Raw genomic sequence first — 57,671 nt, forward strand, 5'->3', positions numbered from 1 at the left:
GATTAAAACTTTGGCATTGACTATCAAGCACACTGTTGAGTTCTCAAACAACCGACGCACACCGTCAGAGCCGCAATCTTTCCCGATCGCTTCCCTGTCCGGGGCAGTTCCTCTAGCCTACCAGATTCTTTCGGCCGATCAAATTCGCTTCCGTTCTCAGAACTGGAAGGAATTGCACCCGCCTGCCGAATTCGGCACCACATCCCATTCCGGGGAACACGAAGCTTCCCGGTCCTGCGATGTGGGTTTCAACCCCGGCGCGGCCACCTCGCCGTTTCCGGCCGGTGTCCGTCTGCCCGTCGGGCTGACCTGGAGAACATTACACACGTTCCCCCGAGGACGCCACTTCGCTCGAAGTGGCCTGCGGCACACCATGTTTCCGCAGGTCAGGGTCGCTTATTAACGACCCATGAGACGCCACCGGGCAGTACGTGTGACCGGGGACACGCCGACCAGTCCGGCGAACGCCTCCCCTGCGCTCTGCGGACCGTCCGTTGGCTCCGTCCGCACCGTCATTTTCCCGTTCCGTCTCCCCAGCACGGGTACTACGTTCGAACCGTGACCCCCGAGCCGACGGCCCCTGCCTCCTTCCCGACGCACCCAGCACCCGGCGCCCGCTCCGACGGCGCCCGCTCCGGCGCCGTCCGCCGGGCCACCCCTGCCGACGCGGCCGAGATCGCCTGGCTCGCCGCCCTGACCTTCCCGCTCGCGTGCCCGCCCGAGGCCTCGTCGGCCGAGATGGCCACGCACATCGCGCAGAAGCTGACGCCCGCGCACTTTCGCACCTGGGCGAGCAGCGACCAGCACGCGCTGCTCGTGTACGACGACGGCGCGGCACCCCTCGGCTACGCGCTCCTCGCACTCGGTGCGCCGGACGGCAGCGCCGAGGCCGATGCCGTGCGGCGGGCAACAGGGCTGGAGGCCCCGTACGTCGAGCTCTCCAAGATCTACGTCCAGCCCGACCTGCAGGGCAGGGGTGTCGCCGGCGAACTCATGCTGGCCGCCTCCGCGACGGCGGCAGAGCTCGGCCCCGGCCTGCCGTACTGGCTGGGGACGAACGCCCAGAACCTGCGCGCCCAGTCCTTCTACCGCAGGCACGGCTTCGAGGTGGTCGGGCGGCGCACCTACGTGGTGGGCGGGCTGGACCACGACGACGTGGTGCTCCTGCACACCCGTACTCGACCCTGAGCGCGCCCGGAGGACGAAGGGGGTGTGCCCGACGACGTCGGGCACACCCCCTCACTACCTACCTACCCGCTCAGGCGCGCCGGAGCGACCGGATCTCCACGTAGGAACGCGCCGCGTTCCCGAACGAGTCGACCGGGAAGCCGGGTGCCGGCTTCGATGCCGCGTTGTCCTGCTCCCAGATCCCGTGGCGCCTGCCGGCGCCGCCGAGTGCCGACAGGAACTCGGTGTACGGCAGGTCGCCGGCCCCGAACTCCACGATGTCGTAGCCGCCGGAGCTCTCCGGGTTCACCTCTCCGTCCTTGAGGTGCAGGAGCGGGTACCGGTGCGGGTTGCGCTTGACGTAGTCCACCGGCTCGAAGCCCGGGTACCGGTGCTGGCCCACGAACGCCCAGTAGACGTCCATCTCGAGGTACACCTTCGCGGGGTCGGTGTTGTCGTAGAAGACGTCGTACAGACGCACGTCGGGGTTGTCCGTCGCGAAGCTGAACTCCCCGTCGTGGTTGTGCTGGTAGAACTTCAGGCCGCGCGCGGTGGCCGCCTCCCCGAACCCGTTGAACTGCTCGGCGGCGGCGAGATAACCGGCGACCGTGCGGTTTCCGGTCGGAGCCTGCGCCGTGCCGACGTGCGGCATGCCGAGGATCTCGGCGGTGTCGAGCTCCCGCTCCATGTTGTTCGCGAAGTCGCTGATGCCCCGGTGCGCCCCGACGGCCCGCAGGCCGTTGTCGTCGAGGAGCTGCCGGATCTCCTGCGGCGTGATCGGCCCGACCTGGTTCTGCGTGTACCCGGCGAACTCGATCTCCGCGTACCCCATGGCCGAGAGCCGCTCGAACACGGCACGGAAGCCGAGCGAGGAGACCTTGTCCCGGATCGAGTAGAGCTGGATACCGATCTGGCCCGGCGGGACGAGCACCCGGCCGTTGCCGGCGGTGGTGGCGGCCGCCCCCGCCGCGGGGGCGGGGGTGGAGGCGGCGGCGCTGCCCGCGAGGGCCGCGCCGGCGAGCGACGCCGCACCGACGGCAACGGTGCCGCCGGCCAGCCTCAGAAAGTTCCTGCGGTCGACGTCAGTGCGTGATTCCATCACTGCTCTCCTTCGGTACGAGCGGCCCCGGTCGGGCCGGCCACGTTCTGTGCTGCCGCCGGGGGCGTGCCCACGCCCTCGCCGACCATCGTCAGCGCGTCGACGTCGAGCGAGCCGGCCGCGGTGAGGTACAGCGTCCCCGTGCCCTGCGGCGCGTCGAACGCGATGTCCAGGTCCTGCCAGGTGTTCGTGCCACCGCGCACGGTGGCCGTGGCGAACGGCTTGGCGGTGGGCGAGTCCCAGCGGAGCTCGAGCTTGCCCTTGCCGCGGACCGTCGCGGTCGCGCTGTCGATCCCGGTGAGGTTCACCGGGGTGAAGCCGACCGAGCTGCCCTTCTTCAGACCGGTCACGTAGGCGCCGGCCGACGCCGCGTCGTCGGCGACGACCTCGACGCCCTTGCGGACCGCGTGCTCGGCCTGCTGCAGCTTCGGGTTCAGCTGCACCGTCGCCTCGCTGGTGGCCGGCGGCAGGCCGTTCGCCCCGCCGTCGGTGTAGGTCACCACGACCGCCCCGTACAGGTGGGCGCCCGCGCCGTGCTCAGGGGAGTTGGGGTCGGTCGGGAACACCCCGGTGCACCCGGTCCCGGAGACCTCCGGGTGGGCGTGCTCGTCGTGGCCGAGGCCGTACGACCACGTCACCCGGTCGCACACGGTCTCGGCGCCGTCCTCGGCGTCCTGCGTGGTCACCTCGAAGGGCACGTCGTTGCCCCAGTCGAAGAATCCGCCGTCGGCCGGGAACTCCACGGTGACCTCTGGTGCCTGGTTACCCACGCTGATCTCGCGCGAGGTGAGCGTGAACTTGCCGCTCTGGTCGGTGACCCGCAGACGTGCCGTGTACACGTCGAGCTCCGTGTAGGTGTGCGTCGTCTCGGCACCGGTGGCGTCGAACGTGCCGTCGCCGTCGAGGTCCCACTCGTAGGTGAGGGTGTCGCCGTCGGGGTCGGTGGACCCGGTGGCGTCGAACGCCACCTCGAGCGGAGCCTGCGACGAGGAGCCCGGCGTGGCCGTGAAGCGGGCCTGGGGCGCCTTGTTCCCTTCGGCGTAGTCGATGCGGTAGAGCCCGGAGTCCGGGTTCTGCCGGAAGAAGCCGTCGCCGTACTCGAGCACATAGAGGGATCCGTCCGGACCGAACTCGAGGTCGATCGGGTTGTCGTGCGTCTTCATGCCCGCGGCCTCGACGGCGCTGTTGGGGAAGAAGTCCTCGATCGTGCCGACCTCGAACGTGGACCAGTCCACGCTGAACGCCGCGTAGTAGTCCTGGGAGAACTCACCGAAGAACGCCTTCTTGTCCCAGTACTCGGGGAACTTGCCCGGCGCGGTGTTGTCGGCGTCGTAGTGGTAGACGGGTCCACCCATCGGGCCCTGACCGTTGCCCGTACCGAAGTTCACCAGCTCGTCACGCGGCTGGTCGCCCGGCCGGTCGCCGTAGTACAGGGTCGCCGCGCGAGACGCGGGCAGGTCGGTGAGGCCCGTGTTCCAGCGGGAGTTGTTCTGCGGCGCGGCGCAGTCGAAGAACTCGCCCGGGGTGGCGGTCCCGAAGTCCCACTCGTTGTACGCGGCGTTCGGGCCGTGGCAGTACGGCCAGCCGGAGTTGTGCGGGTCGTCGAGGCCCACGGCGTTCCACTCCACGTAGCCCATCGGGCCACGGTCCGGGTTCGCCGCGCCGGCGTCGGGCCCGTAGTCACCCCAGGTCAGGGAGTTCGTCCCCGGGTCCACCTCGATGCGGAACGGGTTGCGCACGCCCATCACGAAGATCTCGGGACGGGTGCCCTCCGTGCCGGGCGCGAACAGGTTGCCCGCCGGGATGTCGTAGGTGCTGCCCTCCCCCGGCGCCGTGCCGGCCGGGATGTCGTCCTTCACGTCGATCCGCAGGATCTTGCCGCGCAGGTCGTTCGTGTTGCCGGCGCCCCTGCGTGCGTCGAAGCCCGGGTTCATCCCCGGCGCGTCGTTGTTCGGGGCGTACCCGTTGGCGCCCGGCGTACCGGCCGGCGTGTTGTCACCGGTGGACAGGTAGAGGTTGCCCTCGGCGTCGAAGTCGATGTCCGCGCCGACGTGGCAGCACTGACCGCGCTGCACCTCGATGTCGAGGACCGGCTGCTCCGAAGCGATGTCGAGCCCGTCCCCCGTCCAGGTGAACTTCGACAGGCGGTTCACGCCCACCCACTGGTCCCAGTAGCTCTCGTCCTCGCCCGCGGGGAGCGAGTTGGGCGCGTTGCCCGACGGCGTGTCCGCCACCCCGTCACCGTCGGCGTCCCGCGGGGAGTACACGAGGTAGACCTGCTTGCTCGTGGCGAAGTCCGGTGCCAGGGCGATGCCCTGCAGGCCGTCCTCCGAGTTGGCGTAGACGTCGATGGTGTTGACCACCTCGGTCACGCCGGTGGCCGGGTCGGTCACCCGCACGTCGCCGTTGCGGGCCGTGTGCAGCACCCGCTTGTCCGGCAGCACCGCCATGTCGATCGGCTCACCGACGTCCTTGGTGAGCAGGATCTTCTCGTAGTTGCCCCAGTCGGTGTCGGCCGCCGCGGCGGCCTCGGCGTCGGGCGTCTCGTGGGCCGACGCCGACGGCGTGGCCAGGAGTGCCGTCCCGACCAGCGCGGTCGCGGCGAGCGCCGCGAACGTCTTCTTTCGCTGCGCCTGAGCGCGAGCCTGAATAGTCTTCATACGTGTGATGCAGCTCCTCGTCGAGTTCGTCACGCGGCCGGGTCTCGTGCGCGTCCCAATTCGTTCGGGACCCGGTCTTCACGTCCTCATCAAGCGCCGCCGTCCGTACCGCGACGGCGGGTCGTTCCTGTGGTGCGGGGCATAACCTCCTTGGTCAGCAGGCGGCGCAGCTCAGCCGGCCGAGAGAATCAGCGGGTCGAGAACGCGGCGTCGAAGGCCGAGTCCGGGGCGTCGTACGCGTGGGAGCGCACGAACTGGAGCGCCTCGGGCGCACCGACGAGGCGGTCCATGCCGGCGTCCTCCCACTCCACGGAGATCGGGCCGTCGTAACCGATCGTGTTGAGCATCCGGAAGGCGTCCTCCCACGGCACGTCGCCGTGCCCGGTGGAGACGAAGTCCCAGCCACGGCGCGGGTCGGCCCACGGCAGGTGCGAGCCCATGCGGCCGTTGCGGCCGTTGGTCATGCGCTTCTTCGTGTCCTTGCAGTCCACGTGGTAGATCCGGTCCTTGAAGTCCCAGAGGAAGCTGACCGGGTCCAGGTCCTGCCACACCATGTGGCTGGGGTCCCAGTTCAGGCCGAACGCCTCACGGTGGCCGATCGCCTCGAGCGTCCGGACGGTGGTCCAGTAGTCGTAGGCGATCTCGCTCGGGTGCACCTCGTGCGCGAACTTGACGCCGACCTCGTCGAACACGTCGAGGATCGGGTTCCACCGGTCGGCGAAGTCCTGGTAGCCCGCCTCGATCGCGGCGTCGGACACGGGCGGGAACATCGCCACGTACTTCCAGATCGCGGAGCCCGTGAACCCGATGACCGTCTTGACCCCGAGCTTGGCGGCCAGGCGCGCGGTGTTCTTCATCTCCTCGGCGGCACGCTGCCGCACGCCCTCCGGCTCACCGTCGCCCCAGACGCGGTCCGAGACGATGTCGCGGTGCCGCTGGTCGATCGGGTCGTCGCAGACGGCCTGGCCCTTGAGGTGGTTGGAGATCGCCCATACCTTCAGGCCGTGCCGCTCGAGCAGCTCGAGGCGCCCGGCGACGTACTCGTCGTCGTCCCAGCGCCACGGGTCCAGGTGGTCGCCCCAGCAGGCGAGCTCGAGTCCGTCGTAGCCCCACTTCGAGGCGAGGCTCGCGACCTCCTCGAGCGGAAGGTCGGCCCACTGGCCGGTGAACAGGGTGATCGGTCGTGCCATTTTTCCTCCGTCGTCGTACTCAGGTCCTGCGGTGCGGTGCGGGGCGGGCCGTGGAGCCCGCCCCGCACCACGGGTATCAGGCGCAGTCCGCCGGGTCCAGGGTGACCAGCAGCGTCGCCTGGCGTCCCGGTCCGTCGGTCCAGTCCTCACCGACGACCAGGTCGGTGCCCGCCTCCGGCCGTGCGGTCACCTGGTAGGTGCCTGCCGCGAGGTCGGCGCTGTCGGCGACCTGGTCGCCCGCTCGGGTGCCGGTCCACTCCTTGATCTGGTAGGACCGCACTCCCGTGACCGTACGGGGCTGGATCGCCCCGCCCGCGTCACAGGTGGGCTGCACCACGTCGACGGCGGGCGTCGGCGGCAGGTAGGCCACCCCGTCGCCCTCGAAGTCGAGCCAGTTCACGTTGGACTGGCCCGCCGTCTGCACGAAGTACAGCGTCCCTGTGCCCTCGGGGACGTCGTGCAGCTCGGCCGTCACGTCGGTGTAGACCTGCCAGCCGCCGGTGGCCGGCACGGTCACGCTGCCGATCTCCGGCCCGTCCGGTGCGCCCCAGCGCACCGAGATGGGACCGCCACCGCTCGGAGAGGCCGCGCGGAGCGTGACGGCCGAGATGTTGGTCAGCGACACGGGCTCGAACGCCCACCAGTCGTCGGGCTCGATGAAGCCGATGTTCTGGCCGCCGCCCGCGCTGTCGCCGGTGCCCTCGCGCTGCACGCCCGGGTCACCGCCGCTGGTCGAGCCGGGGAGCCGGCCGGTGTCGGTGAAGAACTCGGCCTGGAGCCGCTTCGGCTGCAGCACCTGCAGGTCGCTGCCGGTGAGCGGGACGCCCACCTCGCCGCCGTCGTCCGCGAACGTGGCCTCGAGGGTCCAGAAGATGTTCGCGTCGGCGCCGTGCCCGTCGTCGGCCGCCGTCTGCAGCACGCCGTCGCAGCCCGTCAGCTCCTCGATGGGGTGGGAGTGCGAGTCGTGCCCGAGCGACGTGTAGAGGGTGACGGCGGAGCAGTCGACCGTGCCGTCCGGGTCGTCGACGGCCACCTCGTAGCGCACCTGGTCACCCCAGGAGAAGAAGCCGCCGTCGTCCGGGAACGTGATGGACACGGTCGGGGCGGTGTTGCCGACCACCACGGTCACGTTGGCCACCCCGACGGCGCCGGTGGCGTCCGTCGCGGTGAGCTGGGCCGTGTACGACCCGTTCTCCGTGTAGGTGTGGGCGGGGTCCGCCTCGTCCGACGTGGTCCCGTCACCGAAGTCCCAGTGCAGGGTGATGGGCTCACCGCTCGGGTGCCGGCTGCCGTCGGACGAGAACTGCACGGCGAGGGGGGCGTGTCCGTCGGTGACGTCGGCGGACGCCTGGGCGATCGGTGACGGGTCGCCCTGGGTGTAGGCCACCTTGTAGATCCCGCTGGTGTCGTTGTCCCCGCCGAAGCCGCTGCCCCAGTCGATGGCGTAGAGCGCGCCGTCCGGGCCGAACTCCATGTCCATCGCCCGGTCGAAGCCCGCGCTCGGGTCGAGGAGGCCCGGCAGGACCCGGTTGATGTCGACCAGGTCGTCCCGCTGCTCGCCCGTGAGCTGGAGCGAGTACACCTTGCCCTGGTTCCACTCCCCCAGGAACGCCTTGCCGTCCCAGTACTGGGGCCACTGGACGTCGGAGTCGAGCTCCGGGTCGAAGTCGTAGACCGGGCCGCCCATCGGCGCGCCGCCGCCCCCGATCTCGGGGAAGTCCGGGTTGCCGCCGTAGCCGTACCAGATCTCGGCCTCCTGGGCAGGGGGCAGCTGCGTCAGGCCGGTGTTGTTCGGCGAGTCGTTGACGACGCCGCCCGCGCAGTCGAACGTCTCGCCGGACCGGCCGGTGGCGAAGTCGTAGTCGACGTACGGGGTGTTGGCGCCCGTGCAGTACGGCCAGCCGTAGAAGCCCGGCTCGCTCACCACGTTCCACTCGACGGTCCCCGCCGGTCCTCGTGCCGGGTCGGCCGCACCGGCGTCCGGTCCGTAGTCACCGAGCAGCACGTTGTCCGTCACCGGGTCGATGCCGATCCGGAACGGGTTGCGGAAGCCCATGGCGTAGATCTCCGGGCGGGTGCCCTCGGTCCCGGGCGCGAACATGTTGCCCTCCGGGATCGTGTAGGAGCCGTCCGCCTCGGGGTGGATGCGCAGGACCTTGCCCCGCAGGTCGTTCGTGTTGGCGGCCGTGCGCTGTGCGTCGAAGCTCTCCCGGCCCGGACGCTCGTCGATCGGCACGTACCCGCTCGACTCGAACGGGTCGGTGTTGTCCCCCGTGACGAGCACCAGGTTGCCCTGGGAGTCGAACTGCATGTCGCCGCCGGCGTGGCAGCACCGGTCACGCTGTGTGGTGACCTTGAGGACCGCCACCTCGCTCGCGGTGTCGATGGTCTGGGTCGCCGGGTCGTAGGTGAACCTCGACACCCGGTTGTGCGGCCCGTCGTCGCCCACGTCCGCCGGGGACCAGTACAGGTAGACCCAGTGGTTGGTGGCGAAGTCCGGGTCGAGCACGATGCCGGTCAGGCCGTCCTCGTTGGCGAGGGTCACGTCGAGGGTCGCGGCGGTGGTGGTCAGGTCGGTCTCGGGCGAGATCACCTGCACCCGTCCGTCACGCTCCACGTAGAAAACGGTTTCGTCCGGCGCGACGGCGAGCATCATCGGGTTGGCCGTCTCCTCGTCCAGCGGCACGACCTCGTAGCTCTCGTCCTGGGTGGCGCCGCAGTCCGAGTCGACGACACCGGCCGCGGTCTGGATGCCGCCGAGCAGGTGCTCGAGGAACGCGGGCTCCGCGTACGACGCGTCGGTGTGCCCGCCACCGGTGTACCAGGACCGGCCGCCGTCGTAGACCTGGCACCAGGCCGTCGGGTGGTCGGCGCCCATCGCACCGCCGCCCGCGTCGTAGCTGTCCTCGTCGAGGCTGGCCAGCACGTGCACGTCGCCGCGCGGGTTGGTGCGGAAGTTGTACCACTCGTCGTGCCGGTCCCAGCGGTCCGGCAGGTGCGCGGTCGACGCGTGCGCGTGGTCCTCGACGTCGATCGTCGCGTCCTGGTTGGCCGGGTGGCTGTGGAAGTACGCCCCCACCAGCTCCCCGTACCAGGGCCAGTCGTACTCGGTGTCGGAGGCCGCGTGGATACCCGCGTACCCGCCACCACCCTGGATGTACCGCTCGAACGCCGCCTGCTGGTCGGCGTCGAGCACGTCGCCGGTGGTGGACAGGAACACCACCACCTCGTAGTCGGCGAGGCCCTCGTCGGAGAAGACGCTCGCATCCTCCGTGGCGGTGACCGTGAAGTCGTTCGCCGCGCCGAGCTGCGTGATCGCCTCGATCCCCGTGGGGATCGAGCCGTGCCGGAACGCCGCCGTCTTCGAGAAGACGAGGGCGTCGAAGGGTTCTGCTGCTGCGGCCGCCGGTGCGGCGGCCGCAGCGGCCCCCGCACCGTACGAGGCGACAGCCGGTGGTTCTGCCGCGGCTACCGAGGCGGCCGGTACGGCGACCGCCGCCGCGGCCGCCGAGGCCACCACCAGTCGCCGGAGACTGCGGGTTCCATGCACGTTTCTCACCAAGGGCTCCTCATCGAGTCGGATCAGTGCTCGTGCTGTACTCGTACGGTGCGGCGCCGCCTCACGGCGGCCTTGCTTCGTCGGCCTTGCTTCGTCGGCCTGGCCTGCGGTTCAGGCCAGCGGGACCCACCCCCCTCCGTCGGCCGAGCTGCGCTCCACGGCGTCCAGCACGCGCTGGACCTCCAGGCCGTCACGGAACGACGGCGTCGGCTGCCGTCCCGCCGCCAGGTCACCCATCAGGTCCACGACCTGGTGGGTGAACGCGTGCTCGTAGCCGAGGCCGTGCCCGGCCGGCCACCACGCGCCGCCATAGGGGTGCTCGGGCTCCGTGACGACGATCCGGCGGAAGCCGGCGGTCGTCGCGTCGTCCGTCGCGTCGAAGAAGTGCAGGAGGTTCATGTCCTCGAAGTCGAACGCGAGCGAACCCTTCGAGCCGTTGATCTCCAGCCGGATCGCGTTCTTGCGGCCCCAGGCGAACCGGGTCGCCTCGAAGGTCGCCAGGCCGCCGCCGGACAGCCGCCCGAAGAAGACCGCGGCGTCGTCCACCGTGACCTTGCCCGTGCGGGCGCCGTCGGCCACCCCCGACAGGCCGGAGGACGACGACGCCTCCGGCCGCTCGTGCACGAAGGTCTCGAGCAGCCCGCTCACCCCGGTGAGCGACTCACCGGTGATGAACTTCGCCAGGTCCACGACGTGGGCGCCGATGTCGCCCAGCGCACCGGAGCCCGCCTTCTGCTTGTCCAGGCGCCAGGACATCGGCGCCTCGGGGTCCGCGATCCAGTCCTGCAGGTACTGCGCCCGCACGTGCCGGATCTCGCCGATCCGCCCCTGCTCCACCAGCTGGCGGGCCAGGGCGATGGCGGGCACGCGACGGTAGGTGAACCCCACCATCGCGCGCACGCCGCGCTCGGCCGCCGCGTCGGCGGCGGCGACCATCTTCTCCGCCTCGGCCACGCTGTTCGCGAGCGGCTTCTCGCACAGGACGTGCTTGCCCGCCTCCAGCGCCGCCACCGCGATCTCGGCGTGCGTGTCGCCCGGCGTACACACGTCGATCAGCCCGATGTCGTCCCGCGTCAGCAGCTCCCGCCAGCCGACGACCGCCTCGTCCCAGCCGAGCCGGTCGGCCGCCGCACGGACCCCGGCCTCGTCCCGGCCCGCCACCGCGCGCATGCGCGGCGCCAGGACCAGGTCGAAGAACCGGGGCGCCGTGCGCCAGGCCTGCGAGTGTGCTGCCCCCATGAACGCGTAGCCGACCATGCCGACCCCGAGCTCGTTCTCACCGCTGCTCATACCGCGCCTCCCCCCACTCTCGATTCACCGCCGTGTTGCACGCCCGAGGGCGTCGTCCGATGCGTCACGCGTCAGGACTCGAAGCCGATGGGGAGGTACTCCTCGACGTTGTCCGCCGTCACGACCGGTGCGAAGAGCTGCACGGTGCGCGGCACGCCGATCGATGCCAGGTCCCCGATCGTCTTGTTCTGCGCGATCAGCCGGGCGAGCTTGACGCCGTCGGCCGCCTGCGTGGACGGGTAGACGACGGTCGCCTGGACCACGCTGTCGCCGGACTGGATCTCCTCCATCATGTTGCTCGACCCGGCGCCACCGACCAGGAAGAACTCGTCGCGGCCCGCGTTCTCGATGGCCGCGAGGACGCCGACACCCTGGTCGTCGTCGTGGTTCCAGATGGCGTCGATCTCGGGCTCGGCCGACAGCAGGTTCGCGGTGGCCTCCTCGCCGCCGGCGACCGTGAAGTCGGCGGCGACGCGAGCGTCGACGTCCAGCCCGCAGTCCTTGAGCGCGTCCTTGAAGCCGTTGCTGCGGTCCGTGGTCAGCGGCAGGGCGTCGATGCCGGCGATCTCTGCGACCACGGCGTCCTTGTTGTCACCGATCTGCTCGCAGATGTAGGTACCGGCGCTCACGCCCATGCCGTAGTTGTCGCCCAGCACCGTGGTGCGGGCGGCGAACGGGCTCGTGAACTCGCGGTCCACGTTGACGACCGGGATACCGGCCTCCATGGCCTCGAGCGCCACCTCGGTGAGCGCGGCGCCGTCGAAGGGCAGCAGCACGATCGCGTCGACGCCCTGGTCGATGAAGCCCTCGATCTGGCTGATCTGCACGCTCACGTCGTTGGTGCCCTCGGCGACCTGGAGCTCGACGTCCTCGTACTTCTCGGCCTCGGCCTCGGCCGCCGAGGTGATGGCGCCCATCCAGCCGTGGTCGGCGGCCGGGGCGGAGAACCCGATGACCACCTCGTCGCCGGGCGCGTCGTTCTCGGTCGTGGTGACGGGGCCGGCGGCCGCCGTCTCCTCGTCACGCGGCTCGTTGCTGACGCAGCCGGTGACGACGAGCGCCGCGCAGGCCGCTGCGATGAAGGCGCCGGAGACCCTGCGCGTACGTACTGTTGAAGAAGTCATCGTGATCTCCCTTGATCCAGGGTCGTGCTTGGGGATTGGCTGAAACATGTACTGCGTGGAACGTGGGCCGCGAGGACGCGGCTCAGGTGCTCGTGGCCTTCTCGCGCGCGGCGAACCACTGCTGCAGCAGCACGGCGCCCACGATGATCGCGCCCTTGGCGATCGCCTGGACCGAGCTGTCGATGTTGTTCAGGATGAACACGTTGGTGAGCGTCGAGAAGATCAGGACGCCCAGCACGGTGCCCGTGATGGTGCCGCGGCCACCGGCCAGCAGCGTGCCACCGACGACGACCGCCGCGATGGCGTCCAGCTCGAGCAGCGTGCCGGTCGTCGAGGAGCCCGCCGTGGTGCGGGCCAGCATCATCACGGCGCCGATACCCGCCGTCAGGCCCGCGAGCCCGTACAGGTAGAGGGTGTGCCGCTTGATCTTGATGCCCGCGAGGCGTGAGGCCTCGGGGTTGCCGCCCACCGCGACGGTACGCCGGCCGAAGGTGGTGCGGTTCAGCAGGAACCACCCGGCGATGGCGACCACGACGAAGATCCACACGATCATCGGCACGCCGAGCACGTCGGCGCGGAACACGTCGAGGAAGGGATCCACCTCGACGAGCTGCGTCTTTCGTCCGGCGATGATCTCGGCGAGGCCCTTGGCCGCGGCCAGCATGGCAAGGGTGGCCATGAAGGCCGGCACCTTGCCGTACGCGATCAGGGCACCGTTGATCAGGCCGGCGACCAGGCCGACGGCCAGCGCGGTGACCACGATGACCCACCAGCCGTAGTCCTCCGCCATGTACTGGGTGGACAGCGTGGACGCCCAGACGGTCGCCAGGCCGAGCACCGAGCCGACCGACAGGTCGATGCCACCGGCGGTGATGACGAACGTCATGCCGATGCTCACCACGCCGGTCGTCGCCGCGAGGGCGAGCAGCGTGGTGATGTTGCCGACCGTGGCGAACCGGCCACCGGTCGTGGCAATCCCCACGACGCAGAGCAGGAGGAGGGCGAGCACGAGGCCACCCATTCGCAGTGCCGGCCCTGACAGGGCCGATCGTCCTCTCACGGGACACTTCCTTCCATGACCATATCGAGCACGGCGTGCTCGTCGATGTCGTCGGCGGGGCTCTCGTGCACCGCCTTGCCGTCGGAGATGACCAGGACCCGGTCTGCCAGGCCCAGCACTTCGGGGATCTCGCTGGAGACGACGACGACGGCGGTACCGTCGTCGGCCAGCCGGCGGATCAGGTTGTAGATCTCGGAGCGCGCGCCCACGTCGACGCCCCGGGTGGGCTCGTCGAGCAGCAGCACGCTGCAGCCGTGCACCAGCCAGCGGGCGAGCAGCGCCTTCTGCTGGTTGCCGCCGGACAGCGTGCGCGCGTCGCGCTCCACGGAAGCCGGCCGCAGCTCGAGCGCCTCGACCTGCTCCTGTGCCGCGGCACGCTCGGCCGCCTCGTCGAGCCAGCCGCCATGAGCGAGGCGCCCGAACGAGGACAGGGTGATGTTCCGGTACACGGGCTCGTCCAGGAGCAGGCCCTGGCTCTTGCGCTCCTCCGGGCACAGGCCCATGCCCGCCGCGACCGCCGCGTCCACACCGGACCGCAGGCGCTTGCCGCCCAGCCGCACGGTGCCCGACGTCGCCCGCCGGGCCCCGTAGATGGTCTCGAGGATCTCGGACCGGCCGGAGCCGACCAGACCCGCCAGGCCGACGATCTCGCCGGCCCGGACCGTGAGGGAGACGTCCTTGAACACGTCGCCCAGCCCCAGGTCGGTGACCTCGAGGACCGGCGCGGCGTCCTCCGGCACGCCGGGGCGCGCGGGGAACGAGTACTCGACGGCGCGCCCGGTCATCAGCTTGATCAGGTCGTCCGTCGGTGTGTCCGCGACGGTCAGGCTCGTCGCGACCGTGCGGCCGTCCTTGATCACGGTGATGCGGTCACCGAGCTGCCGGATCTCCTCCAGCCGGTGCGAGATGTAGACGACGGCGACGCCGTCGGCCGTGAGCTCGCGCACGATGCGGTGGAGGTTCCCGACCTCCTCGGAGTCCAGCACGGCGGACGGCTCGTCCATGATCACCACGCGCGCGTCCCGCGACAGCGCGCGGGCCAGCGAGACGATCTGCTTCCCGGCCGCGGGCAGGGTGCCCACCTCGCGGTGGGGCGAGATGTCGGGGTGACCGAGCCGCTCCAGGATGGCCCGGGTGTTCCGCGCCGCGTCGGACCGGCGTGTGACGCCGCCCCGTGCGAGCTCGTGCCCGAGGTAGATGTTCTCGGCGACGGTCAGCCCGTCGACCACGTCCAGCTCCTGGTAGATCGTCGCGATGCCGAGCTTGAGCGCCGCGACCGGGTCGGGGATCGTCACCGGTTCCTCGTCGAGCAGCACCTCGCCCGCCGTGGGCTGGTGCGCACCCGCCAAGACCTTGATGAGGGTGGACTTGCCCGCCCCGTTCTGACCCAGCAGGCAGTGCACCTCACCAGGGAGGACCTCGAGGTCCACCCCGTCGAGCGCCCGCGCACCGGGGAATTCCTTAACAATGCCCCGCATACGAAGCAGGGGCTGCTTCACCTGTTGCTCTGCCCCATGGGGGTCCACGTCGACCATGTAACGAACGTAGAGGGACTTTTGGCGACGGTCAAGCAAAAGTCGCAACTTCGTTGGCCATGATTGACTAGAGACATGGTGGAAGTGGCACGGGAACTGATGCAGCAGGCGCCCAAGGTCTCTGGAGCCGGGGACATGTTCCAGCTCTTGCGGGACGGAAGACCGCGCACCCGAGCGGACCTCGCGGCGGTGACGGGGCAGGCCCGGTCGACGGTCGCGGCGCGGATCGACCTGCTCATGACCGCGGGACTGATCGCGCCCGCGGGCGAGGCGTCGTCGACCGGCGGCCGCCCGCCCGCGACGTTCGCCTTCGCGCCGTCGGCCCGGGTGGTGCTGGGCGTCGACCTCGGCGCGACGCACGCGCGGCTCGCGCTGACCGACCTCGCCTCCACCATCCTCGCGCAGCGGGACCTGCCGCTGCTGATCACCGACGGGCCGGAGCTGGTGCTCGACCAGGTCGCCGCGACCGGCACCGAGCTGCTGGCCGAGGCCGGGCGGACCGCCGACGAGCTCGCGGGAGTCGGCGTGGGCCTGCCGGGGCCGGTCGAGCACGCGACCGGGAAGCCCAACAACCCGCCGATCATGCCGGGCTGGGACGACGCCGACGTGCCGGCCATCCTCGGGGCGCGGTTCAACGCGCCCGTGCTGGTCGACAACGACGTCAACATCATGGCCCTCGGCGAGCACCGCGCCGCCTGGCCCGACGTGGCGGACCTCCTGTTCGTCAAGGTCGCCACGGGCATCGGCGCGGGCATCATCGCCGACGGCGCGCTCCGGCGCGGCGCGCAGGGCTCCGCCGGAGACATCGGGCACGTCGCGGTACCCGGCGTCACGGACGTCGTGTGCCGGTGCGGGAACATCGGCTGCCTCGAGGCGATCGCCAGCGGGCTGGCCGTGGCGAACGCGCTGGAGGGCACCACGACGCCCGCCGACGTCGTCGCCCTGGTGCGAGCGGGCGACGTCGCCGCGAGCCAGGCCGTGCGCCAGGCCGGCCGGGACATCGGTGCCGTGCTCGCCACGAGCGTCAGCCTGCTCAACCCGTCGATGATCGTCATCGGCGGGATCCTCGCCGATGCGGGCGAGCACATCGTGGCCGGCATCCGTGAGGTCGTCTACCAGCGGTCCCTCCCCCTCGCGACGCAGTACCTGCGCATCGTCACCGCCCGGACGGGCACACAGGCCGGTGTCCTGGGCGCGAGCGCCATGGCGGTCGACCAGGCCCTGTCCTCCGAGGCCGTGGACCGCCTGGTCGGCTGACCGTACCGGACGGCCTGCGGCCCTGACTCGGCGTACGTGGTACGCCGGGTCAGGGCCGCAGGCCATTCAGTCGGGCCGCGTCAGCTGAGCTCCTTCACCCGGACGTCGCGGTAGAAGATGGTCTCCCCACCGCCGTGGTTCTGGAGACCCACGTACCCCTGGGCGAGGTCACGTGCGGGGTCGGTGCTCTCGAAGTCGTTCACCAGCACCCCGTTGAGCAGGACCTTGATGTTCTGGCCCTCCACGCGGATCTCGTACGAGTTCCACGAGCCCACCGGGTTCAGCGCCTGCTCCACGGCCGCGGCGTCGGCGCCCTGGAACGTGTAGATCGACCCGGTGGTGCGGTCGGGCTCGTCGCTCGCGTCGACCTGGATCTCGTAGCCCTCGTTCACGGCGACCCACGGGTCGTTGCCCGGGTCGGGGAACCCGACGAAGATGCCGCCGTTGTCGTCCTTGATGAGCTTCCAGTCCAGCTTGAGGCTGTACTCGCCCAGCTCCTGGCCGGTGTGCCAGAGCAGGCCCATGCCGCCCGTGCTGCGGATCGAGCAGTCGCTCTGCCGGCCGAACGAGCCGGCTCCGGCAAGACGCCACTCGTCGAGGGACGCCAGGGTGCCGTCGAACAGGGCCTCGTAGCCCTCCTCGTAGTCCTTCGACCCGCAGATGTCCGGGTTGCCACCGACCTTGAGGACGTCGAGGTTGACGTTGCCGTCGTCGTCCTCGTCGTAGCGCAGGGTGATGGTGTTGACGCCCTTCTCGAGCTCCATCGGCCGCGTCACGGTGGCCCACGTCTTCCAGTCACCGGTGGACTCCAGGGCCCACGGCTCGACCTCCTGGCCGTTCACCAGCACCGAGACCTGCTTGGTGCCCTCGAACGGGTTGGGGCCGTTGGCGTAGCGCAGGCGCACGGGGTGCGTACCGGCCCGGTTGACGTCCACCGTGAACTTCACGGACGCGCCCACCTGGCCGAAGCCGGCGACGAACCCGGAGCCCGAGTAGCCGGAGTGGTCGGTCGCGACGTCCGCGGAGCCGCGCAGCGTCGCCATCTCCGCCTCGTGGTAGCCGCGCTCGGCCGGCGAGGTGTAGCCGGGGATCGCGTTGAGCGTGTACCAGGCCTCGGTGTTCCACAGCTCGCGGCCCTCGGTGTCCGCGAACGGGCGCGGGCTGCGCAGGTGCACCACGCGTCCCGGCTCGAGGCCGTCCACCGTGAGGGTCACGCTCTTGCGGTCGGCGGAGACCTCCGCGCCGGCGACGAACAGCGGACGCTCGTCGACCTTGGGGCCGCCGTAGGTGGGCCGGGGCACGTAGCGCCAGTGGTCCATCCGGAACGCGGCGTTGGGGTCCTCGGCGATCTTGGCGACCGTCTCGTCCGACAGCGGCTGCGTGTACTCGATCTCGAAGCCGGTCTCGGTGGCGCGCATCTCGGTCATGTCGAACGCGTCCTGGCCGTTGGGCGCGAGCTTCTGCAGGCCGTAGCGCAGCTTGCCCGGCTCGCTCCAGTTGCCGCCCTCGCCGATACCGCCCACGTACAGGGCGCCGTCGGGCCCGACGACGGTGCGGTTGACGCCCGCCTCCATGCCGGCCGAGTAGCGGAACACCGCGCCCTGGTACTCGCCGTCGACCTCTTCGAGGAAGCCGCGCTGCAGGCCGCCGTACGTGACGTCACCGAAGACGAGCTGACCCGCGAACGGACCCTCCTCGAGCGACACCGGGGAGCTCGGCGAGTTGCCGATCTCGTTCTGCGGCACCCAGAGCGCCGGAGCCGAGACGGGCTGGTCGTCGAACGGCCCGGCGGGGTTGGTGTAGTGGTTGAAGAACTTGCCCTGCTCGACGTGCACGAGCTTGGACGCCGGCAGCCAGGCGCCCTGGTTGTCCATCGCGAACAGCTCGCCGTCCGGGCCCTTGACCATGCCGTTGGGGGTACGCAGACCGCCGGCCACGTAGTCGACCTCGCCGCTCTCGCGGTTGATCTTGATGGTGCTGCCGCGGTTCTCGGCGGGCTGCGGGTCCGTGGTGGCGCCACCGTTGTTGATGGCGACGGAGAGGTTGACGTAGAAGTTCTCGTCGTCGTACAGGAGGCCGAAGGCGAACTCGTGGAAGTTGCCGCCGAAGGGCCACTCGGCCACCGTGCTGTGCGTGTCGTAGAAGCCGTCGCCATCAGGGTCGGTGAGCTCGGTCAGGCCGTCGCGCTCGGAGACGAAGATCGAGTCGTCGATCACCGCCACACCCATCGGGTTGAACAGGTCCGTCGCGACCTTCTCGACGGTGACCTCCTCCTTCGAGGTCTCACCCGTGACGTTGTCCAGCAGGAAGATCTCGCCGGGCTCGGGGTTCTCGACCCAGCCACCGGGGCTCACGGAGCCGGAGGTGACCACGGCGAGGCGCTCGTCGGCGGTCCAGTCGAGCGCCGCGACCATGGGCTCGAAGCCCTCGGGGCGCAGGTCCGTGAGGGTGAGGCCCGGGTGCACGGCGTCGAGGCGCATGCCGTCGCCCGCCGAGTCGTCCTGGCCCTCGCAGTACTTGGTACCCGGCGCGGTCACGCGCACGACGTCGGCCTCGGTGCTCAGCACCGACGACGGCACGACCTCGAAGTCGGCGGCGCCCGGCGGGCGCCACTCGAGCCGCAGGATGTTGTCGTTCGTGTTGTCGAAGTACTCCACGCGCAGGTCGTGGTAGCCCGCGTCGAGGGCGATGGTGCCCTCCTTCGAGGACTCGCCGTGCAGGCCGTCGTGGTCCACGACGACCGTGTCGTCGATCGACAGGCGCGAGCCGTCGTCGCTCGTGAGCCGGAACTCGTAGTTGCCCGCCGAGGGCACCGACAGGTTGGCGAGCGCGTGTGCGATGAAGCGCTCGCTCAGGCCGAAGTCGGCTTCCTGGGTGAAGTCGATCGTCGGCTTGAGCTGATCGACGTTCGGTGTCTGGCCCGAGCGCAGCGTGCACAGCTCGCTGAGGTCGCGGGCCAGGTCATAGGAGCGGAGCGTGACGCCCGGCTCCTGCGGCGGAAGATCGTCCGTCGCGGCCGTCGCCGCGGGGACGGCTCCGGTCAGCATCACTGCTGACACTGCCGCCGCGGTGGCGGCGGCGGCTAACTGTCTCGTGCGAGTCTTGGTTCCACGTTGACGCATGAAGGCTCCTCGGTCGGCTTTGACCCTGCGGCTAGCAACCTACGAGAGACTTCTGTCGAGAGTCAACCAGAAGTTGTCAGGCAGTCACCGTTAATGGGTGAATCCTGCCGCGCGGCCCCGCACCGGCCGGACACACGGTCGGCCGGCCCTGACGCGACCAACGCGTCCGGACCGGCCGACCGGTCATGCCGTCAGCTCATCGCCCGCTGTCGGCGACGACCAGCTCCACGGTGGTCCAGTCCCTCGTCCCCTCGCTGTCCGTGGCGATCAGCCGGGCGGTGTACCGGCCGGGAGCCGTGTACTCGTGCGTGACCTCCTGGCCCTCCGCCGTCGTGCCGTCACCCAAGTCCCAGAGGTAGGAGGTGATGTCCCGGCCCTCCGGAGCGACCGCGGAACCCGACAGGTCGACGGTGAGGCTGCCGGCACCGCCCTCGCGGCTGGCCTCCGCCTCGACCACCGGGGCGGTGGCGTCGGCGACGCCGCGGCCGTGGAAGACGAGCCAGTCGAGCGCCGGCGCGTCGCCCGCGTCGGACGCCTGCGACCTGTCGGCCGCCTGCCCCTTGTCGCTGGCCACGAGGTACAGGGTGGTGGTCCCGTCGTGTCCCTCGAGGTCGAGGCTGGGCGAGACGACCTGCCCGTCCGCGGCCGCCGCACCGACCCGTACCTGACCGAGCTGCGGCCCGGTCGGGCTGCCCTCGCGCACCTCGACGGTGGTGCCGACGGCACCGGGCACCACTCCGAGCGTGAGCCCGGTGATGCCGGTCAGGTCCACCGGGTCGAACGCGATCCAGTCACCGGAGTCCAGGTCGCTGACCAGGCGGCCGCCGCGTGCCGCCGGGTCGTCGGCGACGGTGACACCCGAGCTGTCGCTGAAGAACTCCGCCTCCTTGTCCTTGACCTGCAGCGTGATGCGGTCCTGGCCGGTCAGCTCCGGGACACCCTCAGCGCCGAGGTCCTGGTAGCCCGCGCCGAGCACCCCGTACACGTTCTGCCCGACACCGTGGTCGGCGGGGTCGAGGAAGACCGACCCGGAGCAGCCCGTGTAGTTGTCCAGCGGGTGCGCGTGCGTGTCGTGGCCGAGCTGGGTGTTGACGGTCACGCGGTCGCAGTCGATGGTTCCGGCAGCGGTGGAGCCGTCCTCGGCGTCGACGACGTCGACCGAGTACCCGATGGTGTCCCCGAGCTCGGCGAAACCGCCCTCGGCCGGCGTGTCGAAGGAGACCTCCGGACGGGTGTTGCCCGCCGTGATCTTCTGGACCGAGACGCCGGTGAGGCCGTCGCTGTCGGTGACGGTCAGTCGCGCGGAGTACTGCCCCCGCTCCTCGTAGGTGTGCACGGGGCTGACCTCGGTCGAGTCCACGACGCCGTCGTTCTCGAAGTCCCAGGCGTACGTGATGTCGAGCCCGTCGGGGCTGTTGCTGGCCGCTCCGTCGAAGCTGACGGTGAGCGGGGCGGAGCCGGACTCGACGTCGGGCGTGAACGACGAGACCGGGCGCCGGCCGTCGGCGACGTGGTCGATCCGGTAGATGCCCGCGTTGGTGTTGGTGCTGCCTCGCCCAGCCCCTCGCCCGCTGCCGAAGTCCATGATGTACAGCGAGCCGTCGGGCCCGAACTCCGCCTCGAACGGCGCGACGAAGGTCTCCTCGGGGAGGAACGGGTCGATCGAGAGCAGGTCACCGGTGGCCTCGTCGAGCGAGAGCACCTTGTAGAAGTTGCGGGCGTACTCGGAGACGAACCAGTGGCCGTCGTAGGCCTCGGGGAACTTCGTCTTGACGGGGTTCTCGGCGTCGTACCGGTAGACCGGGCCGGCCATCGGGGCGGCACCACCCGTTCCCAGCTCCGGGAACTGAGCCGACTCGCCGTAGCCGTACCAGACCAGCGGCAGCTGGCTGGGCGGCAGCTCGCGCAGGCCCGTGTTGTTCGGGGACTCGTTGACCGGGTTGGCGCAGTCGAACGCCTCGCCGGACTCGCCGGTGGCGAAGTCGTAGTCGATGTACGCCTGGTTGTCCGCGTGGCAGTACGGCCAGCCGTGGTTGCCGGGCTCGGTCATGCGGATGAACTCGACCATGCCCTCCGGCCCGCGCAGCGGGTTCGCCACCCGGGCGTCCGGCCCGTAGTCACCGACCAGGACCGCGCTCGTCTCCGGGTCGACGGTGATGCGGAACGGGTTGCGGAAGCCCATCCCGTAGATCTCCGGGCGTGTGCCCTCCGTGCCGGGCGTGAACAGGTTGCCCTCGGGGATCGTGTACGTCCCGTCGTCCTCCGGGTGGATCCGCAGGACCTTGCCGCGCAGGTCGTTGGTGTTGGCGGACGTGCCCTGCGCGTCCCACGCACGGCGGCCGTCACGTTCGTCGATCGGCGTGTAGCCGGCCTGGTCGAACGGGTCGGCGTTATCGCCCGTGGCCACGTGGAGGTTGCCGTCGGGGCCCATCGCCAGCGAGCCGCCCATGTGCGAGTTCGCGCGGCCCTCGCCCCGCCAGATCGTGTAGTCGAGCAGGCGCTCCTCCGACGCCGGGTCGATCGTGTTGTCCGCGCCCATGGTGAACCGCGAGAGGTTCATCTTGGCGACGTCCGGGTCGCTCCACAGCAGGTACAGCCACCCGTTCTCGGCGAAGTCGTTGTCCAGCGTCAGCCCCAGCAGGCCGTCCGACTGGGTCAGGAGGTCGAGGGAGTAGTCGAGGTCGAGGGCGGTGGTCTGGCGCAGCGTGTCCTGCTCGACGACCTTCACCGCGCCGGTGCGCTCGATGTAGATGACCCGGCCGTCGTCGGCGACCGCGAGCTCGAACGGGTCGCTCAGCCCTTCCGTCACCAGCGGGACCTTCTCGAAGCTCGACGAGTCGGTGTGGTCCCCCGCGCCGGGGTGCGCTGCGGAGACCGAGGCGGTGGCCAGGGACCCGAAGGCGACGGCCATCCCGATCACGGCCGCCACGGCTCTGTGGCGTGATGCAGACATCATGAACACTCCTTTGTGTAGGGAAATGTCGCTGTGGTGGAAGTTTTCTGGCAGCACGGCACACCGGCGCGACGCCGGTCGCGGTAGGCGGTCGGACGTGCTGGGATGCGGTCGGGCGGGCTGGGGATCAGGTCAGATCGCCCGGTCGCACCACCTCTCCGGTCGACGCGGCCGCGTAGATCGCGCACAGGAGCCGAACCGTCTGGACTGCGTCGTCGACGTCCACCGGAACGGGCGACGAGCCCTCCAGTGCGGAGAGGATCCTGTCCCACTGGGCCCGGTGCCCGCCGTGCCCGATGGCGAGCGGGTCGGCCGCCCCGGTCGTGGTGGCGGCCGCCGATGACGGCGCGGGGACCCCCGGCACCTCCCACCGGCGCACCTCCCCCTGGCCGAGCTCCACGCTGCCGCGAGCGCCGTGCACGGAGAGCGTTGCCGGGTGTCCCGGGGGTGTCGCGGTCGTGGTGGTGATGACGCCGAGCGCCCCGGACGCGAAGCGCAGGGTGGCGACGGTGGTGTCCTCCGCCTCCATCGCGTGCGCGAGGGTGCCGTACTGCGCCGTCACGGACTCGACCGGGCCGCACAGCCAGCGCAGCAGGTCGACGTTGTGGACGCCCTGGTTCACCAGGGAGCCCCCGCCCTGCTCCACGGTGGTACGCCAGCTCGCCGCGTCGTAGTACTCGTCGTCGCGGAACCAGTGCACGTGCGTGGTCGCCAGCCGGATCTCGCCGAGCGCGCCCTCGGCGAGGGCGCTCTTGAGCAGCTCGTGCTCCGGCTCGAACCGCCGTTGGGAGATGGTCGAGACCATGAGCCCGCGTTCCCGGGCGACCCGGGAGATGCGCACGGCGTGCTCGACCGTCAGCGCCAGCGGCTTCTCGACGACGACGTGCCGCCCTGCCTCCAGCGCCGCCAGCGCCAGCCGCGCGTGCGTGCCGCTGGGTGAGCAGACCGCCACGACGTCGACGTCCGGGTGGTCCAGCACGCCCTCCGGCGTGAGGTGGGCCGCCTCCCAGCCGGCGAGCGCCTCGGGTGTCGCGACGCGTGAGCTGCTGTACGCCACGAGTGCGGCACGATCGTCCAGGTCTCGCAGTGCCCGCGCGTGCATGGTGCCGATGCTGCCCATGCCGACGATGCCGACGCCGAGGCTGCTCGTGCTCATGGATCCTCCTGAAGGGCTTCGAGGTCGCGGGGTGACGGTTCGCGGGTGCGCCTACTCGGGGCTGTGCGTGGCCCCGAGCAGGTCCCTGACCCGTTCCGCCGCGCGGGCGAAGCGGGGGTCCCGGAGCGTGCTGCCGTAGTCGCGCTCGTCCGGCAGGCCGGGTTCGAGCATCTCGACGATGCGGCCGGGGCGCGCGCTCATGACCACGATCCGGCTGCCCAGGTACACCGCCTCGGGCACCGAGTGGGTCACCAGGACGACCGTCGTCCCGGTCTCGCGCCAGATGCGGTTCATCTCGATGTTCATCTGCTCGCGGGTCAGCGCGTCCAGCGCCCCGAACGGCTCGTCCATGAGCAGCACGCGCGGCTCGTGCAGGAGGGCCCTGCACAGGGCGACCCGTTGCTGCATGCCGCCGGACAGCTCGTGCGGGAGCGCCTTCTCGAACCCGGTCAGGCCGGTGAGCTCGATGAGGTGGTCCGCACGCCGCTGCGCCAGCCGTCGGTCCATGCCCCGCATCTCGGCCTGGAGCAGGATGTTCTTGCGCACCCCGCGCCACTCGAGCAGGGCCGACCGCTGGAACGCGAACCCGATCTCGCGCTGCGGCCGGGTGACCGGCGCACCGTACAGGTGCACCTTCCCCTCGAAACCGGGGGTGAGCCCGGCGACGAGCTTGAGCAGCGTCGACTTGCCGCAGCCGGACGGGCCGGCGATGGTGACGAACTCACCGGCGCGAACCGTCAGCGAGACGTCGTCGAGGGCGACGGTCTCCGACCGCTTCGACCGGAACCGCATCGTGAGGTTCTCGACCTCGATGATCGGGTCGGTCGTCACGGGCGACGTCGATCCGTCCAGGACGGTGGCTGCCATCACTGGTCTCCCCCGAACGTGCCGTCCCAGTACTCGGCGGGCGCGACCTCGCCGTCGAAGTCCGTGTTCTCGGAGAGGAACGTCAGGGTGTCCGTCCACTGCTCCTCCGTGTTGGTGCCGGGCACCGGCGCCTCCTCGAGGTTGAGCAGCTCGATCGTGGTGGCGAGCTGAGCCGACAGGACGCTCTCCTCCGGCGCCTGCTCGGCATTGTCGGCCATCGCCTTGACCGCGTCCTCCTGGTTGTCGGCGGCCTCGAGGAACGAGCGTGAGGTGGCCCGCACCATGGCCTCGACGAGCTCCGGGTCCTCCTGGATCATCGTCTCGTTCGCCACCAGGCCGGTGCCGAGCAGGTTCATCCCGAAGTCGGCGAACGGCAGGGCCTCGACGTCCTCGCCGGACTGGTTCTCGATGGTCGGCGCCTGGTCGTGATGGAAGCCCTGGATGGCGTCGACCTTGCCCTCGATCAGCGCGGCGATCTTGCCTGCCGCGTCGACGTTGACCACCGTCACGTCGGCCGGGTCGACGCCGTTGAGCTCGAGCCAGGCCGGGAAGGTGCCGTACATGGCGTCACCGGGGGTACCGCCGACGGTCTTGCCGACCAGGTCGGCGGGCTCCGTGATGCCCTGGTCGGCGAAGAACTCGACCGAGCTGGGCCCGGTCTGGAGAAAGACGCCGACGCTCCGCACCGGCATGCCGGAGCTGATCCCGTTCGCCAGCGGGGGCGTGTCCGACCAGCCGAAGTCGGTGTTGCGCTGGGCCACCTGCTGGACGGTGTTCCCGGACCCGTTGCCCGGCTGGATCGTCAGGTCGATCCCCTCCTCCTCGAAGAAGCCCTGCTCGACCCCGTAGTAGAGCGGGGCGTGCTCGCCGTAGGGGACCCAGTTCAGGGTGACGGTCACCGCGGCGTTCCCCTCCGCGGCACTGGTGGGCGTTCCGCCGGCCGAGCATCCCGCCACGGCGAGGCTGACCACTGCCAACGAGACTCCGAGCTTTGCAGCACGCATGTGAACGGCCTTTCTATCGGGCCGCCGCGACGGGCGGCCGTGAGCTTCTGGGCATGTGAGACGACGGGACGAAAGGTGGGGTGGACGAGGCTCAGGAGGCCGCGAGCACCACGTTGCCCCGGCGTGAGGCGTGCCAGGGGATCAGGAGATGCTCCGCCAGCTCGACCAGGACGAACAGGACCACACCGATGAGCGACATGAGGATGAGGTCGGCGAACAGGAGCGGGGCGTCGAGGTTGCCGCTCGCCAGGAGCAGCACGTACCCGAGCCCCCGGTCGGCGCCGACGAACTCGCCGACGACAGCGCCCACGACGGCCAGCGTCACGGCGACCTTGAGGCCGGACATGAGCTGCGGGAGCGCGCCGGGGAACCGGATCTTGCGGAACGTGCGCCACCGCGACGCGCCCATGGTCGCCGACAGCTCCAGCAGCTCCGGGTCCACGGACCGCAGGCCGGCGACCGCCGAGACGACGACCGGGAAGAACGCGATGAGCACGGCGAGGACGATCTTGGGCGTGAGCCCGAACCCGAACCAGACCACCAGGATCGGCGCGATGGCGATCTTCGGGATGACCTGGGCGAAGAGGATCAGCGGGTACAGCGACTTCTCCGCCGTCTTCGAGTAGACCAGGAGCACCGCCGTCGCCACACCGATCACCGCGGCGATCACGAAGCCGAGGATGGTCTCGAGGGTGGTCACCCAGGTGTGCTCGAGCAGCATGGCCCAGTCGTTGACCATGGTCTCCCCCACCGCACCGGGAGAGGGGATGAGGTAGGCGGGGACGAGCTCCCGCCACGCGACGAACCACCACGCGGCGAACAGCACGCCGAGCACGACGAGGGGCCGCCAGGACGCGTCCGCCAGGCGGGCGAGACGTCCCCAGGCCGAGGTCCCCTGGCGCCCGGGGACCGCCGTGACACCGGCCGGCGTGGTCGGCGGCGCGGACGACGCGCGCTTGCGCTGGTCCTCTGTGGTGGTCATCGGGCTGTCCTCCGTGCTGGTCGTTCGGGGCGTCGTCGAGGCGGTCGGCGGGTCTGCGGCGGTCATGTGTACGGCACTCCCTCGGCTCGCAGCATGGTGGTGAAGGCCTCCCAGGCGTCCGTGAACAGCTCGGGCCCGGAGAAGCCGCCGAGGCTGTGGGCCTCGCTGAGGTGGGGCTCCAGCGAGAAGAAGCCGTCGAACCCGTCGGCCTGGAGCGCCCGGACCGTGTCGCGCACCTCGCCGTCGCCCAGGCCCGGCAGCACGATCTCCCCCGTGCCGCGTCTCGTGTCCTTGATCTGCACGTACTCGATGTGCGACCGGAGCAGCTGGTAGGCGTCGGTGTACGGACGCACGCCGACCTGGACGAAGTTGGCCGGGTCCCAGGCCAGCGTCAGGTGGGGCGACCCCACGGACTCCACGACGTCGAGGCAGCGCTTCGGGGTGTCCCCGTAGACGCCCTCCTCGTTCTCGTGGAGCAGCACGATCCCGGCCGCGGTCGCCAGCTTGGTGAGCGCGGACATGCGCCGCAGCACCTCGTCCCTGCACGAGTCCGGGTCGGTTCCCGGCCGGACGTAGAACGAGAAGATCCTGACGTAGGGCGCCCGGAAGTACTCGGCCATGTACGCGGCCTGGTGCATCCGTTCGAGGTGCGCGTCGAAGTCCTCGTCCACGAAGATCTTGCCGATCGGCGACCCGATGCTCGAGACCTCGAGCCCGTACTGCCGGAGCAGGCTCTTGACGCGCTGACGCTGTGCGTCGTCCAGGTCGAGGACGTTGGTGTCCCACGCGCTCCGCAGCTCGATGAACTTCAGGTCGAGCGCCGCCGCCACCCTGCACTGTGTCTCGAAGTCGGGCGATATCTCGTCAGCGAATCCTGAGAGCGTCCACACCTGGTTCTCCTCCTTGGCGCATGTCGACACTGACACCCGGCCCGTACGGGCCGGCCGGCCTTCCCCTGTGACTGGCCCTGCTGCCGGCCCGCGGGTGCGGGCCGGCAGCATGGCTCAGTAGCGCAGCTCGGCGAGGTTGCCGATGCTGGTGCACGCCGACGTGATGCCGTCCGGGCTCGGCCGGTCGTGCTCCGTGAAGCCGTACTGGACGCCGGCCAGCGAGGCGGCGGCGAAGATCTCGGCGAAGTCGATGGTGCCCTCGCCCACGTCGGCGAAGGATCCGTCGGCCGCGATGTCCTTGAGGTGGAGCAGCTCGAACCGGCCGGGGTAGGTGTTGAACAGCTCGATGGCGTCGACCTCAGCGCTCGCGGCCCAGTACACGTCGAGCTCCATGGTCACCAGTTCGGGGTCGGTCTCCCGGACCAGCACGTCAAAGCCGCTGACACCGTTCTCGACGGTCTCGAACTCGTACCCGTGGTTGTGGTACGCCACGGTGATCCCGTTCTCCTGGAGCGTCGCGCCCACCTCGTTCAGGACGGCGGCGGTCCGCGAGTAGTCCGCGAGGGTCCAGCTGCCGGAACCCGAGATGCGCACGTACTGCGCGCCGATCGCCTGCGCCTCGGCGATCACGCCGTCGAGGTTGTTCTCCAGGTCCGACTGGCTCACGCCGATGGAGGGCACCGCCAGCCCGGCGGCGTCCGTCAGCGGCGCGAGCTCCGCGGACGTGTACCCGTAGAAGTTGCCGACGCGTCCGGACGGCTCGATGTTCTGGAAGCCGCACCCGGCGAGCGCCGCGAGGGTCCCCTCCGCGTCCGTGGGCATCGTGGCCCGCACCGTGAAGCCCACCAGGCCGATCCTGCTGAGGTCCACCGAGCGGGTACCTGTCACCGGGTGGGGGGCGCCGACCTCGGAGACCGCGGCGGCCTGCGAGATGCTGGAGCGCTCGGCGTCCGTGAGCACGCCCGCCCGCTCCAGGCCGTTCACGACCCGGGCGACGGTGCTCGTGAACTCGCCATGGGTCGAGAACGGCGCGTCGGCCATGATCTCGTCCATGACGGTGCATCCGTCGCCGGTGTCGTAGTTCGGCACCCCTGAGGCGGCGTCGCCGGCCCCGAAGAACACCGAGGAGCTCGCCGAGTAGCCGTAGACGCACGCGTCGGCGGCCGCCGCGTCGGCTGCCGGCGCGGCGCTGGCGCCCGAGGCGATCAGAGGAAGGGTGAGTACGCCGCTGACTGCCGCGACGAGCCACTTGCTGGCCCGGTACGAGGTTCGTCCGGGGGTTGAGATACGGTCCATCAGCCTGCCTCTCCGTTGAGGTTTGCCTGCCCGTGAGACGAAGAACACTGATGTGCCCTTTGTGTCGTGCCAGACGTTATGTCCCTGACACAGCCGCGACAACCAGTTGCCATTTGTTGCCCCCGTCCGGTCACGGCTCGCCAGAACGGGGCTGTGCTCCGGACCGAGCAGGTCCCGGGCACAGCCCCGTTCGCACGGACGGCGTGGCGTCACAACGCCTCGGGGCCGCCCTCCAGCAGCACCTTGAAACCGGCCTCGTCGAGGGTGGGGATCTCGAGCGCCTCCGCCTTGGCCGCCTTGGTGCCCGCGTTCTCCCCCAGCACCACGTAGTCGGTCTTCTTCGAGACGGACCCGGAAGCCTTGCCACCCGCCGCGATGATCGCCTCCTTGGCGCCGTCGCGCGTGAAGTCCTCCAGCGACCCCGTCACCACCACGGTCAGCCCCGCGAGCGGCCCGGTGGGCTCGGTGTCGGCCTCCGCCATCGCGGCGGGTCCCGGGTGCCCCGGCGTGGCGAGCTCGACGCCCGCGGCACGCCATGCCGCGAGGATGTCCTGGTGCCACTCCACCGCGAGCCAGGCCTTGATCTCGGCGGCGATGACCGGCCCCACCCCCTCGACCGCCGCGAGCTCCTGCTCCGAGGCCGCCTCGATCGCGTCGACGGAGCCGAACCAGCCCGCGAGCGCCCGGGCCGCCACCGGACCGACGTGCCGGATGTTCAGGGAGACGAGCTTGCGCCAGAGCTCCTTCGTCTTGGCGCGCTCCAGCTCGTCGAGGAGCTTGGTCGCGCTGGCCGACGGTGCCCACTCCGGCAGGGTCTCCCCCGCCTGCTCGGCCTCGGCGCGCTGCGCCTTGCCGTGGGTCAGCCGGCGGCGGAAGGGAGCGCGGCGGCGCACCACGCCGTCGTCGTCCGTCTTGGGCAGGCCCGTCTCCGCGTCCCGTACCACCGCTTCGATCGGGAGCAGCTGGTCGAGCGTGAGCGAGAACAGCTGGGCCTCGGTAACCAGGGGCGGCGTCTCGGGCACATCGGGCTGGGTGAGCGCCGCGGCGGTGACCTCGCCGAGCGCCTCGATGTCGAGGCCGCCGCGCGAGCCGATGTGCTCGACCCGCCCGCGCACCTGCGCGGGGCAGGACTCGGCGTTGGGGCAGCGCAGGTCGACGTCGGCCTCCTTCATGGGCCGTAGGGGCGTGCCGCACTCCGGGCACTCGGCGGGCATGACGAAGTCCTCGCGCGGGTAGCCGTCGTCGGCGAGGGCGGCCACCGGCCCGAGGATCTCCGGGATGACGTCACCGGCCTTGCGCAGCACCACCACGTCGCCGATGCGCACGCCCTTGGCCCGCACCACGTCCTGGTTGTGCAGGGTCGCCTGACGCACCGTGGACCCCGCGACCTTGACCGGCTCCATCACGGCGTACGGGGTGGCCCTGCCCGTGCGACCCACCCCGATCTGGATGGCGAGCAGCCGCGTGTTGACCTCCTCCGGCGGGTACTTGAAGGCGATGGCCCAGCGGGGCGCGCGGCTGGTCGACCCGAGCCGCCGCTGCCGTGCCAGGGCGTCGACCTTGAGGACGATCCCGTCGAGCTCGTGCTCGATGTCGTGCCGGTGCTCGCGGAAGTACTCGATCATCTCCAGGGCGCCGTCCAGGCCGTCGACGACCCGGTTGTGCGGGGAGACCGGGATGCCCCACTGCTCGAACAGGGTGTAGGCGTCGGACTGCCGCTCGAGCTCCGCGTGCTCGCCCTCCTGCCACTGCAGGGCACCCACGCCGTGGGCGTACATGCGCAGGCCCTCCACGCGGGCGAGGCCTGCCTCCAGCTCGAGCCCGTCCTTGTTCTCCAGGAGCTGTCGTAGGCCACCCGCCGCGGCGTTACGCGGGTTGGCGAACTGCGGGAACCGGCGCAGGGCCGCGACGCGCGCCCTCTCCACGTCGAACTCCCTGGCGCCGGCGTGCCGTCCGGAACGTTCACGCGCCTCCTCGACGGCGCGGTCGCGAAGCTGGGCCTGCAGCTCGTTGAGCCGTGCGAAGGTGGCCACCGGGATGAACACCTCGCCGCGCACCTCGACCACGTCGGGGTGGTCCTCGCCGGTGAGGCGCTGGGGGATCTGGGCGATCCGCAGCACGTTCCGGGTCACGTCCTCACCGACGCGGCCGTCCCCGCGCGTGACGCCCCGTACGAGGCGCCCCCTCTCGTACACGAGGGAGATCGCCAGACCGTCGATCTTGACCTCGCACAGCAGGCCCGGGCGGTCCGTGCCCAGGTCGCGGCCCACCTTCTCAGCCCACACGGCCAGCTCGTCGGTGCTGAAGGCGTTGTCGAGCGAGAGCATGCGCTCGATGTGCTCGACCGTGACGAACCCCGCCGCCGCGGCACCGCCGACGCTCTGCGTGGGCGACTCCGGTGTCACGAGGGCGGGATGGGCCGCCTCGAGCTCCTGCAGCTCACGCATCCGCAGGTCGTACTCCGCGTCGGACGAGACGGGCGCGTCGGCCTCGAAGTATGCCCGCCGGTCCTCCTCGATCCGGGCCACGAGGTCGGCCCACCGGCGCTGCGCCGCGGCCTCGTCGGTCGGGCTGTCGGTGGCTTCCGGGATGCCTGTCGTCTCGCTCACAGACACAATCATGGACTGAACCACTGACATCCGGACGGCCGGGCACCGTTGCCCGTGACGAAGGGGTGGCCGACCTGGGCATTCGCCTCGATCCGCCCCTATCGCACACCGCCGGCGTCCCGCTACCATTCGAGAAAAATGCCAGGAATCTACTGAAAGCAGGGGCCCCTTGAAGATCGCCGTCGTCGGTGCCGGTTTCGCAGGACTGGCCACCGCGAAGATCCTCCGCGAGTTCGAGCACGACGTCACCGTCTTCGAGAAGGCGCCGGACGTCGGAGGTGTGTGGAGCGCCACGCGCCGGTACACCGGCCTGCGGACGCAGAACAACAAGGATTCCTACGCCTTCTCCGACCTGCCGATGCCTCGGGACTACCCCGAGTGGCCGACGGGCGAGCAGGTCCAGGCCTACCTGGAGCGGTACGTCGCGAAGTTCGAGCTGCGCCCGCACCTGCGGCTGGCCACGGAGGTCGTCCGCGCCGAGCCTACCGACGCGGAGGACGGCTGGATGGTCACGGCCCGCCGCATCGGCGCCCCGGTCTCGGCACCCGAGAAGTTCGACCACCTCGTCGTGGCCAACGGGATCTTCTCCGACCCGGTCTTCCCGCAGTACGAGGGCTATGCCGACCTCGTCCGTGCCGGCGGCAAGCTCGTCGCCTCCAGCCAGCTCAACACGCTGGACGACGCCCGCGGCAAGAACGTCGTCGTGGTCGGGTACGGCAAGTCGGCGTGCGACGTGGCCGCCGAGATCGGCCCCGTGGCGCAGTCGACCACGGTCGTGGCCCGACGCCTCCTGTGGAAGATGCCCAAGCGCATCGCGAGCACCCTCAACATGAAGTACCTCCTGCTGTCCCGCCTGGGCGAGGCGCTGTTCCGCTACCAGGAGCTGGACAACGGGATGGAGCGGTTCCTGCACGGCCCGGGCGACAAGGTGCGCGCCAGCATGCTCTCGAGCATCGGCTCGGTCGCGACCTGGCAGTTCAAGCTCAAGAAGCTGGGGCTCGTCCCCCGTGGCGAGTTCGCCGACATCGCGAACAGCACCGTCTCGCTGTCCACGGACGGGTTCTACGAGCAGATCGCCAGCGGCGCGATCACGGTGCACCGTGACACCGAGATCGAGCGGTTCGAGGCCGAGGACGGGCAGCCCGTCGCCGTCCTCAGCGACGGGGACCGGATCCCCGCCGACCTCGTGGTCTGCGGCACCGGGTTCCACCAGCGGGTGCCGTTCCTCGACGAGGCCGTGTCCGCGCGCCTGCTGGACGACAACGGCAACTACCAGCTCTACCGCCAGATCCTGCCCGAGGGCGTGCCGAACCTGACCTTCGCCGGTTACAACTCGTCGCTGTTCTCGCCGCTGTCCGCCGAGGCCGGCGCCATCTGGATCGCCGCATACCTGGCCGGCGTCGTCGACCTGCCCCCGGTCGAGGAGCGACGCAAGCACGTGGCCGAGCGCGTGGCCTGGATGGAGAAGCGCACCGGTGGCAAGCACGCCCGTGGCACCAACGTCATCCCGTTCTCGATGCACCAGATCGACGAGACCCTCGACGAGGCCGGCGTGAACATCAGCCAGCGCGCCCAGGCGATCCAGTGGCTCCTGCCGATCGAGCCGTCGGTCTACAAGGGCGTGGTGCCGCGCCTGAAGGCCCGGATCAGCCAGCACGCCGTCAAGGAGCGCGTCGACTCCTGACCGGAGACGGGTCGGGCGCCCGGGCCACCAGCGTGGCCCGGGCGCCCGAGGCGTCGTAGGGTTCAGCGCTCGACGCGCGGCCCACCCTCGGTGGCCGGGGACGTGAACCGGACCGGGAGGCTGCGCGGGTAGCGCGACCACGGCGAGACCGACATCTTGATCGAGTCCGCCGCGACCGTCAGCTCCATGTCGAGGATGCGGCGCAGCAGGGTGTCCACGGCGATGCGGCCGATGAGAGGGCCGATCCGGTGCGCGGGGCACGCGTGCGCGCCCGCTCCCCACGTCAGGTGGAACCGGCTGCCCAGCTCCTCCCAGGGGTCGTCGGTACGGATGGCCCGGTCGGCGTTCGCAGCGGCCACGGCGGGCACCAGGGCGTCGCCGACGGCGATCCGGCGTCCGCCGAGCTCGCAGTCCTGCCGGGCGAACCGGGGCAGCACGTGCGGAGCGGGCGGGTGCCGCCGCGAGACCTCGTCCAGCGCGTCGTCCAGGTCGAGACGGCCGCGCCGCACGCGGGCCGCGAAGGCCGGATCGGTCAGGATCATGTGCAGGGTGCTGGCGATCCACGCGATCTCGGCGTCGTGCCCCAGGCTGAACATCACGCCGATCGAGGCCATCACCTCGACGTCGTTCGCGTGGTTCGGATGGTTCACGAGGGCGGTGGTCAGGTCCTCGCCCGGCTCCGCCCGGTGGGTCGCCACGATCACGGCCAGGAGCGACTCCTGCTCCGCCGCTGCCTCACGGGCCCGCTCCTTGCCCGCGTACACGGCCTCGGTGAGCTCGTGCATCTTGTTCCCGTCGGACAGGCTCATGCCGAACATCTCGGTCATGACCATCACGGGCACGGAGACCGCGTACTCGCTCACGAGGTCCGCCTCGCCACGCGGCATCAGGCGGTCGATGATCGCCTCGCACGTCACCGCGACGGTGCGGGCGAGCCGCTTCTCGTCGACACCGCTCAGGGCGTCGTCGAGCGGGGCACGCAGGCGGCGCTGCTGCATCCCGTCGAGAAAGTAGGCGTTCTCCCGAGGGGCGAGAGCGGCGAAGACGCCGGAGTCCGCCGGCAGGGAACGCTCCTGCACGTACCGCCAGCTCCGGGAGTTGCGGGAGAAGAGCAGCTCGTTGCGCATGACGCTGCTCGCCTCGTCGTATCCGAGCACGAGCCAGGCGGGCACGCCCGGCTCCAGGTCCATCGGCGCGACCGGGCCCCACTCGTCACGGAGCTGCTCGTACAGCTTGTGCGGGTCCCGGGCCGTCGTGATGTCCGACAGCTGCATCCGGTCCGAGACGTCTTCCAGCCTCAGATGCAGTCTGTTGGCCAACGTCACGCGTTGACCTTCTGGAACACCGGGAAGGTCATGGCGTGCTCGACCAGGGTGATGAGGGTCAGCACGGCGGACTGCCGGTCTCGTGCGTCGCACTCCACGATCGGGGTCTCGGGCAGGAGGTCCAGGGCCGCGCGCACGCGCTCCAGCGGGTAGGCCGGCGAGTCGGGGAACTGGTTGACCACCACGGCGAACGGGATCTTGGTGCGCAGCTCGAGCTGGTCGAGGACCTCGAAGCTGTCCTCGAGGTGCCGGGTGTCGATCATCACGAGCGCACCGACGGCGCCGTCGGCCAGGCCGGCCCAGAGGTCCCAGAAGCGCCGCTGGCCCGGGGTGCCGAACAGGTACAGCGCGATGTCCTCGGTCACGGTGATCCGGCCGAAGTCCATCGCGACCGTGGTGGTCTCCTTGTTCGGCTGCCCCGGGTCGATGCCGACGCTCGCCGTGGTGATGCGCTCCTCGGTGCGCAGCGGGTCGATCTCGCTGACCGCACCGATCAGGGTCGTCTTGCCCACTCCGAAGGCGCCGACGACCAGCACCTTGACCGACCGGGCGACGGTCGGCGCAAGGTGCTGTCCAGGCGCGGTGCGGTCAGAGCTTGCGGAGTCCATCGAGAATCTTCTCCAGGATGTCCTTGCCGGGCAGGACGTGCGCTTGATGGTTGGAACGGATCGTCAGGTTCCCGGAGTCGACCAGGTCGGAGACCATGACCGCCACGAGGCTGACGGGTAGCTGCAGGTAGGCCGCGACCTCCGCGAGCGCGAGCGTCCCTCGGCACAGCTGCACCAGCTCGCGTTCCAGCCGGCCCGCCGTCGAGAGCACCGGACGGCTCTCGACCGCACGGACCAGGGTCTCCGGTCGCAGCGTGTTGCGCGACGGGTGTGCCCGCCCCGAGGTGAGCACGTACGAGCGCACCGGGTGGTCGCGGTACTCCTCGGTGTCCATCCCCTCGCCCCCTGTCGGTCGGTCAGGTATCGGTCGAGCTGGTGGTGCCTGAACACTCGAACCCTGCCAGGTCCGAGCACTGCTTTCCTTCGACGTCGCTCGGTGCGGGGTCAGCTGGTGATCCGCTCCGTGCCCAGGGTGCGCTCTCCGATCATGAGGACCTGGGCCTGCATCTGCTGGGCGATCAGCGCCGGGTCGATCACCGAGTCGGTGACGACCGCGAGGCGCGAGCCGTCTCCGGCCCCCCGGACAAAGAGGAACCCACCGTCGAATTCCACCACAATCTGGCGAATCGTGTCGCTGTTTCCGAACTCCCTGCTCATTCCGATCCCCAGTGCCGCGAGTCCGGCACACGCCGCGGCGACCTTGTCGGCCACGTCGAGCGGGGTCTGGTCCGTCCGAACCTTCATCAGGCCGTCCGAGGTGAGCACCACAACATGCTTGACCCCCCGCACACTCCTGATGAGCTCGAGCATCCAGCTGTTGCCGTCGGTGCTGGTCATGCCGTCGGCCTGCGTAGTCATCGGTCCTCCGAAGGTCCACCGGCTCCAGCCGGCGGTTCGCTGCTGTCAGGTGAGTCCCCGAACCGCGCCTCGCTCGAGCTGAAGAAGGCACCCATCCACTCACCGGCCTCTTCGGCCGATTGCACGGGACCGGGAGCCTCGGTACGCGGCTCCGCGGTCTTGGTCCGGTCGTCGGGAGCTCCCGCCTCCCCACGGCGTGACCGCCGCTGCGGGAGTGCGGACGGCTCAGGGAACTCGTCGTCCTCCGGGCGGGCTCGCCCAGGACGCAGGGGCAGCTCGCCAGGGGCCTTCACCGGGGCACCGGCCACGGGCGTCTCCTCCTCGTCGTCGACCATGTCGCCGGGCACGTCCAGCGGCTCGACAGGGACCACGGTCTCAGGGTCGGGCGCGGCGGGGGCCGGCCACTCGTCGTCCTCCGCGGGCTTCGCGGTGGGCAGCTCGGGCGCGAGCGGCGACTCGACGACAGCGGTGGCGCTCCGTCCGGACGCGAGCGCCGAGACCCCGGTGGACGGGGTGCTCGCGCTCGGCAGGGTGGCCGCCGGCGTGAGCATGCCCGTGGGCACCACTGCCTCGGTGAGCTCTGCCGGGATCATGACGATGGCGCGGAGACCGCCGTACACCGACTCGGTGACGTCCACGCGGAAGCCGTGGCGCCGTGCGTAGGTGCCGACGACGGCCAGGCCGGTCTGGGGGATCTCGCCCAGCTCGGTGATGCTGATCTCGCGCTTGCCGGAGGCGATGTCGCGCGCCTGCTCGAGCTGCTTGAGGTCGAGGCCCACGCCGCAGTCGTCGATCTCGACGACCGCACCGCGCTGCACCTGGCGCAGCGAGACGAGCACCTGGGTGGTGGGCGGCGAGGACTGCGTGGCGTTGGAGAGGAGCTCGGCCACGAGGTGGATGAGCGGTTCCACGATGCGCGCCGAGACGGCGACGCCGGGGTCGCCCGACACCTCGACCCGGTGGAACGCGGTGATCCGGCTGGCGGCGCCCTTGACGACGTCGGGCAGCGGGAGCGGCTCGCTCCACTGCTGACCGGGCCACTCGCCGCACAGCGCCGCGAGGCTCTGTGCCTGGCGGGCCTGCTGGGCCGCCGCGTGGTCCACGCGCATGGACGTCTGGAGGATGTCCGGGTCGGTGGGGTGGCGCTGCACCATGCGCGCCGCCTCCTCCTGGATGCGGTGCGCGGCGGCCTGGACCTTGCGGCTCAGGGCGACGACGGCCACCTGGACGGCGTCGCGACGGGCGACCCGCTCCTCCTGCACCCGGGCGAGCATGCTGGCGGCCTCGTCGAGGCGCGCCTGTGCCCCCGCGTCACCGGGGAGGTGTGGCAGCGGCGGGGCGGGTTCGCTGTCGAGGAACGCGGGCAGCTGTTCCTTCGCGAGGGCGTCGAGCGCCGCGGAGGCGGCCTGGGCACGCTCCTCGGCGCGGCGGTTGGCGAGGACGAGGTCCTCGTGCGCCGCGAGATCGTCCCGGGACGAGCGCGCGGCGATCAGCGCGGCGGCCACGGCGAGCCCGACGGCGGCGATGCCGACGAGCCAGGCGGGCCACGTGGACGAGGCCCCGGTGGCAGTGAACAGGACGGGCGCTACGAGTACATAGGCAAGCACGCCGGCGACGCACACCCAGGGCGCTACCTGACGCAGCCTGCTGGGTGGAGGAGAAGAAGACATCGAGCTCACCGAGCCGATCCCCCTAATAGTTGTCTCGTCAGAGTTTGGGAAGTTCGGACACGACGAAATGCCGGGACCTGCTCCACGAACTCGGCTGGAGGGAGCGAACAACCCCCTGGAGTGCAGTTTCTACCACAGCGCGTCCCACGCGTGGAAGGGCACGACTGTGGTGCGACGAGCGAAAATAAGTGCCATCGAGGATTGCGGCACCCCGTTGACCCGATACCACCACATTACGGCGGAAATCGGGCACGCAGCGCCCAGCCTACGGCAAGCGGACACCGGCCGCGGACGCAGCGACCGGCCACCTACCGGCCGCGTAGGGTGCTCCCCATGAGCGTCGAGCACACCCAGACCGCCCCCCGATCCGCTCTGCCGGCCACCCCCCTCGACCCAGCGGCCACCGACCCGTTCGCGTGGCTCGAGGACGTCGACGGTGACGCCGCCCTGAGCTGGGTCCGCGAGCGCAACGCCCACAGCGCGGAGGTGCTCGGCGGTCCCGCCTTCGCGGAGACCGAGCGGGCGGTGCGCGAGGTCCTCGACTCGGACGACAAGATCCCGCACGTCTCCAAGGTGGGCGAGCACTACTACAACTTCTGGCAGGACGCCGAGCACCAGCGTGGCCTGTGGCGGCGCACGACGCTCGACTCCTACCGGACCGACGCCCCCGAGTGGGAGACGGTCCTCGACCTCGACGCCCTCGCGGCGCAGGAGGGCGAGAGCTGGGTCTGGCACGGCGCGAGCGTCCTGCGCCCGACGCCGGAGCAGGTCGCGGCGGGCGAGCCTCGCAGGCACGCCCTGGTCGACCTGTCGCCCGGCGGTTCCGACTCCGACGTCACCCGCGAGTTCGACCTGGTCACCAAGCGGTTCGTGCCGGAGAGCGAGGGCGGGTTCGTCCGCGCGGAGGCCAAGGGCGGGATGTCCTGGGTCGACCCGGACACCGTGTACGTGTTCACGGACTTCGGCGCGGGCACCATGACGCCGTCGGGCTACCCGCGGCAGGTGAAGCGGTGGCGCCGCGGCACGCCGCTGGCCGAGGCGACCCTCGTCTACGAGGGCACCGAGCAGGACATGTCCATCAGCGCCTCCCGCTCGCACACCCCCGGCTTCGAGCGCGACCTGGTCCACCGCGCCCTGCGCTTCTACGCCAGCGAGACCTACCTCGCCACGGAGGTCGGTACGCCCCGGCAGACGCTGACGAAGATCGACGTGCCCGACTCGGCGAACGTCGGCCTGCACCGGGAGTGGATGCTGGTGCGTCTGCGGGACGACTGGACGCTCGGTGACACCACCTACCGTGCCGGGTCGCTCCTCGCCGTGGGTTTCGACGACTTCATGGCCGGGTCCCGCGAGCTGACGGTCCTCTTCGAGCCGACGCCGACGGCGTCGCTCGCCGGGATCACCTGGACCCGGAACCACCTGGTCCTCAACGTGCTCGACGACGTGAAGAACCTGCTGCACGTGCTGACCCCGCCCACGGCGGCCACCCCGGGCGGCGAGTGGGCACGCTCCGAGCTCCCCGTGGGCGGTGAGCTGCTCACGGTCGGCGTGGGCGCGGTGGACGTCGTCGACTCCGACGACGTCTGGGTGGTCACCACCGGCTACCTGACCCCGTCGACGCTGGGACGCACCACGGTCGCCCCACCCCACGAAGTGTCCTCGCTTCGCTCCGGTACCTCGCGGGGGCCCCGGGACGCAGGACCCGGAGAGGCGGCGGCAGCGCCCGAGGTGCTCAAGTCGGCGCCGTCCTACTTCGAGGCGGCGGGGCTGGAGGTGCGCCAGCAGTTCACCGAGTCGGACGACGGTACGCGGGTGCCCTACTTCGTCGTCGGCCGGGCGGACCTCGTCGCGGGCGAGGCCGGGCCGGCACCCACCTTGCTGTGGGGGTACGGCGGGTTCGAGCACTCGATCCTGCCCGGGTACTCCGGCACCGTGGGGCGCGCGTGGCTGGAGCGCGGCGGGGTGTACGCCGTGGCGAACATCCGGGGCGGCGGCGAGTACGGGCCGGCCTGGCACCAGGCCGCGCTGAAGGAGCACCGGCACCGCGCGTACGAGGACTTCGCCGCCGTCGCGCGCGACCTCGTCGCGCGCGGCATCACCGTGCCGGCGCGGCTCGGCATGGAGGGCCGCTCGAACGGCGGCCTGCTCGCCGGCAACATGCTCACGCGATACCCGGAGCTCTTCGGGGCGATCATCGTGGGCGTGCCGCTGCTGGACATGAAGCGGTACTCGCACCTGCTCGCCGGCGCGTCCTGGATGGCCGAGTACGGCGACCCGGACACGGACGACTGGTCGTTCGTCCGGACCTTCTCGCCGTACCACCTGTTCGACGCCACACGCGACTACCCGCCGGTGCTGTTCACGACGTCGACCAAGGACGACCGCGTGCACCCCGGCCATGCCCGCAAGATGGCCGCGCTGATGCTGGCCGCCGGCAAGGACGTGACGTACTACGAGAACATCGAGGGCGGTCACGGCGGCGCGGCCAACAACGCGCAGGCGGCGTACATGGCGGCCACCCACTGGACGTTCCTCTGGAACCGCCTCGGCAAGTGAGCCGCCCGGGCCTACGCCTCGGCGCGCTCCGAGAGGGTCTCCGCCACGCGGCCCAGGTTGGCCAGCTCGGCGCGGTGGGCGTCGGTCGAGCCGAGCGACTGGCGGGGCGCGGCCAGCAGCGTCACGTCGGCGAGCGTCGCGGCGGACAGACCGATCCGGCGCCACGGGACCGCCACGAGGTCGGCGAGCTCGCCGAGCGCCGGGCCGGCACACTGCGAGACCTGCACCGGAGGCAGCCCGGCCCAGAGCCCCGTGCCGCGCTCCATGGCACGGGCCACCAGCTCCCAGGCGCGCTCGTTCCAGCCGCCCGGCCCGACGTCGGCCAGGTCCAGGCCCAGCGCGTCGGCACCCGCGAGCACCACGGGCGGTACTCCGACCCAGGTTCCCCCGAGGTGCACCACGGACCGCGCGCCCGCGTCCCGGACCGCCGCGAGCACCGGCTCCAGGCCGTCGACGATGTCGGGGCCCGCCACCGCCCGCAGGCGCGAGAAGCCGGAGAACGTCGGCAGCACGCCCGCGTGCACCTGACCGAGCAGCGGTTCCGCGAGCTGCACCGTCACCTCGGCGCCGGGCACCTGGTCCAGCACGTCCGACACCAGCGTGCGCACGCTCTCGGCGAGCGCGAGGCCGAGGTCGCGCCGGGCGCCGACGTCGGCGAGGACGCGGTCCCCGCGCGCCGACCACAGCTGCGCCGCCAGCGTCCACGGCCCCAGCAGCTCCACCGTGAGCCGGCCCGTGTGGCCGTGCGCGGCGATGGCGAGGGCGCCGAGGTCCTCCCGCCAGAACGCGTCGGCGCGCCGCGCGTCGACGCCGGGCCGCTCGGTGAGCTTCCAGCCGTGCGGGCCCAGTTCGACCGGCATCTCGGCGAGGCGCACCGCCGTGCGGCCCAGGGCGTCCGCGCCGGGACCGCGCTGCGTGAGCTGCGTCAGGAACGGCACGGCGTCGATACCGGTCGGCAGCTCGGCGAGCTCCCCGAGCGCCGTCTGCTGCGCCTCGAGGACATCACGCTCCGCCCCGGGCCACGGCCCATGGCCGCTCACAGCACTCATCAGGTCTCCTCTGTCCGCGATTCTGTCCGCGATTCTGTCCGCGGTCTCGTCCCAGGGACCGAGGTCAGCGCGTTCGGTCAGTGACCGGCGACCGCCAGGACCGGGCCACCGTCGCCTGGCCCAGCACGCGCGTACCGCGGTACACCACCACCGACTGGCCCGGCGCGACACCACGCAGGGGCGCGCCCGTCAGCTCGATCTCCATCGCGGGAGCCGCCTGGGACGGACCCTCGGCGTCCGGCGCCTCGCCTCCCGGGACGCCGTCACCATACGTGCCGTCGAGGCGGGCGATCGACCGCACCCGCGCAGGGACCGGCGCACCGTGGGCGCGCACCTGCACCTCGGCCTCGAACCAGCCGTCCGGGTCGGGGACGACGTCGGCCGGCACGCCGTCGAACCACAGGGCCTTCTCCCCCGTGATCCGGTCCACGCTCAGCAGCTCGGCGGGCCCGACCACCACGGTGTTGGTCGTGGGCTGCACGTCGACCACGTACCGCGCCTTGCCGTCCGCGGCCGGCCGCCCCAGGCCGAGGCCCTTGCGCTGGCCCACGGTGAAGGAGTACGCGCCGTCGTGCTCGCCCACCACCTCGCCCGAGGTGTCGACCACCGCGCCGGGCCGGGAGCCAAGGCGCGACCGGAGAAAGCCGCGGGTGTCGCCGTCGGCCACGAAGCAGATGTCGTAGGAGTCGGGCTTCGCCGACACCGACAGCCCACGGCGGGCGGCCTCCGCCCGTACCTCGTCCTTGGACGCGAACCCGCCGAGCGGGAACATGGCGCGCGCGAGCCGGTCGGCCCCGGCGACCGCGAGCACGTAGGACTGGTCCTTGGCGTCGTTCGGCGAGCGGTGCAGCTCGCGGACGGTGCGCCGGCCGCCGTCGGGCAGCGCGACCTCTCGCGTCTCGATGCGCGCGTAGTGGCCCGTGGCGACGGCGTCGAACCCGAGGGCGGTCGCCTTGTCGAGCAGGGCCTCGAACTTGATGTGCTCGTTGCAGCGCACGCACGGGTTGGGGGTGCGGCCGGCCTCGTACTCCGAGAGGAAGTCGGCCACCACGGTGTCCTCGAACCGCTCGGACAGGTCCCACACGTAGTACGGGATGCCGAGCACGTCGGCGGCCCGCCGCGCGTCGCCAGCGTCCTCGATGGAGCAGCAGCCGCGTGACCCCGTGCGGAACTGGTCGCGGTTGCGGGACAGCGCCATGTGCACGCCCACGACGTCGTGCCCCGCCTCGACGGCGAGCGCGGCGGCGACCGCGGAGTCCACACCGCCGGACATAGCGGCGAGCACCCTCATGACATGCCTCCGATGGAACGGCCGGACACCAGTCCGGCGGCCTGGGCCCGCGCGACGACCTGGGGCAGCGCGGCCACCAGGCGGTCGACGTCGGCCTCCGTGGACGTGGCCCCGAGCGAGAACCGCAGGGCGCCCCGCGCCTCGGTCTCGGGCACGCCCATCGCCAGGAGCACGTGCGACGGCTGCGGCACGCCCGCCTGGCAGGCCGACCCGGTCGAGGCCTGCACCCCCGCCGAGTCCAGCAGGTACAGCAGGGAGTCGCCCTCCGCGCCGGGGAAGGTGAAGTGGGCGTTGCCGGGCAGCCGGTCGACCGGGCCCGTGCCGCGCGGTGCGTCCGGCTCGCTCGTCGGGTGCGGCGTCGGCTCCGGGCCGCGCAGCACGGCGCTGGGCGCCGCGGCGCGCACCCGGGCCACGAGGTCGTCGCGCAGCGCGGCGAGCCGGGCGGCACGCTCCGGCATGCACCCGACGGCGTGGTGCGCGGCGACGCCGAAGGCCGCGATCGATGCCGCGTCCAGGGTGCCGGAGCGCACGCCACGCTCCTGGCCACCGCCGTGCAGCACGGCGTCGAGCGCGAGGTCGCGCCGGGCGAGCAGCGCGCCGACGCCGACGGGGCCGCCCAGCTTGTGGCCGCTCACCGTCATAGCGTCCACGCCCGACCCGGTGAAGTCCACCTCGGTCTGGCCCACCGCCTGCACGGCGTCGGTGTGCACGGGGATGCCGTACGGGCGTGCCGCACGCACGACGTCGCGGACGGGCTGGAGGGTGCCCACCTCGTTGTTGGCCCACATGACGCTGATCAGCGCGGTCTCGTCGGCGTGGGCGGCGAGCTCCGCGCGGAGGGCGTCGAGGTCGAGCCGGCCCTCACCGTCGACGGGCAGCAGCACGATCTCCGCGCCCGCGTGGCCCGCGAGCCAGAACGCCGGGTCGAGCACCGCGTGGTGCTCGACGGCGGAGACGAGGATGCGGCAGCGGCGGGTGTCCTGCGCGCGCCGGCCCCAGAAGATGCCCTTGATCGCCAGGTTGTCGGCCTCGGTGCCGCCCGCCGTGAAGATGACCTCGCTGGGCCGGGCGCCGAGCGCCTTCGCGAGCGTCTCCCGTGCCTCCTCGACGGCGCGCCTGGCCGTGCGGCCCGCGGAGTGCAGCGACGACGCGTTGCCGGTGCGCTGCGCCGCGGCCACGAACGCTGCGAGCGCCGCGGCCGACATGGGCGTGGTCGCGGCGTGGTCGAGGTACGCACCGTCCGGCTCGCGGGGCGGTGTGCCGTGCGCGCCGCTCACCGTCATGGGTGTGCGTGCGGGCTCGGGGGGCGGGGTGGTCACGGTCATCAAGTCTACGAACGCCGGGAACCCCGGATCGCATCCCGGGCTGTGAGATGACGCGAGATGCTCACCTCGCGCCCAGCCCCCAAGCCGTCGAGTGCCGGCTGCCTGTGCGGTGATCCCTGTTCGGGGCACAGACGGCCGGCACTCTACGGTCAGCGGGTGGTGGGTCAGCGGCCGGGGCGGCCGTGGCCACGGTCGCGGTAGACCTGCACCACCGTGGGGCGCGGGCCGCGGAAGTCGCCGGCCTCCACCGGCGCCCCCTCCGCGACGTAGTCGGGGAAGAACGACTGCGGCGCGTCGAACGTGCCGTCCTCGCCCGGGTGCTGCACGTTCACGTAGACCATGCCGTCACGCGAGTCGATGACCGGGCCGCAGGTCTCGGCGCCGGCCGGGACCGAGAGGAACTGCTGGACGTGCCCGCGCTCGCGGCCCGCGACCGGCACCTTGAACAGGCCGTCGCACTTGGCGATGCCGCTGGAGCTGGGCTGACCGTCGGTCGAGATCCAGAGGTTGCCCTCGGCGTCGAACGCGAGGTTGTCCGGGCAGGAGATCGGCGAGACCCGGTCCTTCGGGTAGCCCGCGAAGTACGTGCCCTCGACGGCGGGGTCGCCCGCGACGAGCAGCAGGTTCCACGTGAAGCGGGTGGAGGTCTGGTCGCCCGACGGGATGATCTCGACGACGTGGCCGTCACGGTTGCCGTTGGTGGTGGCCCCGTTCATGACCTTGTGGGTACGCGGGTTGGACTCGGTGGCACCCTCGACGGCGTTGCCCGGCGTGCGGCCCGAGTTGTTGGTGCACGCGACGTAGACGCGGCCGGTGACCGGGCTGATCTCGACGTCCTCGGGGCGGTCCATCTTCGTGGCGCCGACGGTGTCCGCCGCCAGGCGCGTGTAGACGAGCACCTCCTCGACGGACATGCCGTCCACCTGGCTGACGCCGTCGAGCACCAGGGGCAGCCATTCGCCGGAGCCGTCGAAGGCGCCGTCGGACGGGAGCGCGCCGGAGCCGTCGATCTCGGCGGCGGGCGAGTCGCCCGTGAGCCTGGCGACGTACAGGTCGCCCTCGGAGAGCAGCGTCTTGTTGTGCGCGCGCGCCCACCGCGAGCTGCCCTTGGCGACCCGGTCCTTGGAGACGAACTTGTAGATGTAGTCGAACGCCTGGTCGTCACCCATGTAGGCGACGGCGTGCCCGCGGCGGGACAGGGTGACGTTGGCACCCTCGTGCTTGAACCGGCCCATGGCGGTGTGCTTCACCGGCGGGGCGGACGGGTCGTGCGGGTCGAGCTCGACGATCCAGCCGAAGCGGTGCGACTCGTTCTCGTAGCCGGCGCCGCCGCCGAAGCGCGGGTCGTCGGCCTCCCAGTTGTAGCTGGTGGAGCGGCCGATGCCGTAGCGCGCGTCAGCGGTCGGATTGGCTCCGGCGGCCACGAAGTAGCCGTTGAAGTTCTCCTCGCCCGACAGGACGGTGCCCCACGGGGTGGTGCCGCCCGCGCAGTTGTTCATGGTGCCCAGCACGCGGGTGCCCGTCGGGTCCGCCGCGGTCTTGAGCAGGTCGGTGCCTGCGGCCGGGCCGTCGATGACGAACTCGGTGTCCATGTGGATGCGGCGGTTGACCGGGCTGATCCGCTGGTAGGACCAGGGCTTGCCGGGCGCCTTGCGGCGGACCTCGACGACGGCCATGCCGTGCGCGGCGCGCTCGATGGCGCGGGCGTAGGCGTTCTTGGTGTCGGTGACGTTGCCGGCGGCGTCGGTCTCCCAGTACTTCTCCGTGGCCGGGAACATGATCGACGCGTTCGTGTACTCGAGGTTGGACACCAGGAGGCCGCGGGTGCCGCGGCGGTCGTCGCCCGCGTCGAACGGCAGGATGTCGAGGTAGTCGCAGTTGTAGCCGAACTGCTTGGCCTGCTGCTCCGGCGACTGGTTGTGGGGGTCGAACGTGCGGGCGCCCGGCAGGATCGGGTCGCCCCAGCGGATGATCGGGTCCCACGTGTAACCGTCGGGCACCACGAGCTGGTCGACGTCGACGTGCTGCGGCTCGATCGCGCCGAAGGCCAGGCCCTTGCCGTGACCGTGGCCGGGGAAGCGCCCCTCCGGCATGGTCGCGGCGGCGGCCGACGGCGCGCCGGCGCCCTGCGCGCCGATGACCACGGCACCGGCGGCGACCGCCATCGTGCCCAGCATGGCGCGGCGGGACAGCACCGAGCTCACGACGTCCTTGAAGTACTCGTTGGCGCTCTCGTTGGGAGCGGGGTGAAGGCACGCGTCGTTGCACTTGAGACGGCAGGTGACGGGGCTGCGCTTGCCGCGCGCGTGCGTGTGCACCGTCAGCAGCTGGCGATGTTCGGGAGCGATCGTCATCGGAGGTTCTCCGGTCCGAGCTGGGGGGTAGGTCGACGTCAACCTAGGAGCAGGCGGTGTCTCGCCCGCGAAAGGTCCGGTACGCCCAGATGAACGGGACGTGTCCAGGTGGGTGCCTCACCCGAGCATCGCGCGGCTCGTGACGTCCCGCCACCCCTCGGCGCGCAGCAGCTGCTCCGCGCCACGCGAGCGCAGGCCGCGCTCGCACACCACGAGCACCGGCCCGTCGAGCGGGTGGTCCAGCAGCTCGGGCGGCAGGTTGCCGGCTGCGAGGTCCTCCAGCCGCACGAACACCGCGCCGGGCACGGCGCCCGGCCGGAGGCCGACATCGAGCAGGAGCAGGCCGGGTGCCGGTTCCGGCACCGGCAGCGGTTCCGGTTCCGGTTCCGGTTCCGGGTCCGGTTCCGGGTCCGGTTCCGGGTCCGGGCCCGGTCCCCGGGAGGACGGCGCGGCCGCCGCCGGTGCCACCGGCGCGGCGTTCAGCGGGTCCGGGCCGGCCGGCGGCGCCAGCTCGACCGTGTCCCACGTGGAGGTGCGCGCGTCGTAGACCAGCAGGCGGCCCAGTGCGGGGTCACCGGTACCGGTCAGCACCTTGACCGCCTCGACCGCCATCGTCGAGCCGACCACGCCGCACGCCGGGCTGAGCACGCCGACGGTCGAGCACGACTCCCCCTCGGGCGGCTGCGGTCCGTACACGTCCGGGTAGGTGATGGCCCGGCCGCCCGGCGCCGCCGACCAGAAGACGCTCACCTGGCCGTCCCAGCCGAGCACCGTGCCCCAGACCACGGGTAGCCCGAGGCCGGCGGCGGCGTCGGACACCGCGTAGCGCGTCTCGAACGTGTCCGAGCCGTCGAGCACCAGGTGGTAGCCGCCGAGGATCCTCGCGGCGTTGCCGCGGGTCAGCCGCTCGCGGTGTGCGATCACCTCGACGTCGGGAGCCAGCCCCCGCAGCGTGTCGGCGGCCGACTCCGTCTTGGCCCGCCCGACGTCGGCCGCGGAGTGCAGCACCTGCCGCTGCAGGTTGGACGCCTCGACGTCGTCGTCGTCGATGATGCCGAGCGTGCCGACGCCGGCGGCGGCGAGGTACTGCAGCACCGGGGAGCCGAGCCCGCCCGCGCCCACGACGACCACCCGCGACGCGGCGAGGCTCTCCTGCGCCGCCAGGCCGAACCCGTCGAGCAGGAGGTGCCGCGCCGTGCGGCGCCGCTCCGTGGGCGACAGCGGTCTCCGTCCGGACGCGAGCTGCTTCATCCCGTCATTCCACCACGAGATACGGACCGCTCAACCCGCCCCATGGCCAGTGGGCCACGCCATCGTCCGCGACCCACGCCATCGTCCGCGCTGACGCGCTGAAACGGCAGAGGATGGCGTGGTGTGCGGAGAATGGCGTGGCACCCGCACGGACCCGCCTCAGCTCCTCCGCTTGCGGATCTCCGCCGCGGCCTGCGGCAGCACGTCCGCCAACTGACCCACCACCGCGAAGTCGCAGATCTCGAAGATCGGCGCCTCCGGGTCGCTGTTCACCGCGACGATCACCTGGGAGGCCTGCATGCCGCCACGGTGGTGCGGTGCGCCCGAGATGCCGGCGCCGATGTAGACGCGGGGTGCCACGGTGACACCGGTCTGCCCCACGTAGGAGTCCCACCAGCCCTCGAACGCCGCGTCGCGGGACGCCCCGACGGCCGCGCCGAGCGCGTCCGCGAGGTCCTCGACGGGCCCGAAGTCGCCGTCGGTGCCACGACCACCGGCCACGACCACCGCGGCCTGGTCGAGGGGCGGCCGGCCGCTCGTGTCGGCCTTGACCTCGCGCGCCAGGAGCGTCACCGCGGACGGCGCCACCTCGACGGCGAACCCCTCGGTCACCGGCTCGACGGCGGCGTCAGCGGGCTGCGCGACCGCCGAGTTGGCCCGGACGGTCACCACGGCGACATCGGTGGTCACCGCGCACCGGGTGTCCCACGCGCCGGCGAACACGCGCTTGCCCGCCACGATCCGGCCGTTCTCGGCCTCGTCCACGGCGGCCGCGTCGATGACCAGACCGGCCCCGAGCTCGTGAGCCGTGAGCGCGGCGGCCTCCTTGGCCGCGAACGACGTGGGCAGGAGCACCACGTCGGCGTCCGTGCGGCGCACGGCGGCCGCCAGGCCCGCGGCGACGACGGCCGGCAGGTGCCGCTCGTCGCCGCTCACGTGGACGCCGGCGCGGGCTGGCTCGGCCTGGTGCACCGTCTCGACGCCGTAGGCGCCGAGCTGCGCGAGCACCTCCACGGTCGGGGCCTCCAGGGCGACCGCCTCGACCCGGCCGAGGCCGCGCGCGATGGTGAGCAGCTCGAGCACGCTGGTCCGTACCTCGGTCGCGGGGTCGAGCAGGACCAGGACTGTGCGGTTGGTCATCGGGTGCCTCTCAGTCAGACCAGGTCGTTACGGATCAGGAAGTCGGCGAGCGCCACGCCGCCCTCGCCCTTGTCGGTGACGATCTCGGGCTCGGCGCGCTCCGGCCGCGGTTCGGCGGAGAGCGTCTCGGTCCGTGCACCCGTGGTGCCCGCGACGGCGGTGTCGAACCCCAGGTCGGCCGGGGACCACACCTCGATCTCCTTGGTGCGGGCCGCCATGATGAGCTTGAAGCCAGGGAAGCGCGGCTGGTTGGCGGCGTCCGTCACGGACAGGACGGCCGGCAGCGGCGCGGAGAGCCGCTCGGTCACGTCGTCGATCTCGCGGGTGATGGTGAGCACGCGCGCCGAGCCCTCCGCCGGCGCCGGCTCCACCTTCTTGGCGAGGTTCAGCGTGGGCAGACCGAGCTCGGCGCCGAGCAGCGTCGGGACCACCGAGCCCAGGCCGTCGAGCGCGGCCATGCCGGTCACCACGAGGTCCACCGGCCCCTCCTCGCCGACCTTGCGGACGGCGGCGGCCAGCACGGCGGCGGTGCCGAAGTAGTCGGAGCCGGCCAGGGCGTCGTCGGACACGCGGATGCCGCGGTCCACGCCGAGCTGGAACGCCTTGCGCAGCGCGACGTCGCCGTCGGGGCCGGCCATGGTGACCACCACGACCTCACCGTCGTCCGGGCCGATGGCGCCGGACTCGCGCTCGGCCTCGACGAGCCGCAGCGCGGCCTCGACGGCGTTCTCGTCCAGCTCGTTGAGGGTGCCCTCGGCAGCGGAGCGCACGACCCGACCACCAGCGAAACCGCGCTCGGTGCTGATGTCCGGGACGTACTTGACGGTGACCACGATGCGCATGAGGTAAACGGTACGACGTCGGGCGGCGTGTGACGGATCCCGTCCACAGGCGGGCCTGCAACGATTGGGCGCATGGTGCAGTCACGACGAGCAGAACCGCAGCGCGCCCCGGGCGACCCGGCGCCGCGGCCGGTGGTCCGGCCGCTCATCCGGCCGACGGCCCGGCGGAGCCACGTGCCGCCCCTCGGGGTCTACGTCACGCCGGACGGCGGCATCGACGCGGCCGTCCTCGCGTCCCACGCGACCGCCGTCGACCTGTGCCTCATCGACGTCGCCGACCCGTCCCTGGACGAGCACGACCCCGACCGGTACACCGAGCGACGCGTCGAGATGGTGGGGCCCGTGTACGGCGTCTGGCACACGCACGTCCCCGACGTCGCCCCCGGCCAGCGCTACGGGTTCCGCGTGTACGGACCGTGGGACCCGCGCGCCGGGCTGCGGCACAACCCGGCCAAGCTGCTGATCGACCCGTACGCCCGCGGGTTCGCCGGCCGGCTGCGCTACGGGCCGGAGGTGGTCGGCTCGGTGTCCACGGAGCGCGAGCCGGGCTGGTGGCTCGGCGACCCCTACGGCGCGCCCGACGAGACCGACTCGCTGCCCTACGTGCCGCACTCCGTCGTCGTCGCGCCGCTGCCGCCACCCGCTCCCCTGTCCCGGCCGCGCGTGCCGTGGGCCGAGACCGTCGTCTACGAGGCGCACGTGCGCGGCCTGACGATGCTCCGCGAGGACGTCCCGGCCGAGCTGCGCGGCACCTACGCCGGAGTGGCGCACCCCGCCGTCGTCGAGCACCTGTTGAGCCTCGGTGTGACCACGCTCGAGCTGCTGCCGATCCACAAGAGCGTGGCCGAGCCGCGCCTCGCCGCCCAGGACCTGCCGAACTACTGGGGCTACAACACCCTCGGGTTCTTCGCGCCCAACGCCGCGTACGCGACCCGCGCGGCACAGGAGCAGGGCGCCGAGGCCGTGCTCGACGAGGTGCGCGGCATGGTGCACCTGCTGCACGAGGCCGGCATCGAGGTGCTGCTCGACGTGGTCTACAACCACACCTGCGAGGGCGGCGACGACGGGCTGCACGTGGCCTGGCGCGGCCTCGACAACCCCGTCTACTACCTGCACGACGGCGCGTCGCCGGCGGCGCTCGCCGACGTCGCCGGCACGGGCAACTCGCTGGACTTCCGGCGCCCGCGCGTGATCCAGCTGGCCCTGGACTCGCTGCGGTACTGGGCCGAGACCGTGGGCGTGGACGGTTACCGGTTCGACCTGGCGGTGACCCTGGGCCGCGGCAACGTCGGGTTCGACCCGGACCACCCGTTCCTGGTGGCCCTGCAGACCGACCCCGTGCTGTCGGGTCTCAAGCTGGTGGCGGAGCCCTGGGACGTGGGGCCCGGCGGCTGGCAGACGGGTTCGTTCCCGTCGCCCATGGCGGAGTGGAACGACCGGTTCCGCGACGCCGCGCGCGGCTTCTGGCTGGACGCGCCCAAGCAGGGCGCGCGCGGGCAGGAGATGCTCGGGCTGCGCGACCTCGCGACGCGGCTCGCGGGGAGCGCCGACCTGTTCGGGCCGGGCGACCCGCCGCTGGTGCGCGGCCCGGTGGCCTCCGTGAACTACGTGACGGCGCACGACGGCTTCACGCTCGCGGACCTCGTGGCCTACGACCACAAGCACAACGAGGCCAACGGCGAGGACAACCGCGACGGGACGGACAACAACCTGTCGTGGAACCACGGGATCGAGGGCCACACGCCGACGGGTGACGACGCCACCACGGAACCGTGGCAGGCGATCGTGCCCCCGCGCCGCCGGTCGCAGCGCAACCTGCTGGGCACCCTGCTGCTCGCCGCCGGCACGCCCATGCTCACCGCGGGCGACGAGTTCGGGCGCAGCCAGGGCGGCAACAACAACGCGTACGTCCAGGACAACGAGGTCTCCTGGCTGCGGTGGTCGCTGGACGACGCCGCGAACGACCTGCTGGAGACCACCCGGTACCTGCTGCGGCTGCGACGCGAGCATCCGGCGCTGCGTGCCGACTCGTTCTTCCTGGGCTCGCCCCGGCCGCACGAGTCCGACCCGGACCTGCTCTGGTACGCGCGGACGGGTGACCTGATGGAGCCCGACATGTGGAACGAGCCCTGCCGGCGCGTGCTGCAGATGCTGCGGCCGGGCCCGACGGCGGGGGACGCGGACGTGCTCCTGGTGGTCAACGGCGGCCTGGACGACGCCCACGTGACGCTGCCCGAGCGGGACGGCGACGGCAACGCGCCGTGGGAGCTCGTGTGGGACTCCTCCTGGGACTTCCCCTTCGTCCCGGAGGACGAGGCGGGCCCGCGGACCTCGGTGACGATGGACGCCCTCAGCCTTCAGGTGCTGCTCTCCCCCGGTGCTACGTAGTTCACCCACGATGTGGCCTCCGGGGTGCGGCGCGGTAGGTATGTCCTGGTTACAGTGCGTTCATGACTGACTCCGTCCACAACAACGACGTTGCCGCCACGGTCGACACCGACGTCATCGTCATCGGCGCGGGTCTGTCGGGGCTCGTCACCGCGACGGAGCTGACGGCCGCGGGCAGGCGGGTGGTCCTGCTCGACCAGGAGCCCGCGGCGTCGCTGGGCGGGCAGGCCTGGTGGTCCTTCGGCGGCCTGTTCCTCGTGGACTCCCCCGAGCAGCGCCGCCTCAAGGTCAAGGACTCCGCCGACCTCGCGTTCGCGGACTGGCTCGGTTCCGCCCAGTTCGCACCCGGCGCCGAGCGCGGTGAGGGCCCGGACCGGTACGGCTACCGGTGGGCGAAGGCGTTCGTGGAGTTCGCGGCCGGCGACCTGCGCTCCTGGATGCACGCCAAGGGCGTGCGCTGGTTCCCGCTGGTGCAGTGGGCGGAGCGAGGCGGCTACCAGGCCGGCGGGCACGGTAATTCCGTGCCGCGGTTCCACGTCACGTGGGGCACCGGCCCCGCCGTCGTCGAGCCGTTCGTCGTCGCGGCCCGCGAGGCCAACCGCGCGGGACTGCTCGACCTGCGCTTCCGGCACCGGGTCACGTCGCTGGTCACCACGGACGGCCGCGTCACCGGGGTGCGCGCGGAGATCCTGGCCGACGACGACGCCGGCCGCGGCGAGCCCTCCGGCCGCACCGTGACCGGCGAGGTCGAGCTGTCGGCGCACGCGGTCGTCGTCGCGAGCGGCGGGATCGGCGCGAACCACGACCTGGCGCGCGCGCACTGGTCCGCCGACGCGGGTCGCCTGCCGGAGCGCATGCTGTCCGGCGTGCCGGACTCGACGGACGGGCTCATGCTCGGGGCCGCCGCGGCGTCCGGCGCGGCGCTCGTGCACGAGGACCGCATGTGGCACTACCCGGAGGGCATCGCGAACCACTCGCCGGTCTGGTCCAAGCACGGCATCCGGATCCTGCCCGGCCCGTCGTCGCTCTGGCTCGACGCCGACGGCGGCCGCCTGCCCGGCCCGCTGTTCCCGGGCTTCGACGCCCTCGGCGCGCTGCGGCACGTCACCACCCGCGGCGACGACCACTCCTGGTTCGTGCTGAACAAGACGATCATGGAGAAGGAGTTCGCGCTCTCGGGCTCCGAGCAGAACCCCGACCTGACCGGCAAGTCGGTGCCGCAGCTGCTGGAACGGGTGCGCGGGAGGTCCGTGCCGGTGCGGACGTTCGCCGAGCAGTCGGAGGAGTTCCTCTGGGCGGATTCTCCCGCCGAGCTCGCCGCGAAGATGAACGCGCTGACCGAGGCCACCGAGGGCTCGTCCGGGCACGTCGACGGCGAGGCGCTGGCCGCCCTCATCACCGCCCGCGACGCGCAGGTCGCCACCGGGCTGGGCAAGGACCCGCAGGTCGTGGCGACGGCGGCCGCGCGACACTTCATCGTGGACAAGGCGATCCGGGTGGCACCGCCGCGCTCCCTCACCCATCCCGAGGACGGGCCGCTGCTCGCCGTGCGCCTGTCGGTACTGACGCGCAAGACGCTCGGCGGGCTCTGGTGCGACGAGACGGGCCGTGCGCTCACCCCGGACGGTCACGTGCTGGAGGGCCTCTGGGCGGTGGGTGAGGCCGCGGGCTTCGGCGGCGGTGGCGTGCACGGGCACCGCGCGCTGGAGGGCACGTTCCTGGGCGGCTGCCTCTTCACGGGCCGCACGACGGGCCGCGCCCTGGCGGCGGCGCTGTGAGCGCGGCCGTCGGGGCACGGCGACGGGGCTCCCGGTGGCACGGCCGTCGTACACCGCCGTGCCATCAGGAGCCCCGTCTACCGGCACCTACCGCCGGCGGGCACGGTCACCGCGGAGCGACGTCGGCGCAGACGACCTTCTCGTCCGGCAGCCTGCCCGTGGTCAGGAACGTCACCGTCGCCTCGTCCACGCACGTGGAGCCCTGGCCGTAGACGTAGTGCCCGCCGTTCTCCGCGCCGACGAAGGCCGCCCGCCGGCCGAGGACCTCGTACAGCCCGAGGCCGTCCTCCCACGGTGTGGCGTTGTCCCTGCGGTTCTGCAGGATCAGGGTGTTGCGCGGTCCCTCGTCGGTCACGGCGACGGGCTCCTCGACCGGCTCGGGCCAGAAGGCGCACGCCCAGATGTTGGCGGGCATCCCCGCGCTGAGCGGCCAGGCCGCGCGGTCCTGGGCGGTGCGGCGGGCGTAGTCGTCGACGTCGTCGGACCACCGCGCGTCACCACAGGTCAGTGCCAGGAACATGGTGGCCTGGTTGTCCGCGGGCACGCCAGGGGTCGGCGGCGGCCCGGCGAACACCTGCTGCAGCACCTCGCCGTCCGCCTCGGTGAGCGCGCCGTCGGCCAGCCCGGCGGCTGCCTTCCAGAGCTGCGCGAGCATCGGGAGCGAGTCGTTGCTCAGCAGGAGGCTGTAGGTGAGGGTGCGCAGCATCGCACCGGTCAGGGCCAGCTCGGTGCCGGGGACGGGCGCGGGAGCGCGGTCGAGGCGGTCGACGAGCTCGAGGTAGTTCTGGGTCACCTCGTCGACGGTGCCGCCCAGTCCGAGCGTGGCGTCCTGCGCCGCGGCGACCTGCGCCGCGTCGGGGAAGCGGTCCGCCATGGCCTTGCCCCAGTTGTCCTTCGCGTTCGCCCAGACCTTCGTGGGGTCGACGTTGCCCTCGAGGACCACCCGGTCGGCGTGCTCAGGGAACAGCGACGAGTAGACGGCGCCGAGGTAGGTGCCGTAGGACTGGCCCCAGTAGGAGATCTGGTCCTCACCGAGTGCCGCACGGATGCGGTCCAGGTCGCGGGCCGTGTTGGCGGTGGTGAAGTACCGGAGCTTCTCGCCGGCGTTGGTCGCGCACAGGTCGGCGTGGCCGCGGGCCCGGTCGACGTTCGCGGTGATCGAGCCGTCCGCGGCCGGGTACGGGAAGAGGCCGGCGAGAGACGGGTCCTCGAGACCACAGCTCTGCGGGGTGCTGTGCCCGACCCCGCGGGGGTCGAAGCCGATCAGGTCGTAGGCCGCCAGCACCGACGACGGCAGGGTCGGCGCCACGGCGCCCGGTGTGTCCAGACCGGGCAGCGCCGGGCCGCCCGGGTTCAGCAGCAGGACACCGCGGCGGTCGCCGGACTTCGCTGCCGGCAGCTTCGACACGGCCAGCTCGATCTGCTCGCCACCGGGGTCCTGGTAGTCGAGCGGAACCAGCAGCGTTCCGCAGGTGAGCCGCGGGTCGCGCCTGGTGCCCTCGCCCTCGCCCTCGGGCAGGGCCGGGCACTCGCCCCAGGTGATGTTCGGCGTGGAGGCAGTCTCCCCCGGTGACGCGTCGCTCGTCGCGCCGCCTTCCGGGACCCCGCCACAGGCCGCCACCGCGACGGTGAGCGCCGCCGCGATCACCACGCCGGCGAACCTCCTGGGATTACCGGCTCCCGCTGACCGTCGCGTTGTCTTCAACACCCTTGTCCTCCAGTTCTCGACCTGCGGCGACGCACTCACGCCGTCGCTGGAGAACCTATGAGAGACCGTGGCGGCACGAATCCCCTCGGTGTGGACAGTTCTCTGTCCTCTCACGGGGGATCCGTCCCCGGCTACCGCAGCAGCGCCTCGCCGGCATCCACGCCGAGCACCACGGCCCCCGCCGCGCAGCGGGCCACCAGCTCCGCCGGCCAGTCGCCCGTCAGCCGCACCGTCTCGATGTCCGGCCCGACGTCGCCTCGCGCCCCGTCGCCCGGGTGCAGGCCCGTCACGCGCGGCCCGCCCGGGCGGCCGATCAGCTCTCGCACCGGGTCGGGGCGGTCGAAGAACCAGTGGGTCGGCGCGTTCGAGTCCAGCGCCTCGGCGAGCCGCTCGATCTCCCGGGCCGCGAGCCGGAGCGCAGGGGCCACCCAGGCGGCGTTCTCGGTGACCATCGCCTCGGTGCGACGCGGGTCGGTGAGCCCCACCCGGGTGCCGTCCCGGAACGATCCCGCCGCGAGTCCCAGCGCCAGGTCCCGGACCGGCGCGCTCGCCACCGCCCCGAGCAGCTGGGTGGCGAGAACGTGCGGCACGTGGGACACGAGCGCGGCGGCCTCGTCGTGCAGCTCGTCGGTCAGCACGGCGGCCGTTCCCCCGAGGGGGCCCGTGACCAGGCGCAGCACCCGTTCCAGGCGGGCGGGGTCGGTCCCCGCGACCTCTGCTGCCGCCGCCGCACAGGTCACCGCCCACGGGATGCCCTGCATCAGCTCCGCCGACGACGCCCCGAAACCGCTCCGCTCCGTCCCCGACATCGGGTGCGCACCCACGTAGCGGTCACCCAGCCCGGCGTCCACGACCGCCTCGCGCACGGGGGCCTTCACCGAGCCGACGTCGGTCACCGTCGGGTCCCAGCCCTGCTCCCCCGCGAGCGCCTCGGCGAGATCGCCCGCGACGGCCCGCATGGCGCGCAGCGGCGCGGCGAGCACCACGATCTCGGGCCGGTGGGCGGCCAACCCCGCGATGTCGTCCACCACGGAGAGGCCCGCCGCGCGCGCCTCCGGGGCAGAGGCCGGGTCCGTCGCGACGACCGGCACGGCTGCCGCCTGCAGGGCCCTGGCCAGGGAGCCGCCGATCAGGCCGAGGCCCACGATGCCGACCGGGCCGCTCTGGGCGCCGAGGCCGCTCACCAGAGCAGCCCTCGGCCCTGCGCGGGCCCCGGGTCCTTCGCCGACACGGAGCCGACCGGGGCGTGGTCCGGGTCGAGCACGCCGTCCAGTGCCCGGAACCCGGCGCCGGCCGGGAACAGGCCGAGCGTCTTGAGCGAGTCGCCCGCGGCGAGCAGGTCGTTCAGCACCTCGCGTGCGCCCTGGTCCCATGGGGCCTCGTCGAACGTCACGACGAAGACGTACTTGCTCTCCTGGGCCTTGAGCGGCCGGGTGATCAGGCTGGACATGTTCACGCCGCGGTCGCCGAACGCGGCGGTGATCCGGGCCAGCACGCCCGGCCCGGTCACGGGGGGAGTGATGGCCACCATGGTCCGCCAGGCGGTCACGCCGGCGTCACGTGAGCGCGCCAGGTGCGCCTCTGCCGCGCTCCGCCGCGTCAGGACCAGGAACCGGGTACGGCCGCCGCGGAAGTCCTCGACCGCCGTCGCGTAGGTCTCAAGACCGTAGAGCTCGCCGCAGATCGTGGGGCCCAGCGCGATGGTCCCCGGACCCGCGTCGCGGCAGGCGGCAGCGTTGGACGACGCCGGGGCGGTCGCCAACCCGGTCCCCGTGACGAACCCGGCGCACTGCGCCAGCCCGTGCGGGTGTGCGGACACCTCGGTCAGCTCTCCGTGGCCGGGGCGCACGAACGCGTCGAACGACACGTCGAGCGCCACCTCGTCGACGGCGACGACGTCCGCGCTGGACAGCAGGGTGTCCAGCGACGGCACCACGTAGCCCTCGACGGAGGACTCGATGGCGACGATCCCCACGTCGGCGGCGCCGGTGGCCACGGCGTCGTGCACGTTCTTGACGGTGTCCAGCGGTTCGACGGTCAGGGCGTCCGCCGAGCCCCCTGGTGTGGCATGCCGGCGCGCCCAGTCGAGCGTCGCCTGGTGCGTGAACGTCCCCTCCGGACCCAGGTAGGCGGCCCGCGTGCCGTGCTCGGCGCCCCGCACGGTCACGCCCACCGCGGCGTCAGGGCGTCCGGGCCGGGCACGAATGCCTCGCCCGGCAGCACGGCGAGCGTCCGGTGCGCGACGCCCTGCCTGGTCAGTGCGTCGACCAGGTCGCTGAGCCGCTGCGACGTCGGGCACGAGAACGACGTGAAGAACACGTGCGGCCCGTCCGTCGAGGGCTGACTACGCAGGTGGTCCAGGTCGAGACCGGCGTCCGCGATGAGGGCGAGCGTCGGCTGGAGGGAGCCGAGGTGGTCGTCGACCGGGCCGAACGCGAGCCACACCTGCGCGGGCTCGGTGAACGGCGGCCAGTCGCCACGGGACTCCAGCAGCCCGTACCAGACGGGACCACCCTCGGCGAGGGCCGCGCTGTCCGGGAGCTCGGTGAACCCCGCGGGGACCCGGGAGCGCTCGATCACGAGCGACCCGCTCTCACCGGCCAGGGCGATCCGCTCCTCGACCGTCGCGCGCGTGGGCACCAGACGAGGGCTCGCACCAAGGGTGCGCAGCACGCCGGCGCAGTCCCGCATGCCTGCCTCGTCGATCACCACCTGACCCACCGTGGCACCCGCGCCCACCCAGACCCACTGCCCCGGGACCGCCACGGCGCCCGTCACGATCAGCGACGGCGCGCCCTCCAGGAGGGCGCGCTCGAGACCTGGCGCGGGGTGCTCCGGGTGTCCCAGATGCACCACCGCGGCCAGGCCCTCGATGCCGGCGACCGTGGCGAGCGTGTCCGCCGTGGTGCCGAGGTCCAGCAGCTCGACCGGGTCGTTCCAACCTGCCATCTGCGCGGCAAGCACCGCGTGCGCGGGAGACTCCCGCTCGCTACGTCCAAGCATGTGCGCAACCTACCGCCGGTC

40 protein-coding genes are annotated in these 57,671 nt (G+C 71.8%); 7 read left to right on the forward strand and 33 right to left on the reverse strand.

What is annotated here, in order from left to right:
- Positions 1-403: hypothetical protein (locus tag ACYVK7_RS15355; protein WP_460888592.1), on the forward strand; the 403-nt coding region annotated here is incomplete at its 5' end.
- Positions 404-558: 155 nt separating this feature from the next.
- A complete protein-coding gene (locus ACYVK7_RS15360; RefSeq protein ID WP_460888593.1) occupies positions 559-1,188 on the forward strand; it encodes a GNAT family N-acetyltransferase in 630 nt (209 codons plus the stop codon).
- Positions 1,189-1,258: 70 nt separating this feature from the next.
- On the opposite strand, the gene ACYVK7_RS15365 is transcribed toward ACYVK7_RS15360, so the two are convergent.
- The 8 genes from ACYVK7_RS15365 to ACYVK7_RS15400 all read right to left on the reverse strand — a co-directional run bounded on the left by ACYVK7_RS15365 (position 1,259) and on the right by ACYVK7_RS15400 (position 14,684).
- Complete coding sequence (locus ACYVK7_RS15365) at positions 1,259-2,266, reverse strand: sugar phosphate isomerase/epimerase family protein (RefSeq protein ID WP_460888594.1); 1,008 nt, start codon at positions 2,264-2,266, stop codon at positions 1,259-1,261.
- Positions 2,266-4,926, reverse strand: coding sequence for a PQQ-dependent sugar dehydrogenase (locus ACYVK7_RS15370; protein WP_460888595.1), 2,661 nt, complete (start codon positions 4,924-4,926; stop codon positions 2,266-2,268). Before ACYVK7_RS15370 ends, ACYVK7_RS15365 begins: the two co-directional genes overlap by 1 nt.
- A gap of 188 nt (positions 4,927-5,114) precedes the next feature.
- Positions 5,115-6,116 (reverse strand): sugar phosphate isomerase/epimerase family protein, encoded by a 1,002-nt coding sequence (locus tag ACYVK7_RS15375; protein WP_460888596.1) that lies wholly within the window; start codon positions 6,114-6,116, stop codon positions 5,115-5,117.
- Between the two features lie 76 nt (positions 6,117-6,192).
- The gene (locus ACYVK7_RS15380) at positions 6,193-9,675 is read right to left on the reverse strand and encodes a ThuA domain-containing protein (RefSeq protein WP_460888597.1); all 3,483 of its coding nucleotides are present in this window, start codon (positions 9,673-9,675) and stop codon (positions 6,193-6,195) included.
- Positions 9,676-9,786: 111 nt separating this feature from the next.
- Positions 9,787-10,965 (reverse strand): Gfo/Idh/MocA family protein, encoded by a 1,179-nt coding sequence (locus tag ACYVK7_RS15385; protein WP_460888598.1) that lies wholly within the window; start codon positions 10,963-10,965, stop codon positions 9,787-9,789.
- A gap of 71 nt (positions 10,966-11,036) precedes the next feature.
- The gene (locus ACYVK7_RS15390) at positions 11,037-12,089 is read right to left on the reverse strand and encodes a substrate-binding domain-containing protein (protein WP_460888599.1); all 1,053 of its coding nucleotides are present in this window, start codon (positions 12,087-12,089) and stop codon (positions 11,037-11,039) included.
- A gap of 82 nt (positions 12,090-12,171) precedes the next feature.
- On the reverse strand, positions 12,172-13,110 hold the full coding sequence (locus ACYVK7_RS15395; RefSeq protein WP_460888630.1) for an ABC transporter permease: 939 nt from the start codon (positions 13,108-13,110) through the stop codon (positions 12,172-12,174).
- Positions 13,111-13,145: 35 nt separating this feature from the next.
- Positions 13,146-14,684 (reverse strand): sugar ABC transporter ATP-binding protein, encoded by a 1,539-nt coding sequence (locus ACYVK7_RS15400; RefSeq protein ID WP_460888600.1) that lies wholly within the window; start codon positions 14,682-14,684, stop codon positions 13,146-13,148.
- Between the two features lie 75 nt (positions 14,685-14,759).
- Here ACYVK7_RS15400 and ACYVK7_RS15405 point away from each other — a divergent pair, with 75 nt between their 5' ends.
- Entirely contained in the window at positions 14,760-15,941 is a 1,182-nt protein-coding gene (locus tag ACYVK7_RS15405; protein ID WP_460888601.1) for an ROK family transcriptional regulator, read from the forward strand.
- 80 nt (positions 15,942-16,021) lie between these two features.
- Here ACYVK7_RS15405 and ACYVK7_RS15410 read toward each other — a convergent pair whose 3' ends face one another.
- From ACYVK7_RS15410 to ligA, 9 genes are all read right to left on the reverse strand, one after another.
- Entirely contained in the window at positions 16,022-18,988 is a 2,967-nt protein-coding gene (locus ACYVK7_RS15410; RefSeq protein WP_460888602.1) for a family 16 glycoside hydrolase, read from the reverse strand.
- 271 nt (positions 18,989-19,259) lie between these two features.
- Positions 19,260-22,016, reverse strand: a complete 2,757-nt coding sequence (locus tag ACYVK7_RS15415) for a PKD domain-containing protein (protein ID WP_460888603.1) — start codon at positions 22,014-22,016, stop codon at positions 19,260-19,262.
- 127 nt (positions 22,017-22,143) lie between these two features.
- On the reverse strand, positions 22,144-23,172 hold the full coding sequence (locus tag ACYVK7_RS15420; RefSeq protein ID WP_460888604.1) for a Gfo/Idh/MocA family protein: 1,029 nt from the start codon (positions 23,170-23,172) through the stop codon (positions 22,144-22,146).
- 51 nt (positions 23,173-23,223) lie between these two features.
- Entirely contained in the window at positions 23,224-24,039 is an 816-nt protein-coding gene (locus tag ACYVK7_RS15425) for an ABC transporter ATP-binding protein (protein ID WP_460888605.1), read from the reverse strand.
- Complete coding sequence (locus tag ACYVK7_RS15430) at positions 24,039-25,043, reverse strand: ABC transporter substrate-binding protein (protein WP_460888606.1); 1,005 nt, start codon at positions 25,041-25,043, stop codon at positions 24,039-24,041. The genes ACYVK7_RS15425 and ACYVK7_RS15430 overlap by 1 nt, the downstream gene beginning before the upstream one ends.
- A gap of 91 nt (positions 25,044-25,134) precedes the next feature.
- Positions 25,135-26,025, reverse strand: a complete 891-nt coding sequence (locus ACYVK7_RS15435; RefSeq protein WP_460888607.1) for an ABC transporter permease — start codon at positions 26,023-26,025, stop codon at positions 25,135-25,137.
- A gap of 62 nt (positions 26,026-26,087) precedes the next feature.
- On the reverse strand, positions 26,088-26,915 hold the full coding sequence (locus tag ACYVK7_RS15440) for a sugar phosphate isomerase/epimerase family protein (RefSeq protein ID WP_460888608.1): 828 nt from the start codon (positions 26,913-26,915) through the stop codon (positions 26,088-26,090).
- A gap of 114 nt (positions 26,916-27,029) precedes the next feature.
- Entirely contained in the window at positions 27,030-28,211 is a 1,182-nt protein-coding gene (locus tag ACYVK7_RS15445) for a sugar phosphate isomerase/epimerase family protein (protein ID WP_460888609.1), read from the reverse strand.
- Positions 28,212-28,420: 209 nt separating this feature from the next.
- Positions 28,421-30,832, reverse strand: coding sequence for an NAD-dependent DNA ligase LigA (gene ligA, locus ACYVK7_RS15450; protein ID WP_460888610.1), 2,412 nt, complete (start codon positions 30,830-30,832; stop codon positions 28,421-28,423).
- A gap of 157 nt (positions 30,833-30,989) precedes the next feature.
- Between ligA and ACYVK7_RS15455 the strand changes: the two genes are divergently transcribed.
- Positions 30,990-32,504, forward strand: coding sequence for a flavin-containing monooxygenase (locus ACYVK7_RS15455; protein WP_460888611.1), 1,515 nt, complete (start codon positions 30,990-30,992; stop codon positions 32,502-32,504).
- Positions 32,505-32,566: 62 nt separating this feature from the next.
- Here the strand turns inward: ACYVK7_RS15455 and ACYVK7_RS15460 are convergent, their stop codons facing one another.
- From ACYVK7_RS15460 to ACYVK7_RS15480, 5 genes are all read right to left on the reverse strand, one after another.
- Complete coding sequence (locus ACYVK7_RS15460) at positions 32,567-33,829, reverse strand: cytochrome P450 family protein (protein ID WP_460888612.1); 1,263 nt, start codon at positions 33,827-33,829, stop codon at positions 32,567-32,569.
- Positions 33,826-34,437, reverse strand: a complete 612-nt coding sequence (locus ACYVK7_RS15465) for a GTP-binding protein (RefSeq protein WP_460888613.1) — start codon at positions 34,435-34,437, stop codon at positions 33,826-33,828. The genes ACYVK7_RS15460 and ACYVK7_RS15465 overlap by 4 nt, the downstream gene beginning before the upstream one ends.
- Entirely contained in the window at positions 34,418-34,771 is a 354-nt protein-coding gene (locus tag ACYVK7_RS15470; protein WP_253876932.1) for a DUF742 domain-containing protein, read from the reverse strand. The genes ACYVK7_RS15465 and ACYVK7_RS15470 overlap by 20 nt, the downstream gene beginning before the upstream one ends.
- Before the next feature lie 110 nt (positions 34,772-34,881).
- Positions 34,882-35,295, reverse strand: coding sequence for a roadblock/LC7 domain-containing protein (locus tag ACYVK7_RS15475; protein ID WP_460888614.1), 414 nt, complete (start codon positions 35,293-35,295; stop codon positions 34,882-34,884).
- Positions 35,292-36,965, reverse strand: coding sequence for an ATP-binding protein (locus tag ACYVK7_RS15480; protein ID WP_460888615.1), 1,674 nt, complete (start codon positions 36,963-36,965; stop codon positions 35,292-35,294). The genes ACYVK7_RS15475 and ACYVK7_RS15480 overlap by 4 nt, the downstream gene beginning before the upstream one ends.
- A 333-nt stretch (positions 36,966-37,298) precedes the next feature.
- Between ACYVK7_RS15480 and ACYVK7_RS15485 the strand changes: the two genes are divergently transcribed.
- Entirely contained in the window at positions 37,299-39,521 is a 2,223-nt protein-coding gene (locus tag ACYVK7_RS15485) for a prolyl oligopeptidase family serine peptidase (RefSeq protein WP_460888616.1), read from the forward strand.
- 11 nt (positions 39,522-39,532) lie between these two features.
- Here the strand turns inward: ACYVK7_RS15485 and ACYVK7_RS15490 are convergent, their stop codons facing one another.
- The 7 genes from ACYVK7_RS15490 to ACYVK7_RS15520 all read right to left on the reverse strand — a co-directional run bounded on the left by ACYVK7_RS15490 (position 39,533) and on the right by ACYVK7_RS15520 (position 48,773).
- Complete coding sequence (locus ACYVK7_RS15490; protein ID WP_460888617.1) at positions 39,533-40,570, reverse strand: uroporphyrinogen decarboxylase/cobalamine-independent methonine synthase family protein; 1,038 nt, start codon at positions 40,568-40,570, stop codon at positions 39,533-39,535.
- A 64-nt stretch (positions 40,571-40,634) separates the two neighbouring features.
- The gene (gene mnmA / locus ACYVK7_RS15495; RefSeq protein ID WP_460888618.1) at positions 40,635-41,861 is read right to left on the reverse strand and encodes a tRNA 2-thiouridine(34) synthase MnmA; all 1,227 of its coding nucleotides are present in this window, start codon (positions 41,859-41,861) and stop codon (positions 40,635-40,637) included.
- Positions 41,858-43,144, reverse strand: a complete 1,287-nt coding sequence (locus tag ACYVK7_RS15500; protein WP_460888631.1) for a cysteine desulfurase family protein — start codon at positions 43,142-43,144, stop codon at positions 41,858-41,860. The genes mnmA and ACYVK7_RS15500 overlap by 4 nt, the downstream gene beginning before the upstream one ends.
- 206 nt (positions 43,145-43,350) lie before the next feature.
- Entirely contained in the window at positions 43,351-45,540 is a 2,190-nt protein-coding gene (locus ACYVK7_RS15505) for a PhoX family protein (protein ID WP_460888619.1), read from the reverse strand.
- A gap of 117 nt (positions 45,541-45,657) precedes the next feature.
- Positions 45,658-46,791 carry a ThiF family adenylyltransferase gene (locus ACYVK7_RS15510; protein WP_460888620.1) on the reverse strand — a complete coding sequence of 378 codons (1,134 nt, stop codon included), beginning with the start codon at positions 46,789-46,791 and terminating at the stop codon, positions 45,658-45,660.
- A gap of 159 nt (positions 46,792-46,950) precedes the next feature.
- Complete coding sequence (locus ACYVK7_RS15515) at positions 46,951-47,931, reverse strand: electron transfer flavoprotein subunit alpha/FixB family protein (RefSeq protein WP_460888621.1); 981 nt, start codon at positions 47,929-47,931, stop codon at positions 46,951-46,953.
- A gap of 14 nt (positions 47,932-47,945) precedes the next feature.
- Positions 47,946-48,773 (reverse strand): electron transfer flavoprotein subunit beta/FixA family protein, encoded by an 828-nt coding sequence (locus tag ACYVK7_RS15520; protein WP_460888622.1) that lies wholly within the window; start codon positions 48,771-48,773, stop codon positions 47,946-47,948.
- Between the two features lie 72 nt (positions 48,774-48,845).
- On the opposite strand from ACYVK7_RS15520, the gene glgX reads away from it, so the two are divergent.
- Complete coding sequence (glgX, locus tag ACYVK7_RS15525; RefSeq protein WP_460888623.1) at positions 48,846-51,161, forward strand: glycogen debranching protein GlgX; 2,316 nt, start codon at positions 48,846-48,848, stop codon at positions 51,159-51,161.
- Positions 51,162-51,223: 62 nt separating this feature from the next.
- Positions 51,224-52,939, forward strand: coding sequence for an FAD-binding dehydrogenase (locus ACYVK7_RS15530; RefSeq protein ID WP_460888624.1), 1,716 nt, complete (start codon positions 51,224-51,226; stop codon positions 52,937-52,939).
- A 106-nt stretch (positions 52,940-53,045) separates the two neighbouring features.
- On the opposite strand, the gene ACYVK7_RS15535 is transcribed toward ACYVK7_RS15530, so the two are convergent.
- The 4 genes from ACYVK7_RS15535 to ACYVK7_RS15550 all read right to left on the reverse strand — a co-directional run bounded on the left by ACYVK7_RS15535 (position 53,046) and on the right by ACYVK7_RS15550 (position 57,650).
- On the reverse strand, positions 53,046-54,590 hold the full coding sequence (locus ACYVK7_RS15535; RefSeq protein WP_460888625.1) for an alpha/beta fold hydrolase: 1,545 nt from the start codon (positions 54,588-54,590) through the stop codon (positions 53,046-53,048).
- 188 nt (positions 54,591-54,778) lie between these two features.
- A complete protein-coding gene (locus ACYVK7_RS15540) occupies positions 54,779-55,831 on the reverse strand; it encodes a prephenate dehydrogenase (RefSeq protein WP_460888626.1) in 1,053 nt (350 codons plus the stop codon).
- Positions 55,828-56,814, reverse strand: coding sequence for a prephenate dehydratase (locus ACYVK7_RS15545; RefSeq protein WP_460888627.1), 987 nt, complete (start codon positions 56,812-56,814; stop codon positions 55,828-55,830). The genes ACYVK7_RS15540 and ACYVK7_RS15545 overlap by 4 nt, the downstream gene beginning before the upstream one ends.
- A complete protein-coding gene (locus ACYVK7_RS15550; RefSeq protein ID WP_460888628.1) occupies positions 56,811-57,650 on the reverse strand; it encodes a hypothetical protein in 840 nt (279 codons plus the stop codon). The genes ACYVK7_RS15545 and ACYVK7_RS15550 overlap by 4 nt, the downstream gene beginning before the upstream one ends.
- Between the last annotated feature and the right edge of the window lie 21 nt (positions 57,651-57,671).

It is taken from the genome of Promicromonospora xylanilytica, from assembly GCF_054782895.1.

What these genes read in the sequence shown, in the direction of transcription:
- ACYVK7_RS15365 (WP_460888594.1), bottom strand. Translation starts at nt 2,266, where the DNA reads ATGGAATCACGCACTGACGTCGACCGCAGGAACTTTCTGAGGCTGGCC.
- ACYVK7_RS15370 (WP_460888595.1), bottom strand. Translation starts at nt 4,926, where the DNA reads ATGAAGACTATTCAGGCTCGCGCTCAGGCGCAGCGAAAGAAGACGTTC.
- ACYVK7_RS15375 (WP_460888596.1), bottom strand. Translation starts at nt 6,116, where the DNA reads ATGGCACGACCGATCACCCTGTTCACCGGCCAGTGGGCCGACCTTCCG.
- ACYVK7_RS15385 (WP_460888598.1), bottom strand. Translation starts at nt 10,965, where the DNA reads ATGAGCAGCGGTGAGAACGAGCTCGGGGTCGGCATGGTCGGCTACGCG.
- ACYVK7_RS15390 (WP_460888599.1), bottom strand. Translation starts at nt 12,089, where the DNA reads ATGACTTCTTCAACAGTACGTACGCGCAGGGTCTCCGGCGCCTTCATC.
- ACYVK7_RS15395 (WP_460888630.1), bottom strand. Translation starts at nt 13,110, where the DNA reads ATGGGTGGCCTCGTGCTCGCCCTCCTCCTGCTCTGCGTCGTGGGGATT.
- ACYVK7_RS15400 (WP_460888600.1), bottom strand. Translation starts at nt 14,684, where the DNA reads ATGGTCGACGTGGACCCCCATGGGGCAGAGCAACAGGTGAAGCAGCCC.
- ACYVK7_RS15405 (WP_460888601.1), top strand. Translation starts at nt 14,760, where the DNA reads ATGGTGGAAGTGGCACGGGAACTGATGCAGCAGGCGCCCAAGGTCTCT.
- ACYVK7_RS15410 (WP_460888602.1), bottom strand. Translation starts at nt 18,988, where the DNA reads ATGCTGACCGGAGCCGTCCCCGCGGCGACGGCCGCGACGGACGATCTT.
- ACYVK7_RS15415 (WP_460888603.1), bottom strand. Translation starts at nt 22,016, where the DNA reads ATGTCTGCATCACGCCACAGAGCCGTGGCGGCCGTGATCGGGATGGCC.
- ACYVK7_RS15420 (WP_460888604.1), bottom strand. Translation starts at nt 23,172, where the DNA reads ATGAGCACGAGCAGCCTCGGCGTCGGCATCGTCGGCATGGGCAGCATC.
- ACYVK7_RS15425 (WP_460888605.1), bottom strand. Translation starts at nt 24,039, where the DNA reads ATGGCAGCCACCGTCCTGGACGGATCGACGTCGCCCGTGACGACCGAC.
- ACYVK7_RS15430 (WP_460888606.1), bottom strand. Translation starts at nt 25,043, where the DNA reads ATGCGTGCTGCAAAGCTCGGAGTCTCGTTGGCAGTGGTCAGCCTCGCC.
- ACYVK7_RS15435 (WP_460888607.1), bottom strand. Translation starts at nt 26,025, where the DNA reads ATGACCACCACAGAGGACCAGCGCAAGCGCGCGTCGTCCGCGCCGCCG.
- ACYVK7_RS15445 (WP_460888609.1), bottom strand. Translation starts at nt 28,211, where the DNA reads ATGGACCGTATCTCAACCCCCGGACGAACCTCGTACCGGGCCAGCAAG.
- ligA (WP_460888610.1), bottom strand. Translation starts at nt 30,832, where the DNA reads ATGATTGTGTCTGTGAGCGAGACGACAGGCATCCCGGAAGCCACCGAC.
- ACYVK7_RS15465 (WP_460888613.1), bottom strand. Translation starts at nt 34,437, where the DNA reads ATGGACTCCGCAAGCTCTGACCGCACCGCGCCTGGACAGCACCTTGCG.
- ACYVK7_RS15470 (WP_253876932.1), bottom strand. Translation starts at nt 34,771, where the DNA reads ATGGACACCGAGGAGTACCGCGACCACCCGGTGCGCTCGTACGTGCTC.
- ACYVK7_RS15475 (WP_460888614.1), bottom strand. Translation starts at nt 35,295, where the DNA reads ATGACTACGCAGGCCGACGGCATGACCAGCACCGACGGCAACAGCTGG.
- ACYVK7_RS15480 (WP_460888615.1), bottom strand. Translation starts at nt 36,965, where the DNA reads ATGTCTTCTTCTCCTCCACCCAGCAGGCTGCGTCAGGTAGCGCCCTGG.
- ACYVK7_RS15485 (WP_460888616.1), top strand. Translation starts at nt 37,299, where the DNA reads ATGAGCGTCGAGCACACCCAGACCGCCCCCCGATCCGCTCTGCCGGCC.
- ACYVK7_RS15490 (WP_460888617.1), bottom strand. Translation starts at nt 40,570, where the DNA reads ATGAGTGCTGTGAGCGGCCATGGGCCGTGGCCCGGGGCGGAGCGTGAT.
- mnmA (WP_460888618.1), bottom strand. Translation starts at nt 41,861, where the DNA reads ATGAGGGTGCTCGCCGCTATGTCCGGCGGTGTGGACTCCGCGGTCGCC.
- ACYVK7_RS15500 (WP_460888631.1), bottom strand. Translation starts at nt 43,144, where the DNA reads ATGACGGTGAGCGGCGCGCACGGCACACCGCCCCGCGAGCCGGACGGT.
- ACYVK7_RS15505 (WP_460888619.1), bottom strand. Translation starts at nt 45,540, where the DNA reads ATGACGATCGCTCCCGAACATCGCCAGCTGCTGACGGTGCACACGCAC.
- ACYVK7_RS15510 (WP_460888620.1), bottom strand. Translation starts at nt 46,791, where the DNA reads ATGAAGCAGCTCGCGTCCGGACGGAGACCGCTGTCGCCCACGGAGCGG.
- ACYVK7_RS15515 (WP_460888621.1), bottom strand. Translation starts at nt 47,931, where the DNA reads ATGACCAACCGCACAGTCCTGGTCCTGCTCGACCCCGCGACCGAGGTA.
- ACYVK7_RS15520 (WP_460888622.1), bottom strand. Translation starts at nt 48,773, where the DNA reads ATGCGCATCGTGGTCACCGTCAAGTACGTCCCGGACATCAGCACCGAG.
- glgX (WP_460888623.1), top strand. Translation starts at nt 48,846, where the DNA reads ATGGTGCAGTCACGACGAGCAGAACCGCAGCGCGCCCCGGGCGACCCG.
- ACYVK7_RS15530 (WP_460888624.1), top strand. Translation starts at nt 51,224, where the DNA reads ATGACTGACTCCGTCCACAACAACGACGTTGCCGCCACGGTCGACACC.
- ACYVK7_RS15550 (WP_460888628.1), bottom strand. Translation starts at nt 57,650, where the DNA reads ATGCTTGGACGTAGCGAGCGGGAGTCTCCCGCGCACGCGGTGCTTGCC.